The organism is Novosphingobium sp. GW821-FHT09E05, from assembly GCF_059416165.1.
On the sequence record NZ_JBWKOQ010000001.1, the window covers coordinates 1,463,333 to 1,518,157 of the forward strand.

The following is a 54,825-nucleotide window of genomic DNA, read 5'->3' on the forward strand; positions in this document are numbered from 1 at the left end:
CAAGCTGGCGTTCCAGCGCCGGCACGACTTCGTCCGCGACGATGCGCTTGGCGTCCGCCGTCCAGGTGCCGGTCATGTCCTTGGTCCGCCCGGCAATCGAGGTGACGAGGCCGCCGCCATCCGCGCGCGCATCGGCGATGGTGCTGGTCATCTGCGCGATGGCGCGGTCGAGCAGGAAGTCGGGGGGAACGAGGCCCATGTCGGTGGCGGCCCTGATACGGCCGAGTTCGCCGTCCAGCTGCGCGTCGAACTGGCCGAGGCGGGCGACGTAGGCGTCGGCGTCCTCGCGCGTCTTCACCGGATGGTCGGCGTCGAGGAACTTGGGGGTGTCCAGATAGGCGCCGACGTTCTGGATGACCACGTAGGGCGTGTTGCGCCAGCCGCCCACGGCGACGTCGCCATAGGGCAGCGTAAAGCCGTCTAGCGCGGTGGAGAAGGCGCTTTTCACCACCGCGAGGCTGGTGCGCGTGGAATGGTCGAGGCGCTTGGCGTCGAACGCATCGACGGCCGCGAGGCCTTTGCGCAAGGTGGCGGCATAGGCGCGGCGGCCGGCCTGTGAGCGGTCCTCGAGCCGCGAGCGCAGGGCGGCATGCTCGCCCACGTCCACGCCGAGCCCGGTCGCGCCTTCGGGGACGTGGTCGAACAGGTTCCAGGCGATGCGGTCGAGCAAGGCAGCGGCGTCCGGGGCGGTCTTGCCGGCCTTCGCGTAAGCGGGCAGCGCCAGCGTGGCGGTGCCGGCCGCAAGGAGCTGGAGGGCGTTGCGCCGGGAAAGCGGCGCGCGGGGCTCGAGGGAGATGTCGTGCATGGCGCCAAGGATGGCGGGGCGCGCCGGTGCTGTCAAACCGGGGGGGTGCCGGTCCAATCTGTCGCAAGACTGGCGCTTAAGGCTTCAAATCCGATCCGGGCGGCTTTAGGAAAGCGCCATGAACATCGCGCTTTCGCTTCTCGTGTTGACCGCCATCGTTCTCGTGCTCGGAGCGATCGTGCTGCTGCGGCGCGGGGGGCATCGCAAGCAGGCGGTGCTGATGCTGGTGCTGGCGGCGGTGATGGTGCTCAACATCGTGATCTGGACCATCCCGACGCCCGGCGGCAAATCGCTGTCGGGCGAGGCGGCAAACGCCCAGTAACAGTCGTCGTCCCGGGCTCGACCTGGGACCGCTGGCAAATCTTCAGGCGCGACCTCGCCGAGAGATGGGCGCGGCCCGGCCAGCGGTCCCCGCTTTCGCGGGGACGACGTGGGTTTGTTTACGGGCCGTTTTGCCGACGATCCATTACTTGATCGGGCAATCCGGTGCCAGGCGCATGTCGAGGTAGTTGTCGACCGACTTCATGAGATCCGGTACTTCGTTCTCGAAGAAATGGTTGGCGCGCGGGATCTCGTCGTGGTGGATCGTGATGTGCTTCTGGGTGCGCAACTTGTCGACCAGCTTCTGGACGGCGTTCGGCGTCACCACCGTGTCGCCGGTGCCCTGGATGATGATGCCTGAGGCCGGGCAGGGTGCCAGGAAGCTGAAGTCGTACATGTTGGCTGGCGGGGCGACCGAGATGAAGCCGCGGATCTCCGGGCGGCGCATCAGCAGCTGCATGCCGATCAGCGCGCCGAACGAGACGCCGGCGATCCAGGTGGTCTGCGCCTCGGGGTGGATCGACTGCACCCAGTCGAGCGCGGCGGCGGCGTCGGAGAGTTCGCCGATGCCGTTGTCGAAGCTGCCCTGGCTGCGGCCGACACCGCGGAAATTGAAGCGCAGCGTCGCGAAACCGCGGGCGACGAAGGTCTTGTACAGGTGCTGGGTGATGCGGTCGTTCATCGTCCCGCCCGCCTGCGGGTGCGGGTGGAGAATCATCGCCACGGGCGCGCGCGGGCGCGGCGCCGGCTGGAAACGACCTTCGAGACGACCTTCGGGACCGGGAAAGATGACTGCGGGCATGTCTGTTTGCGGCCTGACTTGTTGAAACTCCCGCGCGGCGGCATCGTGCCGGCCATCGCGGGAGTGCAAAAGGGAACGACCGCTATATAGAAACTATTGCTCCAAAGACAACTTTGCAGGACGCCGCCATTTCCCACATCTATCTCGACCATGCCGCGACCACGCCGATGCTCCCCGCTGCGCAGCGTGCGTGGCTCGAAGGTGCCGCGATCTGGGCAAATCCCTCGAGCCCCCACGGCCCCGGCCGCGCCGCCCGCGCCGCGTTGGAAGATGCACGGGCGAGGGTGAAGGCGGCGCTCGGCTGGGAGGGTGAAGTGCTGTTCACCTCCGGCGCGAGCGAGGCGCTGGCGATCGGGCTCGGCCGCGCGAAGGCGGCGCGGCGGCTGGTTTCCGCGGTCGAGCACGACGCGGTGTTCCGCGCCGCGCCCGATGCCGAGGTGCTGCCGATAGGCGAGCGGTGCGAGGTGGATCGCGGCGCGCTCGCCGGGGCGCTCGCGTCTGGTCCCCGCCCGGCGGTCGCTATCCAGCACGTCAATTCGGAAACCGGCGTCATCCAGCCGGTGGCCGAGTATGCGGCGATGGTGCGCGAGGCGGGCGGCATCCTGCTCAGCGATTGCTCGCAGTCGGCGGGCAAGTTCCGCCTCCCCGACGCGGACATGGTCGTCCTGTCGGCGCACAAGCTGGGTGGGCCGGTCGGCATTGGCGCGCTGCTGGTGCGCGATTTCGCCCTGCTCGAACCATCGGGCGGACAGGAGCGCGGCTATCGCGCCGGGACCGAGAACCTGCCGGCAGCGCTGGGCTTCGCCGCCGCGCTGGAAGCCCGCCGAATCGCGCCGGCGACGGTGGGTAAAGGCATGGGCATCACCGCGATCGAGGGATGGACGGACTGGGTCACCCGGGCCGGCCTCGCCTTTTGCGACATCGAATATGCGATCAACCGCCTGGGCGGCACGTTCCAAGGTGTCGAGGCGACTGCGTGGGACCCGTCGATCCTGTCGATCACGATGCCGGGCGTCAGTGCGGCGGGACAATTGATCCAGTTCGATTCTGCCGGGTTCGCGGTATCTGCCGGGAGCGCCTGTTCCTCCGGCACGCTTAAGCAGAGCCGCACTCTGCTGGCATTTGGCGTGCCGGAGGCGGAGGCGAAGAACACGATCCGCATGAGCGCTGGCTGGAACACGAGCTTTGACGACATCATGGCATTCGCTGCGCGGTGGAGCGAGATCGCCACCCGCGCGGGGAAACGGCCGTGATCTACCTCGACTACCAGGCCACTACCCCGCTGGCACCTGAGGCGCGCGAGGCGATGCTGCCGTGGCTGGGCGGGCCCGAGACAAGCGGTTTCGCCAATCCGCATAGCCCGCACCGGCCGGGCCGCGCCGCCGCCGCCGCCGTCGAGGTCGCGCGGGAACAGGTCGCGGCGCTACTGCCGCCGGGCGGGCGGGTGATATTCACCTCCGGCGCGACCGAGGCGATCAACCTCGCAATGTGGGGCAGCGGGGCGCGGAAGCTGGCGGTCTCGGCGATCGAGCATGCGGCAGTGCTGGATACGGCGCGGGCGATCGACCCTGGGCTTACCCTGCTGCCGGTCGACGGTGAGGGGCTTGTTGATCCTGACGTTGCGTTTGGCGATGATACGAAGCTCGTCGCCGTCATGCAGGTCAACAACGAGATCGGCACGGTCCAGCCCGTCGAGCAATTAGCCGCGCGCGCGCATGAGGCCGGGGCGATGTTTCTCTGCGATGCGGTGCAGGGCGCCGGCAAGATCGCCCCTCCGGCCACCGCCGACCTCATCGCCCTGAGCGCGCACAAGCTTTACGGCCCCAAGGGCATCGGCGCCTTGTGGGTGCGCGACGGCCTCGACCTCGCACCGCTGATTCGCGGCGGCGGCCAGGAACAAGGACTGCGCTCGGGCACGCTGAGCCCGCTGCTCTGCGCCGGGTTCGGTGCCGCGGCGGCATTGGCGATGCGGCGCATGGATGAGGACACGGCCCATATCTCGGCCCTCTGGGACCGGGCGCGGGCGATATTGCCGCGCTGGGAACTCAACGGTTCCGACAAGCGGCGCTGGCATGGCAACCTCAACCTCCGGCTCCCCGGACTCGACGTCGCGCGCCTGATGTCGGAGGTGCGGGACGTCGCCTTTTCGGCGGGATCGGCCTGCGCCAGCGGCTCGAGCCGCCCCAGTCACGTCCTGCGGGCCATGGGCCTTTCGGACAGGGAGGCCAAAACCTCTATCCGTCTGGGATTTGGGAGATATACTGACCCGAGGGAACTTGAGGATGCCTGCGCCAAAATCGAAGCCGCCGCAGCGGCGCAGGGAGTATGACGTTGGTTAACGTACTGTTCGTCAACATCGACGGATCAAGGGTCACGGCACAGGCCGAGCCCGGATCACGGCTGCTCGAAGTGGGGCAGAATGCGGGAATGCCGCTGGAAGGGACGTGCGAGGGGCAGATGGCCTGCTCCACCTGCCATGTCATCGTCTCGCCCGACTGGTTCGACAAGCTGCCCCCCGCATCGAACGAGGAGGAGGACATGCTCGACCTTGCCGCCGGGGTGGGGCGCACCAGCCGCCTATCGTGCCAGATCGAGGTGACCGAGGACCTCGACGGCCTCGCGGTGCGCATCCCGGGCGTGGTGCGCGACATGCAGATCGGCTGAATTCAAACGAGAGTATGAGACTGCCGTCGTCCCCGGCTTGACCGGGCACGACGTGACAATCAGGCCCCCGTCACCGCCGCCGCCTGCTCCTTCACCGCCTTGATCACCGCCTGCGAGAACGCCGGAATGTCGTCCGGCTTGCGGCTGGTGATGAGATTGCCGTCGACCACGACGTCCTGGTCGACCACCTCCGCGCCGGCATTGCGCAGGTCGGTGCGGATCGAGGGCCAGCTGGTGACCTTGCGGCCCCGGACCAGGTCGGCCTCGACCAGTAGCCACGGGCCGTGGCAGATCGCCGCGACGGGCTTGCCCGCCTGCGCGAAGCTGCGCACCAGCGCCACCGCCTTCTCGTTCATGCGCAGGATGTCAGGGTTCATCTGACCACCCGGCAATACAAGCGCGTCGAAGGCGTCCGCGTCCACGTCGTCGAGTGTCTGGTCGACCTTGACCGGGTCGCCCCAGTCGGTGTGCTGCCAGCCCTTGATCTCACCCGCTTCGGGGCTCGCGACCACGGTTTCGATGCCGGCCTCGTTCAGCGCGTCGCGCGGGCCGGTGAGTTCGGACTGCTCGAAGCCGTCGGTCGCGATGATGAGCACACGGTGTGCCATGCCAATTCTCCTGGGGTTGGGGGATGCTACAGGAATGGTCGGCGGAAAACTTCGGTTCCAGTGGTTCCACTCGGGCCACCGTGTTGCTAGTGCGTTCCGCCATGGTGACCACGACCGATGACGAATCCGATCCGTTCGACGCCATCGTCGACGCGCCCTTCGATGCCGCGCTGTCCGAGCGCTATCTGGTCTATGCCCTGTCCACCATCACGGCGCGCTCGCTGCCGGACCTGCGCGACGGTTTGAAGCCGGTGCACCGCCGCCTCCTGTGGGCGATGCGGCTGCTCAAGCTCGACCCGGGCAATGCCTATAAGAAGTCAGCGCGCGTCGTCGGCGACGTCATCGGTAAGTATCACCCGCATGGCGACGTGGCGGTCTATGATGCGATGGTCCGCCTCGCGCAGGACTTCTCACTACGCTATCCGTTGGTGCAGGGGCAGGGTAACTTCGGCAACATCGACGGCGATAATGCAGCCGCCTACCGCTACACGGAAGCCCGCCTGACGCGCACCGCCATCCAGCTCATGGCTGGGCTGGACGACGGCACCGTCGACATGGTGCCCACCTACAATGGCGAGGACGAGGAACCGGAAATCTTCCCGGGCCTGTTCCCGAACCTGCTCGCCAACGGCGCGATCGGCATCGCCGTGGGCATGGCGACTTCGATCCCTAGCCACAACGTTGCCGAGATCATCGATGCGACGCTGCTGGTGATCGACAATCCCGCAGTCGAGCACGCGCAGCTGATGGAAGTTTTCCGTGGTCCGGACTTCGCTACCGGCGGCTTCGTCGTCGACAGCCCGGCGGCGATCAGCCACGCCTACGAGACCGGCAAAGGCGCTTTCCGCGTCCGCGGCCGTTTCTCCACCGGCCGAAATTCCGACGGAAGCTGGGAAGAGACCGGGATCGAAAAACTGGGCTCGGGCCAGTGGCAGCTCGTCGTCACCGAAATTCCCTACATGCTCCAGAAGGGCAAGCTGATCGAGCAGATCGCCGCGCTCATCGGCGATCGCAAGCTGCCCATCCTGGAGGACGTGCGCGACGAGAGCGACGAGGAAATCCGCCTCGTCCTGATCCCAAAGAGCCGCAACGTCGATCCGGAATTGCTGAAGGAAAGCCTCTACCGTCTGACCGACCTCGAAAGCAGGTTCAGTCTTAACCTCAATGTGCTGGACTCGCACAGGACTCCGGGAGTGCTGGGGCTTAAGCTGCTTCTGTCGGAGTGGCTCTACAGCCAGATCGACATCCTGCTGCGCCGCACCCGGCACCGGCTCGAGAAGATCGCGGCCCGGCTGGAGATCGTATCCGGCTACATCATCGCCTTCCTCAACCTCGACCGGATCATCGAGATCATCCGCACCGAGGACCAGCCCAAGCCGGTCATGATGGCCGAGTTCGAGCTGACCGACCGCCAGGCCGAGGCGATCCTCAACATGCGCCTGCGCTCCTTGCGCAAGCTCGAGGAAATGGAGCTTCGGAAGGAGCACGCCGAACTGCTCAAGGAGCAGGATGACCTCAACAAGCTGCTCGAAAGCCCGGCCCGCCAGCGCACCCGCATCAAGCGCGACCTTTCGAACCTGCGCAAGGACTACGCCGAGGACACCGTGCTCGGCCGCCGCCGCACCACGATCGCGCAGGCGACGAAGACGGTCGAATTCAGCATGGACGCGATGATCGAGAAGGAGCCGGTGACGGTGATCCTCTCGGCCAAGGGTTGGATCAGGGCGGCCAAGGGGCATGTCCCGCTCGACGGCGACTTCAAGTTCAAGGAAGGCGACGGCCCCGGCTACGCCTTCCACGCGCAGACCACCGACAAGGTGCTGATCGCGCTCGACAACGGCCGCTTCTACACGCTCGGCGCCGACAAGCTGCCCGGCGCGCGCGGCTTCGGCGAGCCGATCCGCACGATGGTCGACATCGACACCGAGGCGCACATCGTCGCCGCCATGCCGTACAGGCCCAAGACGCAGCTGCTGCTCGCCTCGAACATCGGGCGCGGCTTCGCGGCGGAGACGGACGAACTGCTGGCGGAAACTCGCAAGGGCCGCGCGGTGATGACTACCAAGCCCGGTGCCCGTCTCGTCACCGTGCGCGAGATTCCGGCCGAGCACGACCACGTCGCGGTGGTGGGTGACAACCGCAAGCTGGTGATCTTCAGCCTCGAGGAACTCCCCGTCATGTCCAAGGGGCAGGGCGTCACGCTGCAGCGCTACCGCGACGGCGGCATGGCGGATGTGATCACGCTGAGGCTCGAGGACGGGCTGTCGTGGACCATGGGCGGCGAAAGCGCCCGCACCCGCACCGAGAAGGACATGACGCTCTGGAAGGTCGCTCGCGGCGCGGCCGGACGCCTGCCGCCGGTCGGCTTCCCGCGCGACAACAAATTCCAGGGGTAGTCCGTCGTCCCGGACTTGATCCGGGAGCGCTGGCCGTTCTTCACGCGCCACCTCGCCGCGCGCTGGGCGCGGCTCGACGACGGTTTTTACGTCTCTTCCGCCGCCTGCGGGTGATGCGGCACCAGAATCAGCGTGTTGCTCTCCACCCGCCAGCTGGCGAGGCGCGAGAGCAGGTTCATGCCGATGACATTGGTGTCGCCCATCCCCGGCGCCACCACGGCGTCGAGTTCGCGCGCCACCACGCTGCCGATGCGCAGTTCGTCGATCGTCGCCAGCTGTGCCTCTACGGTGCCGTTGGCGGTGCGCATCAGCACCGAGCGGTTGAGCGCGTTCGCCTTCAACCGGGCGGCGTCAGCGGTCGAGGGAGAAATGGCGGTCAGAGTGGCGCCTGTATCGACGAGGAAGTCCCGCTTCACGCCGTTGACAGTGGCGCTGATCCAGAAGTGGCCGTCCGGCTGCATGGGCACGCGCGTTTCGCCGCCCTCGACGCTCTGGCGCTCGATGCCGAGCTGCGGGAAGGCGAAATCGGCGCCGGTGGTCAGGCGCGTGACCTGCGCGATCGTCAGCAGCATCGCCGCCAGCAGGCCGAGATTGCCCAGCCCCCGCACGAAGCCGCCGAGCAGCGGCGCGGGACGGCGCAGCAGTCCGCCCAGCATGCTGGCCGTGATGCCGGCGACGGCCAGTGCGAGCAGGGGCTGGCCGGCGAGGAAATTCAGGATTTGCGAGAGGTCCATGGGCGGGGTTCTAGCACGATCCAGCTTTCGCATCGCTGACTGTCGCAACGCTGCGGTGGCGGGCTTCATTCGCAGTCATCCCTTCGTCGTCGCCCCTGCGAACGCGGGGGCGACGCATTCAGCCCTGCCGGGGGACCAGGATCAGCCGGTTGTCCTCGACCCGCCAGGCGCCCAGCCGCGAGAGCAGGTTCATGCCGATGACGTTGGTGTCCACCTCGCCGTCGGGGCCGATGGCGACGGGGAGGGCATTGGCCTCGATGCCACCGAAGCGCAGCGAATCGGCCTTGGCCATGCGGGCGACGATCGGGCCGTTGGCGGTTTCCAGGATCACGCCCGCTTCGTCCGCGTCCGGCCGCAGGCCCACGCGCTCGGCGACGCGGCGGGAGACGCCGGTGTAGGTGGCCCCCGTATCGACCAGGAATTTGACCGGACTGCCGTTGAGCTCCGCCTCGACCCAGAAGTGGCCGTCGGCGCGCAGGGTGATGACGGTTTCGCTGCCGACGATCTCGGCGGGCCGGGTGCGGTCGAGCAGCAGCGCGGCGTCGGAGCGGCTGTTGTGCCCGGCAAGCTGGGCGACAGTAAGCAATAGCGCCGCAATAAGGCCCAGATAGGAGCCATTGCGCATCGCCTGCCCGAGCCGGGGCCGGGCAGGGGCAAGCATGCCTCCGCCGACCGCAAGAAGGATGGCGACGATCGTCAGCGCCAGGAGGGGCTGGTCGAACAGGAAGCCGCCCAGCTCGCCGAGGTTCATGCGAGGCGGTCCGCGAGTGCCTTGTCGAGCAGGGCATCGACACGGGCGGCGTCCGGGAAGCCCTCGGCTATCCAGTCGCCTTCCACCGCGCGCAGCACCTGCGCGACTTCGGGACCGGCGCTCACGCCGCGCGCGACGATCTGGCCGCCCTTCAGCGGCAGCCGGGGAATGTCCCATCCCTCCAGCGCCGAAGTGTCCGCGCCGGCGATCAGCAGGCGGTCGAGCGCCGGTTCCCGGCCGATACGGTAGGCGAGGGCGCGCGGCTCGACTGCAGCGTCGTCCCTCGCCGCGGCCAGCGCCAGCCGCTTCTTCTGCGCGGCGGAAAGACGCAGGCGCGAGGCCACATGCTCGGCGAGCGCGGGCTGCGCGGGAAGCAGGGCGGCGAGGCGGCGGAGCGCGTCGGGCGCGTGCCCCTCCTCGGTTTCGCAAGCGACGAGAGCGGTGAGGCCTGCGGGATCGGCTTCGGGCAGGATCACGGCCAGCACGCCGAGCTGCGCCATCCGCCGCACCGTGGGCGCAGGGTCGGGCAGGCCGAGCAGGTTTATCGTCTCCATGCCCACCCGTTCGCGCGAAAGGCCCTTGAGCGTCGCGGCGAGATCGGCACAGGCGCTTTCGGCTTCCTCGTCCGCCGGAACCGAGCCGAAGCGCGCCTGGAAGCGGAAGTAGCGCAGGATGCGCAGGTGGTCCTCGCGGATGCGCTGGCGGGCGTCGCCGATGAAGCGCACATGGCGGGCGTAGAGATCCTCGCGGCCGCCGAACCAGTCGAAGATCTCGCCGGTGAGCGGGTCGGCGTAGAGGGCGTTGATGGTGAAGTCGCGCCGGGCGGCATCCTCGCGCCAGTCGTCCGCGAAGGCGACCGTGGCGCGGCGCCCATCGGTGGAGACGTCGTGGCGCAGCGTGGTGATCTCGACCGGGCCGCCGGGCAGGACGGCGGTGACGGTGCCGTGCTCGATGCCGGTGGGCACGCTGCGGATGCCGGCGGCCGTGAGGCGCTCTATCACCGCCTCGGGGCGCAGGACGCTCGCCATGTCGATGTCCTTCACCGGCAGGCCGAGCAGCGTGTCGCGCACCGAGCCGCCGACATGGCGGGCCTTGCCGGGCCCCAGCGCAGCGACGAGCGCGGTGAGGTCCTCGCGGTGCATCCAGGGGGCGTCGAGCCGCTCAGCCATGCCAGCCCAGCCTTCCGGCAAGGTTGTGCAGGATGGCGCCGGTGACGCCCCAGATCACGTGGTCCTGCCGCCCGTCGCTCCAGCTGATCTCGACGAAGCTGTGCTGGCGCTCCTCGTATTCGACGGTGCGGGTCAGCTGGTTGGCGCGGTCGAGCACGAAGTCGACCGGGACCTCGAACCACTGCGCGACTTCGGCCGGGTTGGGGTGGATGTCGAGGTCGGGCGGGATGACCGCGATCACCGGCGTGATCTCGTAGCCGCTGCCGGTGCGGTAGAGGTCGCTGGTGCCGATGACGCGCACGTCCTGCGCCCTGATGCCGAGTTCCTCGTGGGCTTCGCGCAGGGCCGCATCGACGGCGGTTTCGCCCGCATCGATGCGCCCGCCGGGGAAGGCGATCTGGCCGGGGTGGGCGCGCATCGTCGAGGGGCGGTGGAGCAGGAGCATGCCCGGCGCCGCGCGCTCGGTGATGGCGATGAGCACGGCGGCGGGCTTGAAGCTCTCGACCTCGTGAATGCGGGGATCGAGCCAGAGCGCCGGAGGCGCGGCGGCATGGCCGGCCTCGAAGCGGCGGGAGATATCGTCGAACAAATCGCTCATGCAGGAACCAGCGGGAAGCGGGTGCCGCCGCTGGTGACGGCCAGGTCGTCCTCGGTCCCCTGTTCCAGCGCGATTTCAATTAATTGTGCGTAAGTGCTGCGATTGAGTCTAGCCCGGGTTCCATGGCGGGCCTGTAGATAGAGCGCGGGTATCTCGGGATCGCCCTGGGCTTCGATCGGATGCTCCGGGCCGGCGATCACGAGGTCGTCGGAGTTCAGGCGGAAGGCGAGGGCGTCACCTTCGCGCTTCACGTCGATGGCGATGAAGGCGGCGTCCTCGACCTCGATCGACAGCTTCTGGGTGGGGGTGACGAGCCAGTGCTGGCCGGCGTCGTCGCGAAACAGCAGCGAGGCGAAGGCGCGGACCATGGCGGGGCGGCGGATCTCGCCGTCCTGGTGGAACCAGCGGCCATCGGCCGCGATGCGCATCTCGCTGTCGCCCTCGCTGGCAGGGGACCACTGGTCGACCGGGGGCAATTTGCGCGCGGCGACCAGTTCGGCCACTTCGGCGAGCGAAAGACCGGCGAGTTCGGGGGGCGGTTCGTAAGGCATCGTCTCGCGATGCCAGATAGGGCGCGGCGCGCCAAGGTCCAGCGTGCGATCGTCGTCCCGGACCTGATCCGGGACCGCTGGCAAGGCCGCGCCCCTCTCAAGGCAAGCGCGCCGCCGCAGGGGCCATCGCAAGCCAACGCCTCAAGAATACCCAGCGGTCCCGGATCAGGTCGGGGACGGCGTCAGCGCAGCCACGGCCCCAGTGCGCCGGCCGGCGGCAGCACCACCGGGTTGGCGGCGCGTACGAGCAGGCGGCGGCGCTCGAACGGGCCGGGTAGGGTCCAGGCGCCGGTATATTCGTTGGTGAAGCCCCAGAAGCGGCCGTAATATTCGGGGTCGCCGATCATGACCTGCGGCAGCGGCGCGCGGTCGTCGATGCCGGCCATGCAGGCGGACATCAGTGCCTTGCCGTAGCCCTGGCCCTGATGCTCGGGCAACACGGCGACGGGGCCGACCATGATCATCGGATGCGCGCGCCCGCCAGGGTCGTTTAGCGCGACCGGCCAGCACTGGATCGAGCCGACCAGCATCTCGTCACCATCGAGCGCGGCGAAGCTCAGGCCCGGCAGCCAGTCGGTGCCTTCGCGCACCTTGTAGGCGGTGCGCTTGTGGCGGCCCGGCTCGAAGGCGGAGTCGAGCAGCGTCTCGACGAGGGCCGGATCGACGTTGTCGAGCGGGATGATGGTGGCGGTGTCTGGCGAGGTCATGGCGCGCGCCGGATAGGAGTGCGCGGGCCCCGTGTCGATTCAATTCGCCGGATCGAGCTTCAGCAGGTGCCCGCTGTCGGAACCTTCGCCGTCCTCGATCAGCCAGATCGCGCCGTCGGGCCCCTGCGCGATATCGCGGATGCGGTTGTCCATCGGATAGCGCGCTTCCTCGACCGCCTTCTCGCCGTCGATGCGCACGCGCACGAGGCCGGTGGCGACGAGGCCGGTGATGATCGCCTGTCCCTTCCACGCGGGGAACTTGCCACCGGTATAGAAGATGTAGTCGCCCGGCGCGATCACCGGGTTCCAGCTGATAGCCGGTCCGGCGAGGTCGGGGCGGGTGGAATGGCGCGGGATCGGGCGGCCGTCGTAGTGGTCGCCGTTCGAGACCAGCGGCCAGCCGTAGTTGGCGCCGGGCTTGACGAGGTTGAGTTCGTCGCCGCCTGCGGGGCCGTGTTCGAGGTCCCAGAGGCGGCCCTGCGGGTCGAACGCGAGGCCGAGGATGTTGCGGTGGCCGTAGGACCAGATCTGGTCGGTGGGCGTACCCTTGCCCGCATAGGGGTTGCCGGGGGCCGGGGTGCCGTCGGGCAGCAGGCGCACGATCTTGCCCAGATTGGTCCCCAGGTCCTGTGCGGGCGTGAACTTCTGCCGCTCGCCCGAGGCGACGAACAGGTACTGGCCGTCGGGCGAGAAGGCGATCCGGTGCGAATAGTGGCCGCGCCCGGTGACCTTGGGCGTCTGGCGCCAGATCACCTTGAGGTTGTCGAGCCGGCACTTCAGCGGTTCGGCGCAGACGAGATCGGCCTTGCCCGCGACGGCTCCGCGCGTGTCGGCCTGTCCGGCCTCTACCCAGCTGAGGTAGACCACGCGGCGGTCGAGCGTCTTGCCACTCTGCCCCGGCGCGAAGATGAAGTCTCCGAGCCCGCCCTGGCCGCCGTAGTCCACCTTGGGCACGCCGGAGACTTCGCCGATCCTGCGGTCCGGCGTCATGAAGCGGATCGCGCCCTTGCGCTCGGTCACGAACAGCGTGCCGGTGCCCTCGTCGAAGGCCATGGCCCAGGGTTCGTCGAACCGGGCTATGCGCTCCACCTTGAAGGGCGCGGCGCTTTCGGCGGATGCCGGGATTTTTTCCCCTGTCGCCGCGCTGCCGCAGCTTGCGAGGACCACCGTGAGCGGCGATAGGGCGACAACGAGTCTTTTAGCGATCATGCCCAGCCCAATGCTTGCTCCCGCCACTGGTTCCACGGACACGAAACGTTACGTCATCGGCGTGGACGAGGCGGGGCGCGGACCGCTCGCGGGGCCGGTGGTCGCAGGCGCCGTGGTGCTATGCAAGCCGCGGCCTGCGGGGCTCGACGATTCCAAGAAGCTCTCGCGCCTGCGCCGCGGCGAACTCGAGGCGGTCATCAAGCGCCGCTGTACCTGGGCGGTGGGGGTGGTCGAGGTCGAGGACATCGACCGCCTCAACATCTTCGGCGCGACGATGCTGGCGATGACGCGCGCGGTGCTCTCGCTCTGCGAGGCGCTGGGGGAGGAGCCGGGCGAAGTGCTGGTGGACGGCAACCTGACCCCGGATGGCCGCCGCGAGGAGTGGCGCTGGAAAGCCCGCGCGATCGTCGGCGGCGACGCCATCGAGCCTTGCATCTCCGCCGCCTCGATCATCGCCAAGGAACACCGCGACCGCCTGATGCGTGACCTGGCGCTGGCGCACCCGCACTATGGCTGGGAGCGCAATGCGGGCTATGGCACGGCCGAGCACCTCGCGGCGCTGCGCAGCCACGGTGCCACCCCGCACCACCGCCGCAGCTTCGCGCCCGTGGCGCAGCTGCAGCTGCTGGTCTAGCTCAGGCGGCCAGCGGAAGCGGCGCGGCGGCTGCCGGCTGGTCGATCACGGGCGCGGCGGGGGCAGCGGCGGGCGTCTCGGCCAGGCCGGCCATGTGGCGCTCGGCGAGGACGACGTCGCGACGCGAGGCGAAATAGAGCGAAATAAGAGAAAACATGGCGACCTCGATTGTGGCATTGCTGCGGTGCAGCATCTGCCGGCCATTTGGATTGCGGCGGCCTTTGCGGCAAATGCAACGATGAGGACCAAAGTTGCATAAAGTGCATCTTGGCTCACGGTTGAGCTTCTCCGTTTTACGATGCGAACCGAAAAGTTTTCCACGAGTCCCCGGGGCCACACCCACCATATCTTGAGTCCTGCCGAGTCGCCCTGACTCGACATCTAGTGTCGGATTCCTTTTGTTCCCCGCTGCTGAACACCTGAATCACAAGGATTCCCAACGAGTCGCGCCTTGACGCGGAGTCCGCGATGACTCACCCTAGAGGCATATCCACAGTTTATCGGAGCAGTCATGGGTCAGATTTTGGTCAAGGAACGGATTCGTGCGCGGGCGCCTGCGCCCACGCCGAAGGAACTGCTTCCGCTCGGCCGCATCCTGACCGGCGACTGCATCGAGGCGATGCGCACGATCCCCGACGCCAGCGTCGACATGGTCTTCGCCGATCCGCCCTACAACCTGCAGCTGGGCGGCGACCTGTCCCGCCCGGACGGCAGCCACGTCGATGCGGTGACGAACGACTGGGACAAGTTCACCAGCTTCGCGACTTACGACCAATTCACCCGCGAATGGCTGACCGAGGCGCGCCGCGTGCTCAAGCCCGAGGGTTCGCTGTGGGTGATCGGTTCGTACCACAACATCTTCCGCCTCGGCGCGATCATGCAGGACATGGGGTTCTGGATCCTCAACGACATCGTCTGGCGCAAGGCCAACCCGATGCCGAACTTCAAGGGCACCCGCTTCACCAACGCGCACGAGACGCTGATCTGGGCGAGCATGGGCGAGAAGGCGAAGTACACCTTCAACTACCGCGCGATGAAGACCCTCAACGACGAGTTGCAGATGCGCTCCGACTGGGTCCTGCCGATCTGCAACGGCGCCGAGCGCCTCAAGAAGGACGGCCGCAAGGTCCACCCGACCCAGAAGCCCGAGGCGCTGCTCTACCGCGTGATGCTGGCGACGACCAACAAGGGCGACGTCGTGCTCGACCCGTTCTTCGGCACCGGCACCACCGGCGCCGTCGCCAAGCGCCTGGGCCGCGAATGGATCGGCTGCGAGCGCGAGAGCGATTACCGCGAAGCCGCGCTGGAGCGCATCGAGATGGCGCTGCCGCTCGACGAATCCGCGCTCAAGACCATGCAGTCCAAGCGCACCGCGCCCAAGGTCGCCTTCGGGACGCTGGTCGAGACGGGCTGGATCCAGCCCGGGACCCAAGTGTGGGACAAGAAGCGCCGCCATGTCGCCACCGTGCGCGCGGATGGTTCGCTGATGACCGGCGACGTCACCGGCTCGATCCACGGCGTCGGCTCGACGGTTCAGGGCGCGCCCTCATGCAACGGCTGGACCTTCTGGCATCTGGAGTACGAGGGGCAGGTCAAGCCGCTCGACGCGATCCGCCAGCTGTACCTGCTCGCCACGGAGCCGTGAGGCATAATCATAATAAAGCCTGATCGTCGTCCCGGACTTGATCCGGGACCGCTGTCAATGAACAGCCCACCTATCGGCCAGGCTGTACGCGCCGCGAACGAGCGACGCTCGGCCAGCGGTCCGGGACGACGGGTGGGCGAGTCCCCCATTTCGGGGCTGCACCAAAACGGGTTCAGCCTGAGCTTCGGACCCGCTAAGGCCGCGCCATGACCCGCAAGCTCTACATCCGCCCGATCGCCTTCGCCGACAGCCCGCAGAGCGAGGAGGGCGACGCCGTCCGCCTCGGCGGGGCGATGGTGTGGGCGAGCCGCTTCGCGCTGATCGTGCGGGAGGGCGGCCGCATCGTCTCGCGTGAACGAGCGTCCGCCAGCCAGATGGCATCGGCGCTGGCCGCGCTGCCGGCGGACCTCGGCGCGGCGGGCGAGGCGCAGTGGGCGAACTTGCGCAAGGTCCATGCGCCGCTCAAATGCGGGCCGCGCATGGTCCGGCTCGACCAGCCGCAGGTCATGGGCATCCTTAACATGACGCCGGACAGCTTCTCCGACGGCGGCCGATTCCTCGACGACGAGGCCGAGGCCTCGGCCCATGCCTCGGCCATGCTGGAGGCCGGCGCGGCGATCATCGACGTGGGCGGCGAGTCCACCCGTCCGGGCGCCGGTGCGGTCTGGGAAGGTGACGAGATCAGGCGCGTGGTGCCGATGGTCGGCAGGCTGGCGGCGATGGGCGCGGCGATCAGCCTCGACACGCGGCGTCCGGGGGTCATGGAGGCCGGGATGGCGGCCGGCGCGCACATCATCAATGACGTTTCCGCCCTGCGCCACGACCCGCGCAGCCTGGAGCTTGCCGCCTCCACCGACGCGCCCGTTGTGCTGATGCACGCGCCCGGCAAGGCGGACGACCTTCATTCGTCCGCCGGCTACGAGGATATCGCGCTCGGCGTGTTCGACTGGCTGGAGGAGCGCCGCGACGCAGCCGTGGCGGCGGGCATCGCGGCGGAGCGGATCATCCTCGACCCCGGCTTCGGCTTCGGGCTGACGCTCGCGCAGAACCTCGCGCTGTTCAATGCGCTGCCGTTGTTCCACGGGCTCGGCCAGCCCTTGCTGGTCGGCGTGAGCCGCAAGCGGATGATCGGCGCTCTCTCGAACGAGGCGGCGGCGCACCAGCGCCTGGGCGGATCGCTGGCGCTCGCGGTCAAGGCGATGGAGGCGGGAGCTCACATCCTGCGCGTCCACGACGTGTTCGAGACGGTGCAGGCGGTCCGCGTATGGCGGGGCCTGCGCGATGCGGCGCTGACCGACTTCTCGCAGCTGTCAGTCTGATACAAATCTGGACCGTGGATTAACGCCGGATTTCAGCGAGATGAACAGGAGGGGCGGTGGTTGTGTGCCCCCGTCGCCATAAGACCGTCGTGTCCCGTCTGAAGCCCGTTTCGTCCATTGGGCTGGGTCCAATCCCACGACTGCCCGTTTCCCCTTCGAACCGCCGCGGCAATGTCGCCCGGCCTGGAAAGCCAAAGGGGAGTTCCCATGAAGCAGACCAAGATCCTCAGCGCCGCTGCGCTGGCCTTCGCCGCCATTCCCGTCACCGCCATGGCTGTCGTGCCGGCGATGTATGAGGAAAAAGTCGCCCGCGCCGAGGAAGGCCGCATAATCGGGGCGCCCATCGGCGGCATCGAAGGCAGGAACTGGTACAACTACCGCGCCAACGTCAACGAGACGCAGAAGGAACTTTCGAGCGACCTGCGCCACGCCAGCGACATTGAGGACCAGCGCGATGCCTGGGAGGAATATGGCAGCGAACTGCGCGGCGAAAGGGGCAAGTACGTCAAGGCCATGGCCAAGAAGGGCTACCGCGTCCCGACCGTCTACATCGAAGGAATCTGAACCTTCAGCGTTTAGAATGCTTCAGGGCCGGGCCATGCGCGAGCATGGGCCCGGCCTTTTGCCATGCCCGAACCGTGGCGCCTCCGACGAGTATACATACTTCCCCTCAAGAGACTGGCGGGCTCAGGCGGCGTTGTCGATGCCCAGTTCGCTCAGCTTGCGGTAGAGCGTGGACCGCCCGATGCCGAGCCGCCGCGCCACTTCGGTCATGCGGCCGCGGTAGAGCCCGATGGCGAGGCGGATGACGTCGGCCTCGATCTCCTCGAGCGGGCGCAGGTGGCCGTCGGGGGTGTAGAGCATGACCCCGGAACTCTCCTGCATCGGGTTGCCCGCGATTGTGGAAGACCCTGTGCCAAGGATGTTGAGAAGCTGTGGAAAATCTTCCGATGTTAGCGCGTCGCCATCGCAGAACACCGCCGCGCGGAACAGCACGGCCTGGAGTTGGCGCACGTTGCCCGGCCAGTCGTAGGCGGCGAGCAGCGACAGCGCGCCGTCGGTCACGCCCAGTTCGCGCAGGCCCGGCTGCTCGCCGATGCGGGCAAGGAAGTAGCGGGTGAGGGCGGGCAGGTCGCCGGGCCGTTCGCGCAGGGCGGGCAGGTGGACCTTGGTAGCCGAAAGCGCTTCGAGCAGTTCGGGCAGGAACAGGTCCTGGCTCACCATGTCGGCGAGCGGCAGGTTGCTCGCCGCGATGATGCGCACGTCGACGCGGAACGAATGGCGCGCGCCGATCGGGCGGCAATCGCCCTTGCGGATCGCTTCGAGCAGGCGCTCCTGTACCGACAGCGGCAGGCTGTCGATCTCGTCGAGCGCGAGGGTGGCGCCGTCGCAGTGCTGGAGCGCGCCGATCTGGCGATCGAAGGCGCCGGGGAAGGCGCCCTTCTCGTGACCGAAGAGGACGGACTCGATCGAATTTGCCGGCATCCCGCCGACATTGACGATCCGCAGCGGCATCCGGGTACGGGGTGAGGCCGCGTGCATCGCCCGGATCAGCATTTCCTTGCCCGACCCGCTCTCGCCCTCGATCAGCACGGGAGAGTGCCCGCGCGCCGCCTTGGCGGCCACGGCCAGCGCCTTGCGGAAGTTGGGCGAGGCCCCGATCATCGATTCGAAATCGGGGTTGGCGGTCATCTTTTCGGTGAGGGGTGCCAGCTCGTCGCGCGGCGCCTCGAGCGTCGTCGCCGAGCGCAGGGCATGCATCAGCCGGTCGGGAGCGACGGGCTTGATGAGGTAGTCGGTTGCCCCGGCCCGCATCGCTTCGACGGCAAGCAGCGGCGAGGTGCTGGCGGTCAGCATCAGGATGGGCAGCGCCGGGCGCCGCGCCTTGAGTTCGGCGATCAGACTGCAGGCGTCGTCGCCGGGCACCCACTGGTCAAGGACGATCGCCGAAAGCTGCATGCCCTGGCGCGTACCCAGCGTGGCGATCGCGGTCTCGGCGTCGCGCACGATGAGCGTGCGCCAGCCTTCGCGCGATGCAAGCGCGGAGATGAGGCGGCTCTGGGCCGGTTCATCGTCGATGAGCATCAGGAGGCGTTGATCGAGGTCCGCCATTGTTCGCCGCTTTGCATCGCCTCCGGGGGGTGGAAGGGCAGCTTTAGAGGTAACCGGTAAATACGGGATTAAGCCTGAGATTTCGGCGCGCGTTCGCTCTTGAGCCCATGGCCTGCCCCCGCTAGAGCGGGCCATCGAACAAAAGGACAGGGGATAAACGATCATGGCTTCGGGCAACGACATCAAGGCGGCCACCGCCACCTACAACTCGTTCATCAAGATGGCGACCTGGGGCACGATCGCCTGCGTGGTCATTGCGGCGGGCGTCGTCGGCCTGATCGCATCCTGATCGAAGCTGGCCGGGATGTGCGGCGCCCGGCCGACCTGAAGGCGTAGTCCTGCCGATGGTACGCCTGTTCAAGGTCCTGCTGATCCTCTTCGTCCTGGGCGGCGCGCTATGGTACGCCGCCCACCGCTATGCCGAGTACCGCGTACGCACCGCTTTCGCCGAGGGCGGGATGACCGGCGAGGCTGCCGCCTGCATGGGCCGCCGCCTCGCCGAGCGGCTCACGCTGCGGCAGCTGTACCAGCTCTCGGTGCTGCGCGACGAGGCTCGCGACACCGGCCAGCTGCTGCGCACCGTACGGAACCTCGACGACCGCAGGATCGTAAGGGTGACAGGCACTTCGGCGCTCTTGTGCTCGACCGGCCTTGCCCGCTAGGGCGGCGCCTCTGCCCTTCGTCGCACACGCGGAGACCGCGCGCTTGACCCTAGCTCCCTACGCTTCCGATCCCGCCCGTTCGCGCGGGCGCGAGTTCCCGACCGGGGACGGCCTCGCTCGCGGCGCGCGCAGCCCGTACCAGCGCGACCGCGACCGCATCATCCACTCGATCGCCTTCCGCCGTCTGCGCTACAAGACCCAGGTCTTCATCGCGCCCGATGGCGATCATTACCGGGTGCGCCTGACCCACAGCCTCGAAGTCGCGCAGATCGCCCGCGTCATCGCGCGCATCCTCGGCCTCGACGAGGACCTGACCGAGGCGCTGGCGCTGGCGCACGACATCGGTCACCCCCCGTTCGGCCACGCCGGAGAGGATGCACTGAACGCCGCGCTCCACAAGGCCGGCGGCTTCGACCACAACGCCCACACCCTGCGCACGCTGATGCGCGTCGACAGCCCCTATTGCGAGCACGATGGCCTCAACCTGACCTGGGAGACGCTGGAGGGGCTGGCGAAGCACAACGGTCCCGTCACCGAGCCGGGCTGGGCGCTGACAGGCCTCGACGCGGCTTATCCGCTCGACCTGCACACCCATGCCTCGCTCGAAGCTCAGGTGGCGGCGCTGTCGGACGACATCGCCTACGACAACCACGACATCGACGATGGGCTGCGGGCCGGCTTCCTCGACCTCGACGAACTGCTTGCCCACCCCTTCGTCGCCTCGCAGTGGGCCGAAGTGGAGCGCCGCTACCCCGGCGTCGACATCGAGCGCCAGCTGGCCGAACTCATCCGCAGCCAGATCGGCGTCATGGTCAATGATCTCGTCGCGCAGACACAGGCGAACCTCGTCGGCGTCGGCAGTGTCGAGGAAGTGCGCGCCGCAGGCCGGGCGCTGGTCGCGTTCTCGCCGGAAATGGCCGAGGGGGAACGCGCCTTCAAGCGCTTCATGTACGACAAGCTCTACTATCACCCCGAGCAGATGGAGACCGCGAAGCGTGCGAGGGCGGTGCTTGCCGAACTCTACGCCGCCTATTCGCAGGAGTCGGTGCTGATGGAAGAGCGCTGGATCGACAACATGCCCCGCTTCGAGCCTGATCGCAGCCGCCACATCGCCGACTACATAGCCGGCATGACCGACCGCTTCGCCATCGCCCGCCACGCCGAGATCTACGGCCGCACGCCCGAGGGGCTCAGCAATGTCTGACGGCGACTGACCATGGAACAGGGGGCTGTTCGCATCTGCCTGGTCGGGGCGACCGGGCTGGTCGGTTCCGCGCTGATCGCCGAGGCCATCAGGCGAGAGGACGTGCGCGTCATCGGCGTCGGCCGGCGCGAGGCGGTGCTGCCGCGCGGCGCGCGCATGGAGATGCTGGTGGGCGAGCCGATCGACTGGCCCCAGCTCATCCGCGCCGCCCGCGCCGACGTGCTCGTCTGCGCGCTGGGGACCACCATCAAGGCCGCCGGCAGCCCGGAGCAGTTCCGCGCCATCGACCACGACCTCGTCCGCTTCAGCGCCGAGGCCGCGCGCGAGGCCGGGATCGAGCACATGATCCTGGTCTCGTCGGTCGGCGCCGATCGCACGGCGAAGAACGTCTACCTGAGCGTCAAGGGCGAGACGGAAGACGCATTGGGCAAGCTCGGCTTCAAACGCCTCGACCTGTTGCGACCGGGCCTTCTGCGCGGTCGGCGCGGGGAACGTCGCCCTCTCGAACGCGCCATGCAGATCGCCGCGCCGCTGGTGGACCTCGCCCTGCAAGGCCGCCTGACCCGCTTCCGCTCGATCCGGGCAACAGCCGTGGCCCGCGCCATTCTGTCGCTGTCGCGCGAGCAGGCGGCGGGGCGTTTCGTCCACGAGCACGATGCGATGAAGCGGCGGGCGAACTAGGCGTCGGCGTCGCGCCCAGCGAGAGCGACGAAGGATCGAGGCCGCGGAAACCGGATATCGGTCGATACCTTCGCACCGGACGCTGCCCGGCGTTGACTTGGAGCAAGCCCTGAACCAAGGCTGGGGCACTCGCTGACACGCGCGGGAGAGACCTTGCCGATTCGGTTCACCGGAACGGACAAGGCGCCGAAGGAGCAACCGCCCCGGAATCTCTCAGGCAAAAGGACCGCGCGGCGTCGACAGCGATACTCTGGAAAGTGCCCCGTCCCGTAAGGTCGTGGCCGCCGACGGTGTAACCCGGTCCATCCCATAGCGGATGACGCCGGGGAAGCTCTCAGGTTTCCGTGACAGAGGGGGCACCGGAATGGTGTGCCATGCTTGTTGCGGAGTCGTGTCTTGAGCGAATACCCAGTTTCCTTCGATGACGAGGACGTCGAAGACCTCGTCCCGCTGAACCTGCCGCTCGATGCCTGGCATCGCGAACAGGGTGGCCGCATGGTCGAATTCGCCGGCTACATGATGCCCGTCCAGTATGAGGGCATCATGGCCGAGCATCTCTGGACGCGCGAGAACGCCGGCCTGTTTGACGTCAGCCACATGGGCCAGCTCTACATGTCGAGCGAGGACGGCATCACGCCGGACCTCGAGGCCGCGCTGGAAGCCGCGCTTCCCATCGACCTGTCCACGCTCAAGCTGGGTGCAGTGCGCTATTCGCTGCTGCTCGACGAGGAGGGCGGGATTCTCGACGATCTCATGGTCACGCGCTGGCAGACAGGTTTCTACCTTGTCGTCAACGGAGCGACCAAGTGGGACGACATCGGCACCCTGCGCGAACTGCTACCGGACGAGGTCACGCTCAACCATCTCGACGACAACGCGCTGCTGGCATTGCAGGGCCCCAAGGCCTTCGCGGCGCTGGAGCGTCATGTCAGCGGCGAATATCCGCTCTCGGCGCTGACCTTCATGAAGGGCGGCCAGTTCAAGCTCGGCGGCGTCGATGCCTGGATCAGCCGCTCGGGTTATACCGGCGAGGACGGATTCGAGATCGCCATTCCCGGCGATGCGGCCGAGGCCGTGGCCGCGCTGCTCTGCGGGGAGCCCGAAGTGAAGCCGATCGGCCTGGGCGCGCGCGATTCCCTGCGTCTGGAGGCCGGTCTGCCACTCTACGGCCACGACCTTTCGCCCGAAACCAGCGTCATCGACGCGGACCTCAAGTTTGCCGTCAACAAGCGCCGCCGCACCGAGGGTGGCTTCCCGGGCGCCGACCGCGTGCTGCGCGATTTCGCCGAAGGCACCCCGCGTCGCCGCATCGGGCTGACCATCGAAGGGCGCATGGCTGCCCGCGAAGGCGCCAAAGTTTTCAAAGATGAACAGGAAGTTGGTATCGTGACTTCGGGTGGTTTCTCACCATCTCTGCAGCAGCCGATCGCCATGGCCTACGTCGATGCCGACCTTGCCGCCGACGGAACCGCGCTCACCATCGAAATGAGAGGCAAGAAGCTCGACGCTCATGTCGTGCCCATGCCTTTCGTCCCCCACCGTTACCACCGCTGAGGACCCCACCATGACCCGCTACTTTTCCGAAGACCACGAGTGGATCGAAGTCGAAGGCGACCTCGGCACCGTCGGGATCACCGACTACGCCCAGGGCCAGCTCGGTGACATCACCTTCGTCGATGTCCCCGCCGAGGGCGCGAGCGTCGGCAAGGGCGATTCCGTCGCCGTGGTCGATTCCGTCAAGGCCGCCTCGGACGTCTATACGCCCGTCTCCGGCACCATTGCCGAAGTGAACGGCGCTCTGGCCGACGCGCCGGAACTGGTGAACACCGAAGCCGAAACCGGCGGCTGGCTGTTCCGCGTGACCCTCTCCGACGCCGCCGAGCTGGCCGCGCTGATGGATGAGGCCGCCTACAAGACTTACGTCGACAGCCTCTGATTCTTGCGGCTTCGCGTCCCTTCCTCCCCGTCATTCCCGCGAAGGCGGGAACCCATCTGCCGTGGTTTCGTGTTGCACGCACAGCGGATGGTCGCCCCCTTCACCAGGATGACGGGAAAAGGGGTGAAGCCGTAGCCGGTTAGCCCGGCGTTCGAATGAAAGACCGCTCCCAATGCGCTACCTTCCCCTGACCGCGGCAGACCGCACCTCCATGCTGGAGACGATCGGCGCCGCCACTGTCGACGACCTTTTCGTCGACGTTCCCGCCGCCGCCCGTCTGGCCGGTCCCATCGAGGGCCTGCCTGCCCACGCGAGTGAAATGGCCGTCGAACGCCACATGACCGCGCTGGCCGCCAAGAACGTGAGCGCGGGTTCCGCGCCTTTCTTCATCGGCGCGGGCGCCTATCGGCATCATGTTCCGGCCTCGGTGGATCACCTGATCCAGCGCGGCGAGTTCCTGACCGCCTACACGCCCTACCAGCCGGAAATCGCGCAGGGCACGCTGCAGGTGCTGTTCGAGTTCCAGACCCAGGTCGCGCGGCTGTTCGGCACCGACATCGCCAATGCCTCGATGTACGACGGCTCCACCGCGTGCTGGGAAGCGATCCTGATGGCCGCGCGCGTCACCCGCAAGGGCCGCGCCATCCTGTCGGGCGGCCTGCACCCGCACTACGGCGAAGTGGTGCGGACCATGGCGAAGTTCACCAAGGACGACATCGTCTCGCTGTCGCCCGAACTGGTGGCCGATCCGGACGACGCCGCCCTGATCGCGGCGATCGACGACAGGACATCCTGCGTCGTCGTCCAGTACCCTGACGTACTGGGCCGCATCCCCGACCTGGCCGCGATCGCCGAGGCCGCACACGCCAGCGGCGCGCTGCTCGTGGCAGTGGTAACCGAGCCGGTGGCGCTGGGCCTGATCGAGGCACCGGGCGCACTGGGCGCCGACATCGTCGTAGGCGAGGGCCAGTCGCTTGGCGTCGGCCTGCAGTTCGGCGGACCTTACCTCGGCCTGTTCGGTTGCCGCGAGAAGTTCGTGCGCCAGATGCCGGGTCGCCTCTGCGGCCAGACCATCGATGCGGACGGGAAGCGCGGCTTCGTGCTGACCCTCTCGACCCGCGAGCAGCACATCCGGCGCGAGAAGGCGACGAGCAATATCTGCACGAATTCAGGTCTTTGTGCGCTGGCCTTCAGTATTCACCTGACCTTGCTGGGCGGCGAGGGCCTCGCGAAATTGGCCGGGGTCAATCACGCCCGCGCCCAGGCGACGTTCGAGCGGTTGACCCGCATTCCCGGGGTCTCCTTGCTGAACGACGCCTACTTCAACGAGGCAACGCTCGTCCTGCCGCGCGATGCGCGCGAGGTCGTTCGCGAACTGGCCGAGCGACGGGTGCTGGGCGGTGTCTCGCTCGGGCGTCTGTTCCCGGTGGCCGATGGTCTGCACAACGGACTGCTCGTCGCCGCGACCGAGACGACCACCAATGAGGATATCGAGGCGTTCGCCCTCGAACTGGAAGCAGTGCTGGAAGGAGCCTCGGCATGAGCGCGGTGAACGCAAGCGGTTGGCGCCCTTCGATGGGTGAAGCCACCGGCGAAGCAAAATTCACGACATCGAGCGGTGATTACGGGCTGATGCTCGAAGAAGCCCTGAGCTTCGAGCTGGGCTCGTCCGACAAGTGCGGCGTTGATATCGACGCCGCCGACCGCGCTCCGGTCGGCGGGCTCGCCAAGTTCCTGCGCAAGGCCGCTCCCGCATTGCCAGGCCTGACCGAGCCGGAGACGGTGCGCCACTACACGCGCCTGTCGCGCCAGAACTACGCCATCGACCTCGGGCCGTTCCCGCTCGGCTCGTGCACGATGAAGCACAACCCGCGCCTGAACGAGAAGATGGCCCGCCTGCCGGGCTTCGCGGACGTTCATCCGATGCAGCCGCAAAAGACCATCGAAGGTGCGCTCGAGGTGATCGAGCAGCTCGCCGACTGGCTGATCACGCTGACCGGCATGGCGTCTGTGGCGATGAGCCCCAAGGCGGGCGCGCACGGCGAGCTGTGCGGGCTGCTGTGCATCCGCGCCGCACTCGATGCGCGGGGCGAGGTTCGCGATGTCGTGCTGGTGCCCGAGAGCGCCCACGGCACCAACCCGGCGACCGCGGCCTTCGCGGGCTTCAAGGTGGAATCGATCCCGGCGACCCCGGCCGGCCGGGTCGACGTGGCGGCGCTCAGGGCGAAGCTGGGCCCCCACGTGGCGGGGGTGATGATCACCAACCCCAACACCTGCGGCCTGTTCGAGCCCGACATGCGCGAGATCGCCGATGCCGTCCATGCGGCGGGCGGCTACGTCTACTGCGACGGCGCCAACTTCAACGCGATCGTCGGCAAGGTGCGCCCCGGCGACCTCGGTGTCGATGCCATGCACATCAACCTGCACAAGACCTTCTCGACGCCTCACGGCGGCGGCGGTCCCGGTGCGGGTCCGGTGGTGCTGTCCGAGGCGCTGGCGCCCTTCGCGCCGCTGCCGTTCGTCACGCGCGGCGATGACGGGTCGATCCATCTCGTCGAGGAGGAGAATGCCAGCGAGGGCCATGCCCAGGCGTTCGGCCGCATGGTCGCCTTCCACGGCCAGATGGGCATGTTCACCCGCGCGCTGACGTACATCCTCAGCCACGGCGCGGACGGCCTGCGCCAGGTTGCCGAGGACGCGGTGCTCAACGCCAACTATGTGCTGCGTTCATGCGAGGACCTGCTGCCCGCTCCCTTCGCCGACAGCGGCCCGTGCATGCACGAGGCGCTGTTCAGCGACGCGGGGCTCGCCGAGGGCTTCTCGACGCTCGACATCGCCAAGGGCCTGATCGACGAGGGCTTCCACCCGATGACGGTCTACTTCCCGCTGGTGGTCAAGGGCGCAATGCTGGTCGAGCCGACCGAGACCGAGAGCAAGGCGGGCCTCGACCGCTTCATCGCCTCGCTGCGCAGCCTGGCCGAACGCGCAAAGGCCGGCGACCAGAGCCTGCACTCCGCGCCGCACTTCGCGCCGCGCAGGCGGCTTGACGAAACCCTCGCCGCGCGCAAGCCTGTGCTGGTATGGCAGGGCGAGGCCGGGGTTCCCGGAACGCCGTCGCTGAGCGAGATCGGCGGGAGCTGACGACATGGGCGGAGGCGCTGGACATGGCTGGCATGCGTACCTGCCGCTGCTGATCTTCGCAGGCGTCATGGCCTGGCGCTTCCGCAATCTCCAGAAAGCGCGGCCGCTGCGCCTTCCTCTGCTCTGGATCATGCCCCTGATCGTCTCGGCGGCGGTGTGCCTCGCGCTGGCCGCCATGCCGCCGAGCGGGCTGGGTTTGCTGACGCTTGCCTGCGGTTTCGCCGTGGGCGGCGGGGTCGGCATGCAACGCTCGCGGCTGCTGCGGTTGCACATCGACGGCGAGGGGAGCGAGGCGCGCGTCATGGTGCGCCAGTCACCGCTGGCCTTGATGCTCATCCTCGCGGTCTTTGCGGCGCGGAGGCTGTTGCTGCCGGGCAGCATGGCCATGCAGGGCGGTCACCCCTCGGCGACTGCGCTGCTGGTGACCGACGCCATGCTGGGGCTCGCGCTGGGAATGGTGGTGTTGAGCCGTCTGATATTGTGGCAGCGAGCGCAGGCGATGGTCGCGGCTCGCGTTTTCGATGCCTGACGGCCTCAGTTGATCGCGTTGGATCCGGCCTGACCGACCGACTCGATGTCGCGGCCAACACCCTTGACGGTGTTGCAGGCAGAGGCGGCAAGGACGACGCCGCCAGCGGCGAGGGCGAGGATAATCTTCTGAATCATTCGGCGCATACTCCCTTGTGATGCCTCGGATTATCCCAAGGGCAGCACCGAGGAAAGCGCTGTTGCAAAGCGGCAGGCCGGTTTCGGTCGGTGGCGTGAAACCGGCCCGCGCGCTGTCTGCTTACTTGTTGATCGCGTCGTCGCCAGCCTGGCCGACGGATTCGACGTCGCGGCCAGCGCCCTTGACGGTGTTGCAGGCCGAAGCCGAGAGAACGATGCCGCTGGCGACGAGGGCGAGGACGAGCTTCTTGACCATGTTCGTGTTCCTTCTAGCGATGCGACCCGGCCGTGCCGGCTCGTTGCTCCCGTCGAAACACGCGCCGTGTCATCCGGTTCCCTGGGGCTGCCGTTCCGCGTCTGCGTGCGCCTCTTCCGTCGCGCTTTCGTCGAGCGCGGAGGTGGGCGAGATGCGGCGCGACAGGAAATGCTCGCGCGAGGTGATGACGAGCCCGGCCGCGACGATGACCGGGGCGCCCAGCCACGTGGTATAGGCGGGCAGGTTGTCCCAGATCACCCAGCCGTAGAACGTCGACCAGATCAGCGCGGTATAGTCCATCACCACCACTGTCGCGACCTGTCCGAAGCGCAGCGCCGCGGTGATGAGAAACTGCGCGAGCGTGCCGGTAAGCCCGATTCCTCCCAGCAGCAACCATTCGGAGGCTCCGTGCGGCCGGGCGTAGAACGGCAGCAGCACCGCGCTGAACAGCGAGCCGTAGAACGCGAACCAGAACACGCAGGCGATCGGCGCCTCGGTGCGGGCGAGGTCGCGGATCTGGAAGCTCACGATGGCGACGATGATGCCGGCGCCGAGGCCGCAGGCAAGACCCAGCGCGGGCACCGGAACCTCGCCGGGGCGGGTGATGATGAGCACGCCGATGAAACCCAGGACAACGGCGGTCCAGCGCCATTTTCCGACCGTTTCACGCAGGACGCTGGCGGTGATGAGGACGGCGAACAGCGGCGTCGTGAAGCCCAGTGTCGTTGCCACGGGGAGAGGCAGGAGGGTCGCCGCGCCGATGTTGCAGCAAAGGCCGGCCGTGCCGCTGCCGGCGCGCATGGCGTGGCTGGCCATGCGCCGGGTCGCCAGCAGGCGGAGTCGACCGGTCAGCAGCAGCGCGGCGAGTATGATCGGCAGGCTCATCGCCTGGCGCCAGAACACCAGTTCGGGGAGCGTCACCCCCGCCTCGCCCGCGACCTTGACGAGCATGAACATCGTCGAAAGCATCGCCATGGCCCCGACGCGCAGGGCGATGGCGAGCATCGGGCGCTCTGCGCGGGGCGGCTGCGGGATGGCTTTCACGACTCGGGGCTTTAACTCGGCCGCGCTTGGAGGCAAGGGCGGCGGATGGACGATTCGACCTTTGTCATGGCGATTTTCGGCGGCCTGGCCGCGGTGCTGGCTGTCACCGCCTGGTTCGGGGATCGTCGGCGCCACCGGCGAGTCGATCTCGACCGGGTCGGGTTCATGCCGTGGACTGCGGTGTTCTTCTGGTCCTTGCTGGCAGCCGTGCTGTTGCTCGGCCTGTCGGCGCGAAAGGCATTTGGAGGATAGTCGACCAGCTTGTTCGAGAAACCTGAACAAGCCGGTCGAATTTATCCGTCTGGGCACGGGGTCCCAAGGGTGGGAACAGGCGCTATCCCCTTCGCTCCGCTGGAGAATTTCACATGAAGCGCATTTTTGTGTCGGCCATCCTGGCCGCTACCTTTGCCGTGTCCGCGCCGATCATCGCGCAGCAGGCCAACACCAATGCCGCGCAGGTCCAGGCGGGCCGGTACGCGCTCGACAGTTCGCACACGCTGGTGCGTTTCACCGTCGATCACTTCGGCATCAGTGAGTTCTTCGGCACGCTTCCGGGCGCCAGCGGCACGCTTTCCCTCGACCCCAAGGCCATTTCGGACGCCAAACTCGACGTGACCGTCCCTGTGGCAACCGTCTCGACCACCAACCGCACGCTGGACGAGGAACTGGTGGGCGCAGAGTGGCTCGACGCGGAGAAATACCCCGCCATGCGCTTCGTCTCGACCAAGGTCGTGAAGACCGGCGCCAACGCCGCCGACGTCACCGGTAACCTGACGCTGCATGGCGTTACCCGTCCGGTCACGCTCAAGGCGACCTTCAAGGCAGCGGCCGTGAACCCCATGAACAAGGCCTACACGCTGGGCTTCAACGCGACCGGCGTCATCAAACGCACGGAGTTCGGCGTCAGCAAGTATGCCCCGCTCGTCAGCGACGAGACGACGCTGTCGATCACCGCCGCTTTCGAGAAGCAGCCGGCCAAGTGACCTGAGGGAGGCGCGCCGCGCTTCCCGGTTCGCTCACCCAAACAAAAACCCCCGCCGTCGCCGGCGGGGGTTTTGTGTTTCAGCTTGTCTCTCGGTTCAGACGAGTTCGATCGCGACCGCGGTGGCTTCGCCGCCACCGATGCAGAGGCTGGCGACGCCCTTCCTCAGGCCCTTTTCCTTCAGGGCATTGACGAGGGTGACGATGATGCGGGTGCCCGAGGCGCCGATCGGGTGGCCCAGCGCGGTCGCACCGCCGTGGATGTTCACCTTGTCGTGCGGGATGCCGAGGTCGTGCATCGCGAACATCGCGACGCAGGCGAAGGCCTCGTTGACTTCGAACAGGTCAACGTCGGAGAGCTTCCAGCCGACCTTGTCCATCAGCTTGGTGATCGCGCCGACCGGCGCGGTGGTGAACTTCGAAGGCTCCTGCGCGTGACCCGAAACGCCGACGACAGTGGCGATCGGGGTCAGGCCCTTGGCTTCGGCTACGCTCTTGCGGGTGAGCACCACGGCCGCGGCACCATCCGAAATCGAGCTGGAGCTGGCGGCGGTGATGGTGCCGTCCTTGGCAAAGGCGGCGCGCAGGGTGCGGATCTTGTCCGGGTTGCCCTTGGGCGGCTGCTCGTCGGTATCGACGATCACTTCGCCCTTGCGGGTCTTGACGGTGACGGGGACGACCTCGTCCTTGAAGGCACCGCTGTTGATGGCCTCCTGTGCACGGCGGAGCGACTCGATCGAGTAGTCGTCCTGGTTCTCGCGGGTGAGCTGGTACTCGTCGGCGGTGACCTGCGCGAACGAGCCCATCGAGCCGCCCTCGTAGGCGTCTTCGAGGCCATCGAGGAACATGTGGTCATACAGTGTGTCATGGCCGGCGCGCGCGCCCGAGCGGTGCTTCTTGGACAGGTAGGGTGCATTGGTCATCGATTCCATGCCGCCGGCGATGACGATGTCGAGCGAGCCGGAGGCCAGCGCCTCGGCGCCCATGATCACCGTCTGCATGCCTGAGCCGCAGACCTTGTTGACTGTGGTCGCCTGGACCGACTTGGGCAGGCCGGCCTTTATCGCGGCCTGGCGGGCAGGGGCCTGGCCGAGGCCTGCGGGCAGGACGCAGCCCATGTAGATGCGCTCGATGTCCTCGCCCGCGACTCCTGAGCGCTCGACGGCCGCCTTGACCGCCGTGGCGCCGAGGTCGGTCGCCGAGACTTCGGCGAAGACGCCCTGGAGGCCGCCCATCGGCGTGCGTGCATAAGAAAGAATGACGATCGGGTCGGATGCGGAAATCTGGGCCATGATATGCCTTTCGCATGGGAAATCGGAATAGTTGAGGCTCGGATAATGTTGCGCTGCGTCAATTGCAATGATGCGACAGGTCAGTGACCATGCGGCCCTTGCTTTCATCGCCCGGCCGCGTTTTGTCCGGCTGCGCCTTTCGGCTCGAATGGAAGATGGGCCCGTCCTTGAGATTGCCAAGACATGTCGCGAACGTTTCGCAGTAAATCGCCCGATTGGTTGCGTAATCCGCGCAGGCCATTTGCGCAAACCGGCACTGCGCCCCGTTTCTCCCGGAATTCCCGTGAGAGAAGCCTTCTACGTGTTGCAATGCAACGCGAATGGGCGGATTTATCCAACCGTACACCTTGCAGCGTCGGGAGGGCTGGCCTAAGAGCGCGCCCAACTTGACGGCATTCGCCCATGACCTTTCCGAGTCCGTCAACGTCGCATCCGGTATGAGGCAAGAGACCATTGACCGATCTGTCACAATACCTGCCGATCCTGATCTTCCTGGTCATCGCGCTGGGGCTTTCCTCGGTGATCGTGTTCCTGCCGATGGGCGTCGCCCGTCTGACCGGCACGCACCAGCCCAGCGCCGACAAGAACAGCGAATATGAATGCGGCTTCCCCGCGTTCGAGGATCCGCGCAGCCAGTTCGACGTACGCTTCTACCTGGTGGCGATCCTGTTCATCATTTTCGATCTCGAAGCCGCGTTCCTGTTCCCCTGGGCCGTCTCGCTCAAGATGACCGGCTGGGCCGGTTGGACGACGATGATGGTGTTCCTCGGCGAACTGGCCATCGGCCTCGCCTATGCATGGAAGAAGGGAGCTCTGGACTGGGAATGAGCACGCTCGTGAACTCTGCCGGCCAGCCTCTGGCCCGCGCCGCCCACCCTGGACCCGCCGGCGCGATCACCGCGCCCGACCAGTCGTTCTTCAAGGACCTCAACCAGGAAGTGTCCGACAAGGGCTTCCTCGTCACCAGCACCGAGGACCTGTTCCAGTGGGCCCGCACCGGCTCGCTGTGGTGGATGACCTTCGGCCTCGCCTGCTGCGCGGTCGAGATGATCCACGTCAACATGCCCCGCTACGACATGGAGCGCTTCGGCGCCGCCCCGCGCGCGTCCCCGCGCCAGTCGGACGTGATGATCGTGGCCGGTACGCTGTGCAACAAGATGGCCCCGGCGCTCCGCAAGGTCTACGACCAGATGTCGGAGCCCAAGTACGTCATCTCGATGGGCTCGTGCGCCAACGGCGGCGGCTATTACCACTACAGCTACTCGGTCGTGCGCGGCTGCGATCGCATCGTGCCGGTCGACATCTACGTGCCTGGCTGTCCGCCGACGGCCGAAGCGCTGCTCTATGGCGTGATGCAGCTGCAGCGCAAGATCCGCCGCGTCGGCACGGTCGAGAGGTAAGGACCAGATGCCCGTTCTGCATTCCGCCCCGAAGATCGCCTCGAACGAGGGTGTCCTCGACGCCCTCGTCGCCGCGCTCGGCACCAAGGTCGTCGCCGCGAAGGAGGAGCATGGCGAGATCGTGCTCACCGTCGCGCGCGGCGAGATCGAGAACGCGCTCCGCATCCTGCGCGACGATCACGAATACCAGCAGATGATGGAGATGGCAGGGGTCGACTATCCGTCGCGTCCCGAGCGCTTCGAAGTCGTCTACATGCTGCTCTCGGTGACGAAGAACCATCGCCTCATGGTGAAGGTCACCGCCGCCGAGAATACCCCGGTGCCGACCGTCACGACGCTGTGGCCCAATGCGGGCTGGCTCGAGCGCGAAGTGTTCGACATGTACGGCGTGATCTTCGCCGGCAACCATGACCTGCGCCGCATTCTCACCGACTACGGCTTCGAGGGTCACCCCTTCCGCAAGGACTTCCCGCTCACCGGCTACGTCGAACTGCGCTATTCCGAGGAGGACAAGCGCGTCGTCTACGAGCCGGTCAAGCTGGCGCAGGACCTGCGCACGTTCGACTTCATGAGCCCGTGGGAAGGCGCCGACTACGTGCTCCCGGGCGACGAGAAGGCGGCCGAGGCCGCTGCCCCGCCGCCGGTCGCGACGCCCAAGGCCACCGAGACAAAGGCCGACACCGGCGCAGGCGACAAGGCGAACGACAAGGCCGCCGACAAGTCTTCGGCGGAGGCCCCGGCCACGGCCGAGGCAGGTAAAGCCCCCGAGGCTCCCAAGGATACCGAGAGCCGTCCGGCCAAGGAGGACGACAAGTGAGCATGCAGCTCGAGACGTCGCCCACCACCGGCGACGAGGTCATCACCAACTACACCATCAACTTCGGTCCCCAGCACCCGGCGGCGCACGGCGTGCTGCGCATGGTCATGGAGCTCGACGGCGAGATAATCGAGCGCATCGATCCGCACGTCGGCCTGCTCCACCGCGGCACCGAGAAGCTGATCGAGCACAAGACCTACCTCCAGGCGCTGCCGTACTTCGACCGCCTGGACTACTGTTCGCCGCTGGCGATGGAGCACTCCTATGTGCTCGCCATCGAGAAGCTCCTGAACCTCGAGGTGCCGCTGCGCGCCCAGTACCTGCGCGTGCTGTTCGCCGAGCTGACCCGTATCTGCAACCACATGCTCAACATGGGCAGCCACGTCATGGACGTCGGCGCCATGACCCCGAACCTGTGGCTGTTCGAAATCCGCGAGGACTGCCTCAACTTCTTCGAGCGCGCATCCGGCGCGCGCATGCACTCGGCCTGGTTCCGCCCCGGCGGCGTCCATCAGGACGTGCCGCTCAAGCTGCTGACCGATCTGGCCGACTGGCTCGACACGCGCCTGCCGCGCCTGTTCGACGATGCCATGAGCCTCGTGGTCGACAACCGCATCTTCAAGCAGCGCAACGTCGACATCGCGATCACCAGCAAGGAAGACTCGCTGGCCTGGGGCTTCTCGGGCCCCATGATCCGCGCCGCGGGCATCCCCTGGGACATCCGCAAGTCGCAGCCCTACGACGTCTACGACCGCATGGACTTCGAGATCCCCGTCGGTACCAACTCGGACTGCTACGACCGCTTCATGGTCCGCGTCGAGGAAGTGCGCCAGTCGGCCAGGATCATGAAGCAGTGCCTTCGTGAGATGCCCGAGGGTCCCGTCGCTTCGGACGACCGCAAGGTAGTGCCGCCCAAGCGCGCCGAGATGAAGAGCTCGATGGAATCGCTGATCCATCACTTCAAGCTCTACACCGAGGGCTTCCACGTGCCAGCCGGCGAAGTCTACGTCGCGACCGAAAGCCCCAAGGGTGAGTTCGGCGTCTATCTCGTCTCGGACGGCTCTAACAAGCCGTACCGCTGCAAGATCCGCCCGACCGCGTTTTCGCACCTGCAGGCGATGGACTTCATGTCCAAGGGCCACATGCTGCCGGACGCGACCGCCATCCTGGGCGCCATCGACGTCGTGTTCGGGGAGTGCGACCGTTGAGCAACCTCGACACCGCCAAGGCCATGATCGCCGCCTACAACGCGCAGGACGTCGACACTTACGTGTCCTACATGACCGACGAAGCCTGCGAGGCGAACTATCGCGGCGACGTCGTCCGCGAAGGCAAGGAAGGCACCCGTTCCGGTCTCGCCGCCGCTTTCGTGCGCTGGCCGCAGAACAACGCCGAGATCGTCGAGGCTCAGCAGATCGGCGGCTATGTGCTGATGCGCGAGCATGTGACGCGCGGCCCCGCCACCGATGGTTCGGCTCTGGTCGAACCGTTCGACGTGGTCGCGGTCTACAGTTTCGAGGGCGACAAGTGCTCTCGGGTCGAGTTCATCCGGTAAGCGTGGGAGTGGGGCCGATGACCAAGTTCAACACTGTCGACATGATCCGCATCTGGGCCAGCCTGACCGGGCTGTTCCTGATTGGTTTGTACTTCATGGTGCTCTGGGCGGGGTTCGAGCCCTCTCCGATGATCGCAATGCTGGCAACCGCCGTAGGCGGTTTCGAGATTTTCTTTTTCGGCCAGGACCAGTGGCTGAAGCGCAGAGGTAAGCATGGCTGACCGCTTTATCGAACCCGATACGCCCGAACTTCGGGCACGTTGGGGCAATTTTGCCTGGACCGAGGCCAACGCGGCAAAGGCAAAGGACATCCTTTCGCGTTATCCCGAAGGGCGCCAGCGCTCTGCGGTGATGCCGTTCCTCGACCTCGCCCAGCGCCAGGTCGGCGCAGAGCTGAACACGCAAGGGTGGCTGCCGATCCCGGTGATGGAATTCATTGCCGCCGAGCTGGCCATGCCGGTCATTCGCGTGGTCGAGGTCGCCTCGTTCTACACGATGTACAACATCGCGCCGATCGGCCGTTTCCACGTCCAGGTCTGCGGCACCACGCCGTGCATGCTGCGCGGTTCGGACGACATCATCGAGACCTGCAAGTCCCGGGGCATGAAGAAGGGCCACACCACGGCGGACGGCATGTGGTCGTTCACCGAGGTCGAGTGCATGGGCAACTGCGCCTCGGCCCCGATGGTCCAGATCAACGACGACAACTTCGAAGACCTGACGCCCGAGCGCATGAACGCGGTGCTCGACGCACTGGCCCGAGGCGAAAGCCCCAAGGCCGGCACCCAGGACCCGGCGCGCCACACCGTCGAATCCGTGGGCGAGCCCACCAACCTCGCGGCGATGGTCTCCGCCAATCATGACTACCGGAGTGAGTGGTAATGGCTCTCGCCGATAAGGACCGCATCTTCACGAACGTCTATGGCTACCAGCCGTGGAACCTGAAGGAAGCGCAGGCACGCGGCGCCTGGGACAACACCAAGGCGCTGATCGAGCGCGGCAACGCGGCCATCATCGACGAGATGAAGGCTTCGGGCCTGCGCGGTCGCGGCGGTGCGGGCTTCCCCACCGGCATGAAGTGGTCCTTCATGCCCAAGCAGCCCCCGCTCGACCAGAACGGCAATCCCAAGCCCAGCTTCCTCGTCATCAACGCCGACGAATCCGAGCCCGGTTCGTGCAAGGATCGCGAGATTATCCGCCACGATCCGCACATGCTGCTCGAAGGCGCGCTGGTCGCGGGCTTCGCGATGGGTGCGCGCGCGGCCTACATCTACATCCGCGGCGAATACATCCGTGAGGCCGAGACCCTGTTCGCCGCGCGTGACGAGGCTTACGCCGCCGGTCTGCTCGGCAAGAACGCCTGCGGTTCGGGCTACGACTTCGACGTCTTCGTCCACCGCGGCGCCGGCGCCTACATCTGCGGTGAAGAAACCGCGATGATCGAGAGCCTCGAAGGCAAGAAGGGCCAGCCCCGCCTCAAGCCGCCGTTCCCGGCCGGCGCGGGCCTCTACGGCTGCCCGACCACGGTGAACAACGTGGAATCGATCGCGGTCGCTCCCACCATTCTGCGGCGCGGGGCCTCGTGGTTCTCCTCCTTCGGGCGCGAGAACAACAAGGGCACCAAGCTCTTCCAGATCTCGGGGCACGTGAACCGTCCCTGCGTGGTCGAGGAAGAGATGTCGATCCCGTTCAGCGAGTTGATCGAGCGGCACTGCGGCGGCATCCGCGGCGGCCGTGACAACCTGCTGGCGGTGATCCCCGGCGGCTCGTCGGTGCCGCTGGTGCCGTCGGCCGACATCTGGGACGCGCCGATGGACTTCGACGGCCTCAAGGCGGTCGGCTCGGGCCTCGGCACCGCCGCCGTCATCGTCATGGACAAGTCCACCGACATCGTCCGCGCCATCAGCCGCCTCTCGTACTTCTACAAGCATGAGTCCTGCGGCCAGTGCACGCCGTGCCGCGAAGGCACCGGCTGGATGTGGCGCGTGATGGAGCGCCTGCGCACCGGCGACGCGCATGTCGACGAGATCGACATGCTCCAGCAGGTGACCAAGCAGGTCGAAGGCCACACCATCTGCGCCCTGGGCGACGCTGCGGCGTGGCCGATCCAGGGCCTCATCAAGCACTTCCGCCCCGAGATCGAGCGCCGCATCGAAGCGCGCACGGGATCGCTGCAAGAGGCTGCCGAATAATGCCGAAGGTCAAAGTAGACGGCGTAGAACTCGAAGTCCCTGCCGGCGCCACGGTGCTGCAGGCCTGCGAGCTGGCCGGCAAGGAAATCCCCCGCTTCTGCTATCACGAGCGCCTGAGCATCGCCGGCAACTGCCGCATGTGCCTGGTCGAAGTGAAGCCCGGACCGCCCAAGCCGCAGGCATCCTGTGCGCTTCCTGCCACCGAGGGCCAGGAAATCCGCACCGATTCCGAGATGGTCAAGAAGGCGCGGGAAGGGGTGATGGAGTTCCTCCTCATCAACCACCCGCTCGACTGCCCGATCTGCGACCAGGGTGGCGAGTGCGACCTGCAGGACCAGTCGGTCGCCTACGGCCGCGGCGGCTCGCGCTACCACGAGCACAAGCGCGCGGTGACCGAGAAGTACATGGGCCCGCTCATCAAGACGCAGATGACGCGCTGCATTCACTGCACCCGCTGCGTGCGCTTCTCGGAAGAAGTCGCCGGCGTAGACGAGATCGGCGCGCTCTATCGCGGCGAGTCGATGCAGATCACGACCTATCTGGAACGTGCCGCCCATCACGAGATGAGCGCGAACGTGATCGACCTCTGCCCGGTCGGCGCGCTGACCAGCCGTCCCTATGCGTTCGAAGCGCGTCCGTGGGAGCTGAAGAAGACGCTCGGCATCGACGTATCCGACGCGACCGGCGCCAACATCCGCATCGACAGCCGTGGCCGCGAAGTGCTCCGCGCGCTTCCGCGCAACAACGACGACGTCAACGAGGAATGGATCAGCGACAAGGCGCGCTACCAGGTCGACGGCCTCGTTCGCCGCCGCCTCGACAAGCCGTTCCTGCGCCGTGACGGCAAGCTGGTCCAGGTCAGCTGGAACGACGCCTTCGCCGCGATCGCCACGCTGAACCCCGGCAATTCGATCGCCGCCGTCGCCGGCGACATGGTCGACTGCGAGACGATGTTCGCCGCCAAGGCGCTCGTCGGCGCGCTGGGTTCGACACTGCTCGAAGGCCGCCAGACCGGCATGGACTACGACACATCCAGCCTCTCGGCAGTGAATTTCAACACGACCTTCAACGGCATCGAGACGGCGGACGCGATCCTTGTCGTCGGCTCGATGGTCCGTTGGGAAGCCCCGTCCGTCAACGTCCGCCTGCGCAAGGCGGTCAAGCGCGGCGCCAAGGTGTTCCTGATCGGTCCGGAGTGGGAAACCACGTTCGGCGGCGAATTCCTCGGCGAAGACCTTTCGCTGCTCGGCGGTCTGCCGCAGCACGTCACCGACGCGCTCTCGGGCGCCAAGCGTCCGGCGGTGATCGTGGGTGGCGCAGCTCTGGGCCGTGGCGGCCTCGACGCGGCGCTCGCGCTCTCCGGCCAGTTCAACCTCGTGCGCGAGCTTGAGGATGGTTCGGCCTGGAACGGCTTCAACGTCCTCCACATGGCGGCCTCGCGCATGGGCGGCCTCATGCTCGGCTTCGCGCAGAAGGGCGGCATCGCCGACCTCGTCACCGCCAAGCCCAAGGTCCTCATCTCGCTCGGCGCTGACGAAGTTGACTACGCCAAGTTCGCGGATTCGATGATCGTCTATATCGGCCATCACGGCGACAAGGCGGCCCACGCCGCCGACGTGATCCTGCCCGCCTCGGCCTATACCGAGAAGGCGGGCACTTACGTCAACACCGAGGGCCGCGTGCAGTTCGCCGACAAGGCCGTCTTCGCGCCCGGTGACGCGCGCGAGGACTGGACGATCCTGCGGGCGCTGGCCGATGCCTTCGGCGTCTCGGTCGGCTTCGACAGCTTCGACGCCCTGCGCGACGCGATGATCGCTGCGGTTCCTGCTCTCGGTGTCGAGGGGCTGGCCGATTACGGCAGCGCTCTTCCTGCCGGTGGCGCCTCCGCGTCGGGGGCGATCGCCTATCCGATCAAGGACTTCTACATGACCAACCCGATCGCGCGCGCCAGCGCGACGATGCAGCGCTGTTCGGCTGAACTGCTGCACGGCGAGGAATTCGCGGAGGCGGCGGAATGACTTCGTTCTTCCAGTCCCTCGGGATGTCCTATGAATGGGCGTGGGGTCTCTCCACGATCTGCGGCATCCTGCTGATCGCGCTGCCGCTGATGCTCAGCGTGGCGATGATCATCTACGCTGACCGCAAGATCTGGGCGGCCATGGCGCTGCGCCGCGGTCCGAACGTCGTGGGTCCTTTCGGCCTGTTGCAGTCCTTCGCGGACGGTCTGAAGGTGTTCCTCCAGGAAACCATCGTTCCTTCGGCCGCGAACAAGGGCATCTTCCTGATCGCGCCGGTGGTGACCTTCACGGTCGCGCTGATGGCCTGGGCAGTGATCCCGTTCAACTCGAATGCGGTCCTCGCCAACATCAACGTCGGGCTGCTCTACGTGCTCGCGATCAGTTCGCTGGGCGTCTACGGCACGATCATGGCGGGCTGGGCGTCGAACTCGAAGTACCCGTTCTTCTCGGCGATGCGCGCCTCGGCGCAGATGATCAGCTACGAAGTCTCGATCGGCTTCATCCTGATCTGCGTCGTGCTGTGGTCGGGTACCTTCAACCTCAACGGCATCGTCATGGCCCAGAAGAGCCACGTCTTCGGCATCATCAACGGCTTCGTCGCGAACCCGCTGCTGTTCCCGATGTGGGTCATGTTCCTGATCTCGGGCATGGCCGAGACCGGCCGCGCGCCGTTCGACCTGACCGAGGCTGAGAGCGAGCTCGTCGCCGGTTACCAGACCGAATACTCGTCGATGGCTTTCGCCGCCTACTGGCTGGGCGAATACGCGAACGTGCTGCTGATGTGCGCGCTGAACGCGACGCTGTTCTGGGGTGGCTGGCTGCCGCCGCTCGACATTCCGTTCCTGTACATCGTGCCGGGCTTCGTGTGGTTCCTGCTCAAGGTCCTGTTCTTCTTCTTCGTGTTCAGCTGGGTGAAGGCGACCGTTCCGCGCTACCGCTACGACCAGCTGATGCGCCTGGGCTGGAAGATCTTCCTGCCTACCTCGCTGCTGTTCGTCGTCATCGTCAGCGGCTACCTCATGGCTACCGGACACTTCGCATGACCGTCGCATATCTCATCAAGAGCTTCACGCTCTGGGAGTTCGTGAAGGCGCACTGGCTGACCTTGAAGTACTTCTTCAGGCCCAAGGCGACGATCAACTACCCGTTCGAGAAGAACCCGCTGTCGCCCCGCTTCCGCGGCGAGCACGCGCTGCGCCGTTATCCCAACGGCGAGGAACGCTGCATCGCCTGCAAGCTGTGCGAGGCGATCTGTCCGGCGCAGGCCATCACCATCGAGGCTGCGCCGCGCGTCGACGGTTCGCGCCGCACCACGCGCTACGACATCGACATGACGAAGTGCATCTACTGCGGTTTCTGTCAGGAAGCCTGCCCGGTGGACGCCATCGTCGAGGGGCCGAACTTCGAGTACGCGACCGAAACGCGCGAGGAACTGCTCTATGACAAGGCCAAGCTCTTGGCGAACGGGGACAAGTGGGAGCGGGCGATCGCCGCGAACCTTGAAGCCGATGCTCCGTACCGCTAACCGGCGCGCGCAAGGAAACAGGGCTCCATGATTCACGTAATCGCCTTCTATCTCTTCGCGGTGCTGACCGTCGCCTCCGGCGCGATCACCATTCTCGCGCGGAACCCGGTCCACTCGGTCCTCTGGCTGATCCTGGCGTTCTTCAACGCCGCCGGCCTGATGGTTCTCGTGGGCGCGGAGTTCATCGCCATGCTGCTGGTCATCGTCTACGTGGGCGCTGTCGCAGTGCTGTTCCTGTTCGTCGTCATGATGCTCGACATCGACTTCGCCGAATTGCGGGCCGGCTTCGTGCGCTACTTCCCGTTCGGAGCGCTGGTGGCCCTCGTGCTGCTGGCCGAGATCGTCCTGGGCATCGGCGCCTACCGCGCGGGCGCGCTGCACCTCGGCACGCCCGACGGCACCGCCGTGACGCCGGTTGGCGCTTCGAACATCGAGGCGATCGGCGCGCTGCTCTACAGCCGCTACCTGTTCCTGTTCGAAAGCGCCGGCATCGTCCTGCTCGTCGCCATGATCGGCGCGATCGTGCTGACGCACCGGCAGCGCAGCGACACGCGCGGCCAGAACGTGCGCAAGCAGAACATGCGCCGCCCGGACGAGGCGACCGTCAACGTCAGGCCCGAAGTGGGCAAGGGGGTCCAGCTGTGATCGGCATCGAACACTATGTCGTGGTGAGCTCGATCCTCTTCGTGCTCGGCGTCCTCGGCATCTTCATCAACCGCAAGAACGTCATCGTCATCCTGATGTCGATCGAACTGATCCTTCTTGCGGTGAACATCAATCTCGTCGCGTTCAGCGCCTTCCTCCACGACCTCACTGGCCAGATCTTCGCCATGTTCGTGCTGACGGTGGCCGCCGGCGAGGCCGCAGTGGGGCTTGCAATCCTCGTGATCTACTTCCGTGGGCGCGGCACCATCGCCGTCGACGACGTCAACCGGATGAAGGGATAAGACCTTGTCCATCATCCTCATCGTCTTCCTGCCGCTTCTCGCGTCGATCCTGGCCGGGTTCGCGAACAAGTCGCTCGGCTTCCTTGTTCCCAAGGTGCTGACGACCGGCGCGCTGTTCATCGCCTGCGCCCTGTCGTGGCCTATCTTCATCAGCTTCCTCAGCGGTAACGCCGAGGCGACCGTCGTCCCCGTACTCAAGTGGGTGGCGTCGGGTTCGATGACCTTCGACTGGGCACTGCGCGTCGATGCGCTGACGGCGGTCATGCTCGTTGTGATCACCTCGGTTTCCGCGCTCGTGCACCTCTATTCGTGGGGCTACATGAGCGAGGAGCCGGATCAGCCGCGCTTCTTCGCGTACCTCTCGCTGTTCACCTTCGCCATGCTCATGCTGGTGACGGCGGACAACCTGGTGCAGATGTTCTTCGGTTGGGAAGGCGTGGGCCTGGCCTCGTACCTCCTCATCGGCTTCTGGTTCCGCAAGCCCTCGGCCGGTGCCGCCGCGATCAAAGCCTTCGTGGTCAACCGCGTCGGGGACCTTGGCTTCATGCTCGGCATCTTTGCGACTTACCTCGTGTTCGGCACCGTCTCGATCCCCGAGATCCTGCACGCCGCGCCTTCGATGGCCGGCTCGACGATCGGCTTCCTGGGCCACCGCTTCGACACGATGACGGTGATCTGCCTGCTGCTGTTCATCGGCGCCATGGGCAAGTCGGCGCAGCTGGGTCTCCACACCTGGCTTCCCGACGCGATGGAAGGCCCGACCCCGGTGTCGGCGCTGATCCACGCGGCGACGATGGTCACCGCCGGCGTCTTCATGGTCTGCCGCCTCTCGCCGATGTTCGAGCAGAGCGAGACCGCGATGCACGTCATCACCTTTGTTGGCGCCGCCACCTGCTTCTTCGCCGCCACCGTCGGCTGCACGCAGTGGGACATCAAGCGCGTCATCGCCTATTCGACCTGTTCGCAGCTGGGCTACATGTTCTTCGCGGCCGGCTCGGGCGCTTATGGCGCGGCGATGTTCCACCTGTTCACCCACGCCTTCTTCAAGGCGCTGCTGTTCCTGGGCGCCGGTTCGGTCATCCATGCGATGCACCATGAGCAGGACATGCGCTTCTACGGCGGCCTGCGTAAGAAGATCCCGATCACGTTCTGGACGATGACGGCGGGAACGCTGGCGATCACCGGCGTCGGCATCGCGGGCGTCGCGGGCTTCGCCGGCTTCCACTCGAAGGACGCTATCCTTGAGGCGGCCTTCGCGTCGGGCAGCTCGGTCGGCACTTTCGCGTTCTGGATGGGCATCTTCGCCGCGCTGATGACCAGCTTCTATTCGTGGCGCCTGGTGTTCCTCACGTTCTTCGGCAAGCCGCGCTGGAACCAGTCCGAGCACGTCCAGCACGCTATCCATGACGCGCACGGTCACGACGATCACGCGCACGACGCCCATGGCCACGGCGCTCCCGCCGAGGAAGATGCGGGCGAGAGCACCGACCATCACGATGCGCACGCCCACGCGGCACCCGTTTCGGGCACGAGCGGGCCGGACTATGCCGACCACGGCGACGGTACGGGTGGCTACCACCCGCACGAAAGCCCGCTGGTCATGCTGCTGCCGCTGCTGCTGCTGTCGCTGGGCGCGGTCTTCGCCGGCTTCGTGTTCGAACACTACTTCGTGTCGGACGGCGAGGGCGAGTTCTGGAAGGGCGCTCTGGTGTTCCACGAGCACCTTATCCACGCCATGCATGGCGTGCCGGTCTGGGTGAAGTGGGCGCCGTTCACGGTCATGGCCATCGGCTTCCTGACCGCTTGGTACGGCTACATCAAGAACCTCGCCTTCCCGAAGGCGGTCGTCGACCAGATCGGGCCGGTCTACACCTTCGTGTACCGCAAGTGGATGTTCGACGAGCTCTACGACCGCATCTTCGTGCGCCCCGCCTTCTGGCTCGGCAAGGTGTTCTGGAAGATCCTGGACATCGGCGTGATCGACAAGTTCGGTCCCGACGGCGCCGCCTGGGTCGTCGCACGCGGTTCGACTTACGCGCAGAAGGTCCAGTCGGGCTATCTGTACAGCTACGCACTTGTCATGCTGCTGGGCCTCGTCGGCGCCATCAGCTGGGTGATCGCGGGATAAGATGATGAGTGGTTTTCCGATCCTCAGCCTGATGCTGGCCGTGCCGCTGATCGGCGCAGTGGCCTGCCTCTTCCTCGAAGCCAAGGCAGCGCGGACCGTCGCGCTGCTGGCAACGCTGGTCGACTTCGTGCTCGGCGTCATCCTCTGGATGAACTTCGACATCGGCGGCGCCCAGTGGCAGTTCACCGAGCGGGCCGAGGTCTTCTCCGGCTTCTCCTACGCGCTCGGCATCGACGGCATCGCCCTGCTGCTGGTCATGCTCTCCGTCTTCCTCATGCCGATCTGCATCGGTGCGAGCCGCTCGATCGAGAAGCGCGTCGGCGAATACATGGCCGCGTTCCTGCTGGTCGAAGTGTTCATGCTCGGCGTGTTCATGGCGCAGGACCTGTACCTGTTCTACATGTTCTTCGAAGCTGGCCTGATCCCGATGTATCTGATCATCGGGATCTGGGGCGGTGCGGACCGCATCTACGCGAGCTACAAGTTCTTCCTCTACACGCTGCTCGGCTCGGTGCTGATGCTGGTCGCGATGCTGTGGATGGTCCACACCGCCGGCACCAGCGACATCCCGACGCTGATGGCCTATGATTTCGACCCGCACGTCCAGACCTGGCTGTGGCTGGCCTTCTTCGCCAGCTTCGCGGTGAAGATGCCGATGTGGCCGGTCCATACCTGGCTTCCGGCAGCGCACGTCCAGGCGCCCACGGGTGGCTCGGTCATCCTGGCGGGCGTGCTGCTGAAGATGGGCGGCTACGGCTTCATCCGCTTCTCGCTGCCGATGTTCCCCGAGGCCTCCGCCTACTTCGCGCCGCTCGTGTGGGGCCTGTCAATGGCCGCGGTCGTCATCACCTCGCTGATTGCGCTGGTGCAGAGCGACATGAAGAAGCTGATCGCCTATTCCTCGGTCGCACACATGGCGATCGTGACGATCGGCCTGTTCGCCTTCAACACCCAGGGCCTCGAAGGCTCGATGCTGGTCATGCTGAGCCACGGCCTCGTCGCCGGCGCGCTTTTCCTCTGCGTCGGCGTCATCTACGACCGTCTCCACACCCGCGAGATCAGCCGCTACGGCGGTCTTGCCATCAACATGCCGCGCTACGCGCTGTTCTTCCTGCTGTTCACGATGGCGTCCATCGGCCTGCCCGGCACCAGCGGGTTCGTCGGCGAGTTCCTGAGCCTTGGCGGCATATACCAGGTTTCGACGGGGGCGGCGCTGATCTGCACCACCGGCATTATCCTGGGCGCTGCCTATATGCTCTATCTCTATCGCCGGGTCGTCTTCGGCGAACAGAAGAACGCCGACGCTGCCGCCATGCCGGATCTCGACCTTCGCGAAATCGCGATGGTGGTTCCGCTGGCTCTTGCTGCGCTGTGGATGGGTATTTACCCGGAGAGCTTCATCGCTCCGATGCGCGCCGACATCGCCGCGCTCGACGCGCGCCTCGCCCGTGCCAAGCCGGCCGGAGACAGCGCGCCTACACCTGGAAAAGCAAAGCCTGCGCACGAAGAAGCCGCTGCGCATGAGGGGTCACACTGATGGACTGGTCGCACTCCCTGCGCCTTATCGCGCCGGAAGAAACGCTGAGCATCGCGGGCCTCGTCCTGCTGCTGATCTCCGCCTGGGGCGGGGACAAGGCAAGCCGCCTGATCTCGATCCTCGCCGTTGCGGCGCTCGTCGCGGCGATGGCGCTGGTCGCGCCCGCCCTGTGCGGACATGCGATGGGGCCGGATACCTCGGCCTTCTTCGGCCAGTACCGTGCCGACGCCTTCGCCAGCTACGCGAAGATCCTGATCTACCTCTCGGCCGCCGCCACGCTGGTGATCGCGCCTGCCTTCTTCGAGCGCCTCGGCGCCATGCGCGCCGAATTCCCGGTACTCGTGGTCTTCGCGGCGCTGGGCATGGGCATCATGGTCTCGGCCACCGACCTGCTGACGCTGTACATCGGCCTCGAGATGAACTCGCTCGCCGCCTATGTCCTCGCCGCATTCCTGCGCACCGACGGGCGATCGGCCGAAGCAGGCCTCAAGTACTTCGTGCTGGGCGCGTTGGCCTCGGGGATCCTGCTGTTCGGCATGAGCCTGACCTACGGCTTCACCGGCACCACCTCGTTCAGCGGCATCAACGCCGCGCTGTCGGGTGAACTCAGCCACGGCGCGCTGTTCGGCATCGTCTTCATGCTGGCCGGCCTCGCCTTCAAGATCAGCGCCGTGCCGTTCCACATGTGGACGCCCGACGTCTACGAAGGCGCACCGACCCCGGTGACGACCTTCTTTGCGACGGCCCCCAAGGTCGCTGCGCTGTGCCTCACCATGCGTGTCCTGCTCGACGCGTTCGGCGAGCAGGCGGCCGCCTGGCAGCAGATCATCGTGTTCGTGGCGCTCGCCTCGATCGTGGTGGGTGCGCTCGGCGCCATCGGCCAGAAGAACATCAAGCGCCTGATGGCCTATTCTTCGATCAACAACGTCGGCTTCATGCTCGTCGGACTTTCCGCCGCGACCGAGCAGGGCGCAGCCGCGATGCTGTTCTACCTGACGATTTACGTCGCCATGACGCTGGGCGGCTTCGTCGCCATCCTGATGCTCAAGGACGAGCAGGGCAACGCGGTGGAAGACATCGCCAGCCTCGCTGGCCTGTCGCGCACGCGTCCGGCGCTGGCGCTGGGCCTCGCGATCATCATGTTCAGCCTTGCCGGCATCCCGCCGCTGTTCGGCTTCTGGGGCAAGTTCCTGGTGTTCCAGGCTGCCGTCGACGCCGGCCTCATGCCGCTCGCCGCGATCGGCTTCGCTGCCTCGGTGATCGGTGCCTTCTACTACCTCAAGGTCGTCAAGGTCATGTACTTCGACGAGCCCGCCGACGTGATCAAGGGTGAGAGCGACGTGTGGCACAAGGCGATCCTGGCGATCTCCTGCGTGTTCATCTCGCCGCTCGGTTACCTCCTGACCAAGTGGCTGGGCGCGTTGGCCGCCACCGCGGCGACGGCGCTGTTCTTCGCGTCTTGATCCACAGCGTCGAGCAGACTGGCTCCACCAACGCGGACCTGGCCGCCCGGATCGCGGGCGGGGACTACCTTCCCGAAGGCGACTGGCTGGTCGCCGACCGCCAGACCGCGGGCCGGGGACGCCTTGGCCGGGTCTGGGACGATGGCCTGGGCAACTTCATGGGATCGACCGTGGTGCGCTTGGCGCCCGGCGATCCCTCTCCGGCCAGCCTTGCCTTGCTGACGGGACTTGCTGTTCACGAAGCGCTTTCGCGCCACGTGGCAGAGGGCAGGGCGCTCCGGCTCAAGTGGCCGAACGACCTGCTGATCGACGATGCCAAGGTCGCCGGCATCCTGCTCGAAATGAAGTCAGGCACTGTGATCGTCGGCATCGGCGTCAACCTGGCCAGCGCCCCCGAAGTATCCGGCCGCAAGGTCGCCGCTCTATCCGACTTCGGCCCGCCGCCGTTGCGCGACGTATTCGCCGGGGCGCTGGCCACCGCTTTCGACATCGAACTGCAGCGCTGGCGCTCCGTCGGCCTTGCCCCGCTCCTGCGTCGCTGGCAGAGTACGGCGCATCCCCAGGGAACGCCGCTGACGGTGCTGCCGCCCGGAGAGGACGCGCTGCACGGTACCTTCGCCGGGCTGGCGGATGACGGAAACCTCCGTCTCGCCCTGCCGGACGGCACGATCCGCACGATCCACGCCGGCGACGTCCTGCTTGCTAACGCCTGAGTTTCGAGGAACCGGAAAAAGCCCATGCTGCTCGCGATTGATGCCGGCAACACCAATGTCGTCTTCGCCCTGCTGGACGGCTGCGCCATCAAGGGGCGCTGGCGCATCGCGACCGATCCGCGCCGCACCGGCGACGAATATGCGGTCTGGCTGATGCAGCTGCTCGCCATCCGGGGCGTCAAGGCGGAAGAGGTCGACCAGATCATCATCTCGACCGTGGTCCCGCGCGCGCTGCACAACCTCGAAATTCTCGCGCGCCACTATTTCAACGTCGAGCCGATGATCGCCGGCTTGGACAAGGCCGACTACGGCATCGACATCGACGTCGACGAGCCCCGCTCGCTCGGCGCCGACCGCGCCGTCAATGCCATCGCCGCCCACGCCAAGCATTCCGGTGACCTCATCGTCGTCGATTTCGGCACCGCGACCACGTTCGACGTCATCGACTTCAATGGCGCCTACAAGGGCGGAATCATCGCGCCCGGCATCAACCTCTCGCTCGATGCGCTGGTGGGCAATACCGCCAAGCTCCCGCGCATCGCGATCGAGGTGCCCAAGACCGACAGCGTCGTCGGTCGCAACACCGAGGACCAGATGCTGATCGGGGTATTCTGGGGCTATGTCGCGATGATGGAGGGCCTCATCGCCCGCATCCGCGCTGAAATCGGTCGCCCCGCCAAGGTCATCGCTACCGGCGGCCTTGCCGTCCTGTTTCACGAAGCAACCAACATCTTCGACGCCGTCGACGCGGATCTGACGATCGACGGCCTCGCCATTCTTGCGCAAAGGGCCGCATCTAAGTGATTCCAGGTAAAGAACTGCTGTTCTGTGCGCTCGGCGGCTCGGGCGAGATCGGCATGAATGTCAATCTCTACGGCTGCCAGGGTAAGTGGCTCATGGTCGATCTCGGCATGACCTTCTCGGGCAACGAATACCCCGGCGTCGATCTCGTCTTCGCCGATCTCGAATTCATCGAGAACGAGCGGGAGAACCTGCTCGGCATCGTCCTGACGCACGCGCACGAGGACCATATCGGCGCGGTTCCGTACTTCGCGCGGGAACTGGGCGTGCCGCTCTACGCGACGCCGTTCACCGCCAAGCTGGTCGCCGCCAAGCTGGAAGAAGCGGGCATCCTCGGCGAGATCGAACTCAACGTCGTCCACGACCTCGAGAATTTCGAGATCGGTCCGTTCGGCATCCGCTACGTGCCGCTGGCGCACTCGATTGCAGAGGGCAACGCGCTGGTGATCGAGACGCCTTATGGCCGCATCTTCCACACCGGCGACTGGAAGCTCGACGACGAGCCGCAGGTCGGCACACCGGCAACCCAGGCCGAACTCACCGCCATCGGCGACGAGGGCGTGCTGGCTCTGGTCTGCGATTCGACCAACGTCTTCAATCCCGAGGCATCTGGCTCGGAAGGCGATGTCTATCGCGGGCTGCTTGCCGAAGTGAAACGCCACAAGGGCCGCCGCGTGGTGGTGACGACCTTCGCCTCCAACGTCGCGCGGCTTCAGACGCTCGGCGACGTCGCCAGGAAGACCGGGCGCCAGCTGTGCGTCGTCGGGCGCTCGCTCGACCGCATCATCGACGTCGGCAAATCGTGCGGATACCTCAAGGATCTGCCCGAACTGATCGACGTCGATACCGCCATGGGCCTGTCGCGCGAGGACGTGCTGATCGTCGCCACCGGCGGGCAGGGCGAGCCGCGCGCCGCGCTGGCACGCATCGCCGACGGCAACCATCCGGTCAAGCTGGAGAAGGGCGACGTCGTGCTGTTCTCCAGCCGCCAGATTCCCGGCAATGAAATCCAGATCGGCCGCATCCAGAACCGCCTGGCGGACCTGGGCATTGTCGTCGTGACTGACCGGCAGAGCCCGATCCACGTCTCCGGCCACCCGGGACGCCCCGAGCTGGAAGCGCTCTACAGCTGGATCCGCCCGGAAATCCTGATGCCGGTCCACGGCGAAATCCGCCACATGAAGGAACAGGCGCGCCTCGGCATCGCCAGCGGAATTCCCAAGGCGATCTTCCAGAAGAACGGCGATCTGGTGCGGCTCGCACCGGGCCATGCCGGCAAGTTCGGCGAAGTGCGAGCCGGACGCCTGCTGCTGGACGGCGACATCATCTCGCCCGCCGATGGCGACGCCATCGTGATGCGCCGCCGGATTGCGGCAAATGGCATCGTCTCGGTCGCGGCCGATCGGAAGGGTCATGTCGAGATTTCGGCGCTGGGGCTACCGCTCGACGAGGACTACGATGCGTTCGTGGCGGAGGCCAAGAAAGATGTGGCCGACGCATTGGGCCGCACCAAGAAGGCCGAGCGCAGCGTTCGCATCGAGGCGGCTCGTCTCGCCACGCGGCGCGCCGCCACCCGCTGGTCGGGCAAGAAGCCGCAGGTTTCGGTGCTGCTGCTGGAGGATTGACGCGAAATGGCGATGCGATGGACCTCGATGCTGGCGATCTACACCCTGTTCTGGGTGCTGAGCGCCTTTCTCGTCATGCCGTTCGGCCTGCGGACGCCTGATGAAGTCGAGGGCCATCAGGTCGGGAAGGGCCACGCCACCAGCGCTCCGGTCAACTTCCGCCCGAAGCTGATCGCCCTGCGCGCGACGGTACTCGCTGTGATGCTGTTCGGGGCCTATTACCTGAACTACGCCAATCAGTGGATCACGACTGACGACCTGAACTTCTTCGGCAAGCCGCCGGTGGACGACCTAGGTTACTGATCCGGAAGCGCTCTGGAAACGAGCCTTGTGCCATGGGATCCTGGCATCGGCGCAGACGTCTGTGAGCACATGATCGTCCGGGGCCGTTCAAATTCCCGGTAGAGCGCTGCGGGCCCAAGTGTTGCTTCTTTGCCGGTCTCCACCGGCAGATGGTCCGTGGTCGCGCACCTTTCCTTATTTTTCTCGCATCCTGTTGCTGGTCATCCGTGGCTTTGACGAACAATTCCACCGGCGCACTACGTGCCGGCGGAATATCGCAGCGCGACCGTTCGTGTTGGGGCCGAATTTTACGGCAGCCGCGCTTGTCTCGACGGGGCGGGGAGCGCGGTGACCGCCAACAAGGTCAATGCCAGCTCGGCGTCGATCTTCCCACTGCGCTGGCTGCATGCTTGTCGCTTCAGTTGCAGGCGGGACGCGTGACGCTCACCTAAGTTCTCGCAGGCTGGTCGCCGCTGACGACTATCTGAATACGACCAACGGCTACACCGGAACCCGGGCTGATTTTCGTAGGCGCGACGGCGTGGCCGCACGCTGATCTACACGCTCCCGCAGGTGTGGCTTCCCGATGATGCGCCATCAGCGCGTGCCGGATCGGGATAGTTTCGATCTGCGCTCGTGGGTGGTGATACGCGCTATGTCGCCACGGCACTGACGGCGACGTTCCGAACCCGTCAGCTGCGCAGTCGCTCGACCCCCTGCGCCAGTGCGACGTAGAGCTTGCCCATGTCCGACGATAGCAGTGTCACGCCCAGGGCGTTGCCGTCGCGGGTGGAGAGCACCTGACGCAGGATGGCCTCGAAGTCGTGGATGTAGCGGCTGACGTTGGCGCGGAAGGCGTCGTCGCGTTCGAACACCTGCTGGATCGCCTTTGCCTCGCCGGCATCGAGCAAGCTGACCGCGCGGCGGGTGAAGATGCCGCGATCGCCGCGCAGGTAGGCGGCCCAGGCGGTGTCGGCAATGTCGCTGGAAAGGACCGAGGCGATGTCGATCGCGTTGGAATTGAGCGATTCGGTGATGATCGCGGCGCGGCGCGCAAAGTCGTTGTCGACCTGATCCTCCGCCTGCCGCCGCGCATCGGCGACGCGGGTTTCGAGGTTGCCGACCAGTTCGTCGACTTTGGCGACTTGGTCGCGCAGCTGTCCCGCCGCCTCGCGGGTGACACCGGATGAATGAGCGACGGCCTGTTCCAGCTGCCCGGAAATCTCCGCGACCTTGGTTCGCATGGCTTTGTCGATGGCCGAGGCGCTTTCGTCGCCCAGCGCCATCGCAACGCGGGCGATACGCTCCACACTGTCGTGCTCGACGGCGGCGACCGCTTCTTCGAGGTTGATACGCAGCAGGCCGATCGCTTCGGCCAAGCTGCCGCCCGCACGGTCGGCGGCCTGCCGGGTGGCCTCGTCGATTTCGACCATGGTCTCGTGAAGATGCGTGAAGAGGGCGGCATGGTCGGCTCCGCGCCCGACGATCGCGGCCTCCGCCTGTTCGAGCCCGGCAAGCAGCGCGTCGAGATCGCGCCCGGATACGCCGATCCCGCTCGAAATGCCGTCGCTGCTCTCGGCGGACAGTCGCAATTGCGCAAGGAGTGCCGAGACGCCGTCCTGCAGCCGCACGAGACGATCCTCGGATACGGCAAGCGCTTCAGGCAGGGCGCTGTGCGTCTGCCGGGCACTTGCCTGGATCAGTTCGAGCAGCCGGACACTGTCGTTCGTCAGCTTCTCGACCTCAGCGTCGGTCGCGGAGAGCGTGGTGCGCGCGGCGGTGAGGCGCTGGGTGAGGGCGGCCAGGCTGGCCTCGAGCCGGCTCTCGGAATCGCCCGTCGCCTGAGCGATGCTGGCGAGCCGGTTTTCGTACTGCGACAGTTCCCCGGTGACGGCGCCCGCACGTTCGGTAAGTGCGGTGGCCTGGATGCGGTGGCGTTCGAGACGCTCCGCGATGCTGGCATCGAGTTCGCTCAGCATGTGGTCGATCCGGGCGATGGCGTGGCGTTCCTGCTCGACCTGCCGCGACTGGCGCTCCTCTGCCTCCATCGACAGGCGCTCGGCGCGAAGGCCGATGGATTCGTCGATCTGGCGCGCTTCGGATGCAATGTTGGCGAGGCGTCCCGCGAGCGCGTCGATGGCGGTCTGCTGCGCCTCGGCGATGGCTTCGCTGGCGGCGGACTGCTCGCAGGACAGATCGGCCAGCGAGTTGCGCAGCGCTTCGCCTGCGCGATTTTCGGCTTCGTGCAAGGCGCGGGAGACCACCTCGCTCTCGTCGCGCAGCGCGCCAAGCCGCGCCCGCAGCGAGGTGAGGCTCTCGGCCTCGTGCTGGTCGAGCTGCCGGCGGGTATCGTGAATCTCGTCGGCCAGCACCCGGGCACGGGTGCGCATCGCGGCCAGTGCATCGACCTCCCGGCTGTCGAGCTGGGCGCGAAACTCGTCGCCGCGTGCGGCAAGCTCGGCGAAGCGGGCGGAGGCCATGGCGTCGAGCTGTTCGCACTGGCGGGTGAATCCGTCGAGCGTTTCGCCCACCTGTTCGCGCAGCATCGCGACCTGACGGGTGCTGGCGGTGCCGAACTCGTTGAGACGGTTGAAGCCGGCGACCATGTCCTCGAGCTGGGCATGGGCGGTGCGGCCGGCATTGGCGATGTTGTTGGTGACATCCTTGGCCGAGCTGGCGATGACGGGGAGCTGGCTGCGTAGCTTCTCCATATTCTCGAGCGCGGCGTTGCTGACGGTGCTGATCGAATCGACCCGCGCACCATTCTCGCGGACCAGATCCTGCAGGCGTTCCGCGTTCTGGGAAAGGCGCTCAGCGGCGATGCGGCCCAGCGCCTCAAGGTCGCGCGACTGGGCCGCGACGAACTCTCGCGCCAGGCTGAGCTCGCGATTGACGGTGGTCAGCCGCGTTTCGAGCAGCGCCGATTCGTTCGACAAAGTGGCTGCGATGCGCCCGAAGCGGCGGCCTTCGCGCACACTATGGCGCATCATCAGCAGCCAGACGGTTCCGACCAGCAGGACCGGCACGCACCATTGGGTGACGAGCGCAGGGACCTCGGTGAGCGGCAGGCCTGCACGGAAGGTTGGAAGCTGCGCGGCGATGAACAGGGCGGTCCAGGCCGCCACCACGATGAAGGCAAGAACCGGAATCAGCCAGGCCTTGGTAACCTGGGACTGTTCCGTTTTGCCGTCACTCTCTGCCGCGACCCACGCATCGTCCCAGCTTTCGCGCGACGACACGGCCTGGGCCGCGTCGATGCCCTTGTCGTTGTCGGTCCCGGACCCTTCGCCGTTGCCCGACCCGAATGCGATGATCCTGTGTTCCCCAACCATCCTTGCAGGATATCACGAGTGGCGCGGCAATAAACCCCGCCTTAACCCATTGCCCACTATCCTGGGGAAATGGCTTATGAAGCAGGCGCTCTCGAAGCAACTCTAGCCGCAGCTGCGGGCGGCGACCCCGTGCTGATGGCGGAACTGCGCCAGGCCTTCGTGGAAAGCGTGGCACGGCAGGTCGATCTGCTCGAACGTTCGCGGTGCGACGGGAACTGGGTTGTAGCGGCAATGCGCCTGAAGGGATTGGCGGCCAGCTTCCATTCTGACCGCCTGCTGGCACTTGCCGATCGTGCGCTCGACGCCGCTCCGGGCGAACCTACCGCCGTTCGCCGGCTCAAGGCGTACCTCGCCGAGTTTTCCGCCGGCTGATTGTCCGGTTCTGCTTGGCACCGGCGCGGCAGCTGCCTACATCACGGTGTGGGTGCTGGAGTTCAAGTTTGCGGATAGCATTGCTGGCCATGACGGAGCCTGCCGGAGCAGGGCAGCCGTTTCCGCGCGCGTTTCTGCGCGTCGCGGGGGCGAGCGTCGCGCAGCACCAGCTTGGCATGGCTCTCGCACTCGATTGCCAGCGGGTCATCTGCATGGCGCGCGGTGCCTCGCCCGAACTGATCTCGCTCCAGCACGACGCAGAAAGTGCGGGGCTTCAATTCACCATCGCCACCGGCCCGGGGCAGATTGCCGGTCTCGTAACCGCGGCCGACGAACTGATCGTCGTTTCGGAAGGCCTGTTCGCCGACCCCGCGCAGGCCGTCGTACTGCTCGAAGGGCGCTCGCCGGTCGTGCTGGTCCAGCCGGTGGAAGGAGCGCTGGCAGCCGGATTCGAACGCATCGACATTAATCGCGCGAGCGCCGGGCTGATGCGGGTTCCGGGCGAACTGGTCGAGCGGCTGCACGAACTGCCTGCCGACTGCGACGTTCTTTCCGCGCTCACACGTATCGCCCTGCAGATCGGCATCTCCATGCGCGAGGTTCCCGCCGGGGCGCGCGCCGGATCGGGCTGGCGCATGATCCGAAGCGAGGCCGAGGCCTATGCTCTGGAGGACGAATGGCTGCGCTCGCGCTTCGGCGAAGGGAACTGCAGTTCGCCCGGCCGCACGGTGGCGCGCTTCGGCGTGCTCAGCTTCGGCTCGTCCCTGCTTCACGCGGGCAATGCCAGCAACGTCGTGTCGATTGCGGTGCTTGTCTCGATCGCCATAGCGGTGGGACTGGGCTGGTTCGGACTGGTCTGGGTCGGGTTCGCCTTCCTTGCGATCGCCTGGCTGCTGGCGGAGGCGAGCCGGCTGCTGCGGGCGGCCGAGCGCCAGGCGCTGGGACAGCCATCCCCGGCTATCCCGCGAGCCGACGCGCTGGTGTGGCTGGTCGACGCGGCGTTTGCGGCGATGATCCTGCTGGACATGCCCCGTTTTCCCGGAGAGCCGGTACTCGCATGGCTGTGCATGCCAGCGATCCTGATGATGCTGCTCGTCCTGCTGCCTCGGGTAACCGGTGGCAGGGTTGCGGGCTGGGCGGGCGACCGGGCGCTGTTGGGACTGGTGCTGGCGCTGGCGTCCAGCTTCGGCCAGGTCCTGCTCATGGCGAGGCTGCTTTCGGCCGCGCTGC

The 54,825-nt window shown here is 66.7% G+C and carries 59 protein-coding genes and 2 riboswitches (2 of these 61 only partly in view); of the genes, 42 read left to right on the plus strand and 17 right to left on the minus strand.

The features are described from left to right. A protein-coding gene (locus AC07M9_RS06885) for a DUF885 domain-containing protein (protein WP_494882440.1) crosses the window boundary here: on the minus strand, positions 1–805 show its 5' end (the start). Its footprint begins 1,040 nt before the window's first position; 805 of the gene's 1,845 nt are visible here — the first part of the coding sequence; its start codon is at positions 803–805; its stop codon lies off the left edge, out of view. Between the two features lie 118 nt (positions 806–923). Here AC07M9_RS06885 and AC07M9_RS06890 point away from each other — a divergent pair, with 118 nt between their 5' ends. Further along, entirely contained in the window at positions 924–1,127 is a 204-nt protein-coding gene (locus AC07M9_RS06890) for a hypothetical protein (protein ID WP_494882442.1), read from the plus strand. 144 nt (positions 1,128–1,271) lie between these two features. Here the strand turns inward: AC07M9_RS06890 and AC07M9_RS06895 are convergent, their stop codons facing one another. After that, on the minus strand, positions 1,272–1,928 hold the full coding sequence (locus AC07M9_RS06895) for an alpha/beta hydrolase (protein ID WP_007677018.1): 657 nt from the start codon (positions 1,926–1,928) through the stop codon (positions 1,272–1,274). A gap of 113 nt (positions 1,929–2,041) precedes the next feature. Here AC07M9_RS06895 and AC07M9_RS06900 point away from each other — a divergent pair, with 113 nt between their 5' ends. The 3 genes from AC07M9_RS06900 to AC07M9_RS06910 are packed head-to-tail and all read left to right on the plus strand — an operon-like array spanning position 2,042 to position 4,592. Further along, on the plus strand, positions 2,042–3,181 hold the full coding sequence (locus AC07M9_RS06900) for a cysteine desulfurase family protein (RefSeq protein WP_494882444.1): 1,140 nt from the start codon (positions 2,042–2,044) through the stop codon (positions 3,179–3,181). Then, the gene (locus tag AC07M9_RS06905; protein ID WP_494882446.1) at positions 3,178–4,257 is read left to right on the plus strand and encodes a cysteine desulfurase family protein; all 1,080 of its coding nucleotides are present in this window, start codon (positions 3,178–3,180) and stop codon (positions 4,255–4,257) included. Before AC07M9_RS06900 ends, AC07M9_RS06905 begins: the two co-directional genes overlap by 4 nt. After that, positions 4,254–4,592, plus strand: coding sequence for a 2Fe-2S iron-sulfur cluster-binding protein (locus tag AC07M9_RS06910; protein WP_494882448.1), 339 nt, complete (start codon positions 4,254–4,256; stop codon positions 4,590–4,592). Before AC07M9_RS06905 ends, AC07M9_RS06910 begins: the two co-directional genes overlap by 4 nt. A 59-nt stretch (positions 4,593–4,651) precedes the next feature. Here AC07M9_RS06910 and AC07M9_RS06915 read toward each other — a convergent pair whose 3' ends face one another. Further along, positions 4,652–5,200 carry a type 1 glutamine amidotransferase domain-containing protein gene (locus AC07M9_RS06915; protein WP_494882449.1) on the minus strand — a complete coding sequence of 183 codons (549 nt, stop codon included), beginning with the start codon at positions 5,198–5,200 and terminating at the stop codon, positions 4,652–4,654. Between the two features lie 101 nt (positions 5,201–5,301). Between AC07M9_RS06915 and parC the strand changes: the two genes are divergently transcribed. After that, complete coding sequence (gene parC, locus AC07M9_RS06920) at positions 5,302–7,596, plus strand: DNA topoisomerase IV subunit A (protein WP_494882451.1); 2,295 nt, start codon at positions 5,302–5,304, stop codon at positions 7,594–7,596. An 86-nt stretch (positions 7,597–7,682) separates the two neighbouring features. Here parC and AC07M9_RS06925 read toward each other — a convergent pair whose 3' ends face one another. The 7 genes from AC07M9_RS06925 to AC07M9_RS06955 form a co-directional block, all read right to left on the minus strand. Continuing rightward, complete coding sequence (locus AC07M9_RS06925) at positions 7,683–8,330, minus strand: retropepsin-like aspartic protease family protein (protein WP_494882453.1); 648 nt, start codon at positions 8,328–8,330, stop codon at positions 7,683–7,685. Positions 8,331–8,448: 118 nt separating this feature from the next. Beyond that, the gene (locus AC07M9_RS06930) at positions 8,449–9,081 is read right to left on the minus strand and encodes a retropepsin-like aspartic protease family protein (protein WP_494882455.1); all 633 of its coding nucleotides are present in this window, start codon (positions 9,079–9,081) and stop codon (positions 8,449–8,451) included. Then, a complete protein-coding gene (locus AC07M9_RS06935; RefSeq protein ID WP_494882457.1) occupies positions 9,078–10,250 on the minus strand; it encodes a CCA tRNA nucleotidyltransferase in 1,173 nt (390 codons plus the stop codon). Before AC07M9_RS06935 ends, AC07M9_RS06930 begins: the two co-directional genes overlap by 4 nt. After that, positions 10,243–10,848, minus strand: a complete 606-nt coding sequence (locus tag AC07M9_RS06940) for a CoA pyrophosphatase (RefSeq protein ID WP_494882459.1) — start codon at positions 10,846–10,848, stop codon at positions 10,243–10,245. The genes AC07M9_RS06935 and AC07M9_RS06940 overlap by 8 nt, the downstream gene beginning before the upstream one ends. Then, positions 10,845–11,399: a DUF1285 domain-containing protein gene (locus AC07M9_RS06945; RefSeq protein ID WP_494883896.1), complete on the minus strand. Its 555-nt coding sequence runs from the start codon at positions 11,397–11,399 to the stop codon at positions 10,845–10,847. The genes AC07M9_RS06940 and AC07M9_RS06945 overlap by 4 nt, the downstream gene beginning before the upstream one ends. A 182-nt stretch (positions 11,400–11,581) precedes the next feature. After that, on the minus strand, positions 11,582–12,106 hold the full coding sequence (locus AC07M9_RS06950; RefSeq protein WP_007680605.1) for a GNAT family N-acetyltransferase: 525 nt from the start codon (positions 12,104–12,106) through the stop codon (positions 11,582–11,584). Positions 12,107–12,145: 39 nt separating this feature from the next. Then, positions 12,146–13,315 (minus strand): PQQ-dependent sugar dehydrogenase, encoded by a 1,170-nt coding sequence (locus AC07M9_RS06955; protein ID WP_494882461.1) that lies wholly within the window; start codon positions 13,313–13,315, stop codon positions 12,146–12,148. On the opposite strand from AC07M9_RS06955, the gene rnhB reads away from it, so the two are divergent. Further along, entirely contained in the window at positions 13,314–13,949 is a 636-nt protein-coding gene (gene rnhB / locus AC07M9_RS06960) for a ribonuclease HII (protein ID WP_494882463.1), read from the plus strand. The two genes, AC07M9_RS06955 and rnhB, sit on opposite strands and share 2 nt — an antisense overlap. Position 13,950: 1 nt before the next feature. Here the strand turns inward: rnhB and AC07M9_RS06965 are convergent, their stop codons facing one another. After that, entirely contained in the window at positions 13,951–14,106 is a 156-nt protein-coding gene (locus AC07M9_RS06965) for a hypothetical protein (protein ID WP_494882465.1), read from the minus strand. A gap of 354 nt (positions 14,107–14,460) precedes the next feature. On the opposite strand from AC07M9_RS06965, the gene AC07M9_RS06970 reads away from it, so the two are divergent. The 3 genes from AC07M9_RS06970 (at position 14,461) to AC07M9_RS06980 (ending at position 17,477) form a co-directional block, all read left to right on the plus strand. Continuing rightward, a complete protein-coding gene (locus tag AC07M9_RS06970; protein ID WP_494882466.1) occupies positions 14,461–15,594 on the plus strand; it encodes a site-specific DNA-methyltransferase in 1,134 nt (377 codons plus the stop codon). 206 nt (positions 15,595–15,800) lie between these two features. Next, entirely contained in the window at positions 15,801–16,913 is a 1,113-nt protein-coding gene (folP, locus tag AC07M9_RS06975; protein WP_494882467.1) for a dihydropteroate synthase, read from the plus strand. Positions 16,914–17,120: 207 nt separating this feature from the next. Next, complete coding sequence (locus tag AC07M9_RS06980) at positions 17,121–17,477, plus strand: hypothetical protein (RefSeq protein ID WP_494882468.1); 357 nt, start codon at positions 17,121–17,123, stop codon at positions 17,475–17,477. A 123-nt stretch (positions 17,478–17,600) separates the two neighbouring features. Here AC07M9_RS06980 and AC07M9_RS06985 read toward each other — a convergent pair whose 3' ends face one another. Further along, positions 17,601–19,025 carry a sigma-54-dependent transcriptional regulator gene (locus tag AC07M9_RS06985; protein WP_494882470.1) on the minus strand — a complete coding sequence of 475 codons (1,425 nt, stop codon included), beginning with the start codon at positions 19,023–19,025 and terminating at the stop codon, positions 17,601–17,603. Between the two features lie 163 nt (positions 19,026–19,188). Between AC07M9_RS06985 and AC07M9_RS06990 the strand changes: the two genes are divergently transcribed. The 9 genes from AC07M9_RS06990 to AC07M9_RS07030 all read left to right on the plus strand — a co-directional run bounded on the left by AC07M9_RS06990 (position 19,189) and on the right by AC07M9_RS07030 (position 27,178). Next, a complete protein-coding gene (locus tag AC07M9_RS06990) occupies positions 19,189–19,314 on the plus strand; it encodes an aa3-type cytochrome c oxidase subunit IV (RefSeq protein WP_007680617.1) in 126 nt (41 codons plus the stop codon). Between the two features lie 55 nt (positions 19,315–19,369). Next, entirely contained in the window at positions 19,370–19,687 is a 318-nt protein-coding gene (locus AC07M9_RS06995; protein WP_494882472.1) for a hypothetical protein, read from the plus strand. Positions 19,688–19,730: 43 nt separating this feature from the next. Next, positions 19,731–20,891, plus strand: coding sequence for a deoxyguanosinetriphosphate triphosphohydrolase (locus tag AC07M9_RS07000; RefSeq protein WP_494882474.1), 1,161 nt, complete (start codon positions 19,731–19,733; stop codon positions 20,889–20,891). A gap of 12 nt (positions 20,892–20,903) precedes the next feature. Further along, entirely contained in the window at positions 20,904–21,572 is a 669-nt protein-coding gene (locus AC07M9_RS07005; protein WP_494882476.1) for an NAD(P)H-binding protein, read from the plus strand. 132 nt (positions 21,573–21,704) lie between these two features. Then, positions 21,705–21,811: riboswitch (glycine riboswitch) on the plus strand. Position 21,812: 1 nt separating this feature from the next. After that, a riboswitch (glycine riboswitch) is annotated at positions 21,813–21,933 on the plus strand. A gap of 35 nt (positions 21,934–21,968) precedes the next feature. Beyond that, a complete protein-coding gene (gcvT, locus tag AC07M9_RS07010) occupies positions 21,969–23,126 on the plus strand; it encodes a glycine cleavage system aminomethyltransferase GcvT (protein ID WP_494882478.1) in 1,158 nt (385 codons plus the stop codon). 10 nt (positions 23,127–23,136) lie between these two features. Further along, on the plus strand, positions 23,137–23,508 hold the full coding sequence (gcvH, locus tag AC07M9_RS07015) for a glycine cleavage system protein GcvH (RefSeq protein WP_494882480.1): 372 nt from the start codon (positions 23,137–23,139) through the stop codon (positions 23,506–23,508). 172 nt (positions 23,509–23,680) lie between these two features. Beyond that, a complete protein-coding gene (gene gcvPA / locus AC07M9_RS07020; protein WP_494882482.1) occupies positions 23,681–25,051 on the plus strand; it encodes an aminomethyl-transferring glycine dehydrogenase subunit GcvPA in 1,371 nt (456 codons plus the stop codon). Beyond that, positions 25,048–26,649 carry an aminomethyl-transferring glycine dehydrogenase subunit GcvPB gene (gcvPB, locus tag AC07M9_RS07025; RefSeq protein ID WP_494882484.1) on the plus strand — a complete coding sequence of 534 codons (1,602 nt, stop codon included), beginning with the start codon at positions 25,048–25,050 and terminating at the stop codon, positions 26,647–26,649. The genes gcvPA and gcvPB overlap by 4 nt, the downstream gene beginning before the upstream one ends. Positions 26,650–26,653: 4 nt before the next feature. Next, positions 26,654–27,178 carry a CcdC protein domain-containing protein gene (locus AC07M9_RS07030; RefSeq protein WP_494882485.1) on the plus strand — a complete coding sequence of 175 codons (525 nt, stop codon included), beginning with the start codon at positions 26,654–26,656 and terminating at the stop codon, positions 27,176–27,178. A gap of 5 nt (positions 27,179–27,183) precedes the next feature. Here the strand turns inward: AC07M9_RS07030 and AC07M9_RS07035 are convergent, their stop codons facing one another. From AC07M9_RS07035 to AC07M9_RS07045, 3 genes are all read right to left on the minus strand, one after another. Then, entirely contained in the window at positions 27,184–27,315 is a 132-nt protein-coding gene (locus AC07M9_RS07035; protein ID WP_494882486.1) for an entericidin A/B family lipoprotein, read from the minus strand. A gap of 121 nt (positions 27,316–27,436) precedes the next feature. Beyond that, entirely contained in the window at positions 27,437–27,571 is a 135-nt protein-coding gene (locus AC07M9_RS07040; protein ID WP_494882488.1) for an entericidin A/B family lipoprotein, read from the minus strand. Positions 27,572–27,640: 69 nt separating this feature from the next. Beyond that, the gene (locus AC07M9_RS07045; protein WP_494882489.1) at positions 27,641–28,576 is read right to left on the minus strand and encodes a DMT family transporter; all 936 of its coding nucleotides are present in this window, start codon (positions 28,574–28,576) and stop codon (positions 27,641–27,643) included. Positions 28,577–28,660: 84 nt separating this feature from the next. On the opposite strand from AC07M9_RS07045, the gene AC07M9_RS07050 reads away from it, so the two are divergent. Beyond that, positions 28,661–28,867 (plus strand): hypothetical protein, encoded by a 207-nt coding sequence (locus AC07M9_RS07050; protein ID WP_494882490.1) that lies wholly within the window; start codon positions 28,661–28,663, stop codon positions 28,865–28,867. Positions 28,868–28,980: 113 nt separating this feature from the next. After that, the gene (locus AC07M9_RS07055; RefSeq protein WP_494882491.1) at positions 28,981–29,598 is read left to right on the plus strand and encodes a YceI family protein; all 618 of its coding nucleotides are present in this window, start codon (positions 28,981–28,983) and stop codon (positions 29,596–29,598) included. 96 nt (positions 29,599–29,694) lie between these two features. Here the strand turns inward: AC07M9_RS07055 and AC07M9_RS07060 are convergent, their stop codons facing one another. Next, positions 29,695–30,888, minus strand: coding sequence for an acetyl-CoA C-acyltransferase (locus tag AC07M9_RS07060; RefSeq protein WP_494882493.1), 1,194 nt, complete (start codon positions 30,886–30,888; stop codon positions 29,695–29,697). Positions 30,889–31,341: 453 nt separating this feature from the next. On the opposite strand from AC07M9_RS07060, the gene AC07M9_RS07065 reads away from it, so the two are divergent. Genes AC07M9_RS07065 through AC07M9_RS07160 form a run of 20 tightly spaced genes read left to right on the plus strand, consistent with a single transcriptional unit; the run spans position 31,342 to position 49,912 of the window. Then, positions 31,342–31,716: an NADH-quinone oxidoreductase subunit A gene (locus AC07M9_RS07065; RefSeq protein WP_494882495.1), complete on the plus strand. Its 375-nt coding sequence runs from the start codon at positions 31,342–31,344 to the stop codon at positions 31,714–31,716. Beyond that, complete coding sequence (locus tag AC07M9_RS07070) at positions 31,713–32,288, plus strand: NuoB/complex I 20 kDa subunit family protein (RefSeq protein ID WP_494882497.1); 576 nt, start codon at positions 31,713–31,715, stop codon at positions 32,286–32,288. Before AC07M9_RS07065 ends, AC07M9_RS07070 begins: the two co-directional genes overlap by 4 nt. A 7-nt stretch (positions 32,289–32,295) precedes the next feature. Continuing rightward, positions 32,296–33,105, plus strand: coding sequence for an NADH-quinone oxidoreductase subunit C (locus AC07M9_RS07075; RefSeq protein WP_494882499.1), 810 nt, complete (start codon positions 32,296–32,298; stop codon positions 33,103–33,105). Further along, positions 33,102–34,313 (plus strand): NADH-quinone oxidoreductase subunit D, encoded by a 1,212-nt coding sequence (locus AC07M9_RS07080; protein WP_494882501.1) that lies wholly within the window; start codon positions 33,102–33,104, stop codon positions 34,311–34,313. Before AC07M9_RS07075 ends, AC07M9_RS07080 begins: the two co-directional genes overlap by 4 nt. Next, positions 34,310–34,660 carry a nuclear transport factor 2 family protein gene (locus tag AC07M9_RS07085; protein ID WP_494882503.1) on the plus strand — a complete coding sequence of 117 codons (351 nt, stop codon included), beginning with the start codon at positions 34,310–34,312 and terminating at the stop codon, positions 34,658–34,660. Before AC07M9_RS07080 ends, AC07M9_RS07085 begins: the two co-directional genes overlap by 4 nt. Before the next feature lie 17 nt (positions 34,661–34,677). Next, the gene (locus AC07M9_RS07090; RefSeq protein WP_494882505.1) at positions 34,678–34,881 is read left to right on the plus strand and encodes a hypothetical protein; all 204 of its coding nucleotides are present in this window, start codon (positions 34,678–34,680) and stop codon (positions 34,879–34,881) included. Further along, on the plus strand, positions 34,874–35,542 hold the full coding sequence (locus AC07M9_RS07095) for a complex I 24 kDa subunit family protein (RefSeq protein WP_494882507.1): 669 nt from the start codon (positions 34,874–34,876) through the stop codon (positions 35,540–35,542). Before AC07M9_RS07090 ends, AC07M9_RS07095 begins: the two co-directional genes overlap by 8 nt. Continuing rightward, a complete protein-coding gene (gene nuoF, locus AC07M9_RS07100; RefSeq protein WP_494882509.1) occupies positions 35,542–36,852 on the plus strand; it encodes an NADH-quinone oxidoreductase subunit NuoF in 1,311 nt (436 codons plus the stop codon). The genes AC07M9_RS07095 and nuoF overlap by 1 nt, the downstream gene beginning before the upstream one ends. After that, entirely contained in the window at positions 36,852–38,870 is a 2,019-nt protein-coding gene (gene nuoG, locus AC07M9_RS07105) for an NADH-quinone oxidoreductase subunit NuoG (protein ID WP_494882511.1), read from the plus strand. Before nuoF ends, nuoG begins: the two co-directional genes overlap by 1 nt. After that, complete coding sequence (gene nuoH, locus AC07M9_RS07110; RefSeq protein WP_494882513.1) at positions 38,867–39,913, plus strand: NADH-quinone oxidoreductase subunit NuoH; 1,047 nt, start codon at positions 38,867–38,869, stop codon at positions 39,911–39,913. The genes nuoG and nuoH overlap by 4 nt, the downstream gene beginning before the upstream one ends. Then, positions 39,910–40,395, plus strand: coding sequence for an NADH-quinone oxidoreductase subunit NuoI (gene nuoI / locus AC07M9_RS07115; protein ID WP_494882515.1), 486 nt, complete (start codon positions 39,910–39,912; stop codon positions 40,393–40,395). Before nuoH ends, nuoI begins: the two co-directional genes overlap by 4 nt. 27 nt (positions 40,396–40,422) lie before the next feature. After that, complete coding sequence (locus AC07M9_RS07120) at positions 40,423–41,040, plus strand: NADH-quinone oxidoreductase subunit J (protein WP_494882517.1); 618 nt, start codon at positions 40,423–40,425, stop codon at positions 41,038–41,040. After that, complete coding sequence (gene nuoK, locus AC07M9_RS07125; RefSeq protein ID WP_007680703.1) at positions 41,037–41,342, plus strand: NADH-quinone oxidoreductase subunit NuoK; 306 nt, start codon at positions 41,037–41,039, stop codon at positions 41,340–41,342. The genes AC07M9_RS07120 and nuoK overlap by 4 nt, the downstream gene beginning before the upstream one ends. A 4-nt stretch (positions 41,343–41,346) precedes the next feature. After that, on the plus strand, positions 41,347–43,470 hold the full coding sequence (gene nuoL, locus AC07M9_RS07130; RefSeq protein ID WP_494882520.1) for an NADH-quinone oxidoreductase subunit L: 2,124 nt from the start codon (positions 41,347–41,349) through the stop codon (positions 43,468–43,470). A 4-nt stretch (positions 43,471–43,474) separates the two neighbouring features. Then, a complete protein-coding gene (locus tag AC07M9_RS07135) occupies positions 43,475–45,007 on the plus strand; it encodes an NADH-quinone oxidoreductase subunit M (protein WP_494882522.1) in 1,533 nt (510 codons plus the stop codon). Next, complete coding sequence (gene nuoN / locus AC07M9_RS07140) at positions 45,007–46,470, plus strand: NADH-quinone oxidoreductase subunit NuoN (protein WP_494882524.1); 1,464 nt, start codon at positions 45,007–45,009, stop codon at positions 46,468–46,470. The genes AC07M9_RS07135 and nuoN overlap by 1 nt, the downstream gene beginning before the upstream one ends. Then, the gene (locus tag AC07M9_RS07145) at positions 46,467–47,183 is read left to right on the plus strand and encodes a biotin--[acetyl-CoA-carboxylase] ligase (protein ID WP_494882525.1); all 717 of its coding nucleotides are present in this window, start codon (positions 46,467–46,469) and stop codon (positions 47,181–47,183) included. The genes nuoN and AC07M9_RS07145 overlap by 4 nt, the downstream gene beginning before the upstream one ends. A gap of 24 nt (positions 47,184–47,207) precedes the next feature. Next, entirely contained in the window at positions 47,208–47,987 is a 780-nt protein-coding gene (locus tag AC07M9_RS07150) for a type III pantothenate kinase (RefSeq protein ID WP_494882527.1), read from the plus strand. Beyond that, the gene (locus tag AC07M9_RS07155) at positions 47,984–49,609 is read left to right on the plus strand and encodes a ribonuclease J (RefSeq protein ID WP_494882529.1); all 1,626 of its coding nucleotides are present in this window, start codon (positions 47,984–47,986) and stop codon (positions 49,607–49,609) included. The genes AC07M9_RS07150 and AC07M9_RS07155 overlap by 4 nt, the downstream gene beginning before the upstream one ends. Before the next feature lie 12 nt (positions 49,610–49,621). After that, on the plus strand, positions 49,622–49,912 hold the full coding sequence (locus tag AC07M9_RS07160) for a DUF1467 family protein (protein ID WP_494883897.1): 291 nt from the start codon (positions 49,622–49,624) through the stop codon (positions 49,910–49,912). Between the two features lie 671 nt (positions 49,913–50,583). On the opposite strand, the gene AC07M9_RS07165 is transcribed toward AC07M9_RS07160, so the two are convergent. Further along, positions 50,584–53,223 carry a coiled-coil domain-containing protein gene (locus AC07M9_RS07165; RefSeq protein ID WP_494882531.1) on the minus strand — a complete coding sequence of 880 codons (2,640 nt, stop codon included), beginning with the start codon at positions 53,221–53,223 and terminating at the stop codon, positions 50,584–50,586. Positions 53,224–53,292: 69 nt separating this feature from the next. Here AC07M9_RS07165 and AC07M9_RS07170 point away from each other — a divergent pair, with 69 nt between their 5' ends. Next, positions 53,293–53,595: an Hpt domain-containing protein gene (locus AC07M9_RS07170; RefSeq protein ID WP_494882533.1), complete on the plus strand. Its 303-nt coding sequence runs from the start codon at positions 53,293–53,295 to the stop codon at positions 53,593–53,595. Positions 53,596–53,684: 89 nt separating this feature from the next. After that, positions 53,685–54,825 carry the 5' portion of a hypothetical protein gene (locus AC07M9_RS07175; protein ID WP_494882534.1) on the plus strand. It continues 41 nt past the right edge of the window, so only the first 1,141 of its 1,182 coding nucleotides appear in the window; the start codon lies at positions 53,685–53,687; its stop codon lies beyond the right edge, outside the window.

Coding starts and splice junctions, on each gene's coding strand:
- AC07M9_RS06890 (WP_494882442.1), top strand. CDS start 924: ATGAACATCGCGCTTTCGCTTCTCGTGTTGACCGCCATCGTTCTCGTG.
- AC07M9_RS06895 (WP_007677018.1), bottom strand. CDS start 1,928: ATGCCCGCAGTCATCTTTCCCGGTCCCGAAGGTCGTCTCGAAGGTCGT.
- AC07M9_RS06910 (WP_494882448.1), top strand. CDS start 4,254: ATGACGTTGGTTAACGTACTGTTCGTCAACATCGACGGATCAAGGGTC.
- AC07M9_RS06915 (WP_494882449.1), bottom strand. CDS start 5,200: ATGGCACACCGTGTGCTCATCATCGCGACCGACGGCTTCGAGCAGTCC.
- parC (WP_494882451.1), top strand. CDS start 5,302: ATGGTGACCACGACCGATGACGAATCCGATCCGTTCGACGCCATCGTC.
- AC07M9_RS06925 (WP_494882453.1), bottom strand. CDS start 8,330: ATGGACCTCTCGCAAATCCTGAATTTCCTCGCCGGCCAGCCCCTGCTC.
- AC07M9_RS06930 (WP_494882455.1), bottom strand. CDS start 9,081: ATGAACCTCGGCGAGCTGGGCGGCTTCCTGTTCGACCAGCCCCTCCTG.
- AC07M9_RS06935 (WP_494882457.1), bottom strand. CDS start 10,250: ATGGCTGAGCGGCTCGACGCCCCCTGGATGCACCGCGAGGACCTCACC.
- AC07M9_RS06940 (WP_494882459.1), bottom strand. CDS start 10,848: ATGAGCGATTTGTTCGACGATATCTCCCGCCGCTTCGAGGCCGGCCAT.
- AC07M9_RS06945 (WP_494883896.1), bottom strand. CDS start 11,399: ATGCCTTACGAACCGCCCCCCGAACTCGCCGGTCTTTCGCTCGCCGAA.
- AC07M9_RS06950 (WP_007680605.1), bottom strand. CDS start 12,106: ATGACCTCGCCAGACACCGCCACCATCATCCCGCTCGACAACGTCGAT.
- rnhB (WP_494882463.1), top strand. CDS start 13,314: ATGCCCAGCCCAATGCTTGCTCCCGCCACTGGTTCCACGGACACGAAA.
- AC07M9_RS06955 (WP_494882461.1), bottom strand. CDS start 13,315: ATGATCGCTAAAAGACTCGTTGTCGCCCTATCGCCGCTCACGGTGGTC.
- AC07M9_RS06965 (WP_494882465.1), bottom strand. CDS start 14,106: ATGTTTTCTCTTATTTCGCTCTATTTCGCCTCGCGTCGCGACGTCGTC.
- AC07M9_RS06970 (WP_494882466.1), top strand. CDS start 14,461: ATGGGTCAGATTTTGGTCAAGGAACGGATTCGTGCGCGGGCGCCTGCG.
- folP (WP_494882467.1), top strand. CDS start 15,801: ATGACCCGCAAGCTCTACATCCGCCCGATCGCCTTCGCCGACAGCCCG.
- AC07M9_RS06980 (WP_494882468.1), top strand. CDS start 17,121: ATGAAGCAGACCAAGATCCTCAGCGCCGCTGCGCTGGCCTTCGCCGCC.
- AC07M9_RS06985 (WP_494882470.1), bottom strand. CDS start 19,025: ATGGCGGACCTCGATCAACGCCTCCTGATGCTCATCGACGATGAACCG.
- AC07M9_RS06990 (WP_007680617.1), top strand. CDS start 19,189: ATGGCTTCGGGCAACGACATCAAGGCGGCCACCGCCACCTACAACTCG.
- AC07M9_RS06995 (WP_494882472.1), top strand. CDS start 19,370: ATGGTACGCCTGTTCAAGGTCCTGCTGATCCTCTTCGTCCTGGGCGGC.
- AC07M9_RS07005 (WP_494882476.1), top strand. CDS start 20,904: ATGGAACAGGGGGCTGTTCGCATCTGCCTGGTCGGGGCGACCGGGCTG.
- gcvH (WP_494882480.1), top strand. CDS start 23,137: ATGACCCGCTACTTTTCCGAAGACCACGAGTGGATCGAAGTCGAAGGC.
- gcvPA (WP_494882482.1), top strand. CDS start 23,681: ATGCGCTACCTTCCCCTGACCGCGGCAGACCGCACCTCCATGCTGGAG.
- gcvPB (WP_494882484.1), top strand. CDS start 25,048: ATGAGCGCGGTGAACGCAAGCGGTTGGCGCCCTTCGATGGGTGAAGCC.
- AC07M9_RS07030 (WP_494882485.1), top strand. CDS start 26,654: ATGGGCGGAGGCGCTGGACATGGCTGGCATGCGTACCTGCCGCTGCTG.
- AC07M9_RS07035 (WP_494882486.1), bottom strand. CDS start 27,315: ATGATTCAGAAGATTATCCTCGCCCTCGCCGCTGGCGGCGTCGTCCTT.
- AC07M9_RS07040 (WP_494882488.1), bottom strand. CDS start 27,571: ATGGTCAAGAAGCTCGTCCTCGCCCTCGTCGCCAGCGGCATCGTTCTC.
- AC07M9_RS07045 (WP_494882489.1), bottom strand. CDS start 28,576: ATGCTCGCCATCGCCCTGCGCGTCGGGGCCATGGCGATGCTTTCGACG.
- AC07M9_RS07050 (WP_494882490.1), top strand. CDS start 28,661: ATGGACGATTCGACCTTTGTCATGGCGATTTTCGGCGGCCTGGCCGCG.
- AC07M9_RS07055 (WP_494882491.1), top strand. CDS start 28,981: ATGAAGCGCATTTTTGTGTCGGCCATCCTGGCCGCTACCTTTGCCGTG.
- AC07M9_RS07060 (WP_494882493.1), bottom strand. CDS start 30,888: ATGGCCCAGATTTCCGCATCCGACCCGATCGTCATTCTTTCTTATGCA.
- AC07M9_RS07070 (WP_494882497.1), top strand. CDS start 31,713: ATGAGCACGCTCGTGAACTCTGCCGGCCAGCCTCTGGCCCGCGCCGCC.
- AC07M9_RS07075 (WP_494882499.1), top strand. CDS start 32,296: ATGCCCGTTCTGCATTCCGCCCCGAAGATCGCCTCGAACGAGGGTGTC.
- AC07M9_RS07090 (WP_494882505.1), top strand. CDS start 34,678: ATGACCAAGTTCAACACTGTCGACATGATCCGCATCTGGGCCAGCCTG.
- AC07M9_RS07095 (WP_494882507.1), top strand. CDS start 34,874: ATGGCTGACCGCTTTATCGAACCCGATACGCCCGAACTTCGGGCACGT.
- nuoF (WP_494882509.1), top strand. CDS start 35,542: ATGGCTCTCGCCGATAAGGACCGCATCTTCACGAACGTCTATGGCTAC.
- nuoG (WP_494882511.1), top strand. CDS start 36,852: ATGCCGAAGGTCAAAGTAGACGGCGTAGAACTCGAAGTCCCTGCCGGC.
- nuoH (WP_494882513.1), top strand. CDS start 38,867: ATGACTTCGTTCTTCCAGTCCCTCGGGATGTCCTATGAATGGGCGTGG.
- nuoI (WP_494882515.1), top strand. CDS start 39,910: ATGACCGTCGCATATCTCATCAAGAGCTTCACGCTCTGGGAGTTCGTG.
- AC07M9_RS07120 (WP_494882517.1), top strand. CDS start 40,423: ATGATTCACGTAATCGCCTTCTATCTCTTCGCGGTGCTGACCGTCGCC.
- AC07M9_RS07135 (WP_494882522.1), top strand. CDS start 43,475: ATGAGTGGTTTTCCGATCCTCAGCCTGATGCTGGCCGTGCCGCTGATC.
- nuoN (WP_494882524.1), top strand. CDS start 45,007: ATGGACTGGTCGCACTCCCTGCGCCTTATCGCGCCGGAAGAAACGCTG.
- AC07M9_RS07150 (WP_494882527.1), top strand. CDS start 47,208: ATGCTGCTCGCGATTGATGCCGGCAACACCAATGTCGTCTTCGCCCTG.
- AC07M9_RS07160 (WP_494883897.1), top strand. CDS start 49,622: ATGCGATGGACCTCGATGCTGGCGATCTACACCCTGTTCTGGGTGCTG.
- AC07M9_RS07165 (WP_494882531.1), bottom strand. CDS start 53,223: ATGGTTGGGGAACACAGGATCATCGCATTCGGGTCGGGCAACGGCGAA.
- AC07M9_RS07170 (WP_494882533.1), top strand. CDS start 53,293: ATGGCTTATGAAGCAGGCGCTCTCGAAGCAACTCTAGCCGCAGCTGCG.